Origin of the sequence: Ramlibacter ginsenosidimutans, from assembly GCF_016654015.1 — a bacterium.
Lineage (GTDB): Bacteria > Pseudomonadota > Gammaproteobacteria > Burkholderiales > Burkholderiaceae_C > Ramlibacter > Ramlibacter ginsenosidimutans.
Map to the genome: position 1 here is coordinate 552792 of NZ_JAEPWM010000002.1, position 56998 is coordinate 609789.

General features: G+C 65.8%; 46 protein-coding genes, 4 tRNA genes and 6 rRNA genes (2 of these 56 only partly in view). 38 read left to right on the top strand and 18 right to left on the bottom strand.

Going from position 1 to position 56998, the window contains the following annotated elements:
* Positions 1-266: the 5' portion of an Lrp/AsnC family transcriptional regulator gene (locus JJB11_RS08635; protein WP_201168503.1), read on the bottom strand. 217 nt of this gene lie to the left of the window's left edge; 266 of the gene's 483 nt are visible here — the first part of the coding sequence; its start codon is at positions 264-266; the stop codon falls past the left edge of the window.
* Between the two features lie 104 nt (positions 267-370).
* Here JJB11_RS08635 and mdeB point away from each other — a divergent pair, with 104 nt between their 5' ends.
* The 11 genes from mdeB to JJB11_RS08690 all read left to right on the top strand — a co-directional run bounded on the left by mdeB (position 371) and on the right by JJB11_RS08690 (position 10964).
* Positions 371-2938: an alpha-ketoglutarate dehydrogenase gene (gene mdeB, locus JJB11_RS08640; RefSeq protein ID WP_201168506.1), complete on the top strand. Its 2568-nt coding sequence runs from the start codon at positions 371-373 to the stop codon at positions 2936-2938.
* A gap of 9 nt (positions 2939-2947) precedes the next feature.
* A complete protein-coding gene (locus JJB11_RS08645) occupies positions 2948-3766 on the top strand; it encodes a creatininase family protein (protein ID WP_201168509.1) in 819 nt (272 codons plus the stop codon).
* 61 nt (positions 3767-3827) lie between these two features.
* Complete coding sequence (locus tag JJB11_RS08650; RefSeq protein WP_201168513.1) at positions 3828-4886, top strand: LacI family DNA-binding transcriptional regulator; 1059 nt, start codon at positions 3828-3830, stop codon at positions 4884-4886.
* A 58-nt stretch (positions 4887-4944) separates the two neighbouring features.
* Positions 4945-5616: an ABC transporter permease subunit gene (locus tag JJB11_RS08655; RefSeq protein WP_201168516.1), complete on the top strand. Its 672-nt coding sequence runs from the start codon at positions 4945-4947 to the stop codon at positions 5614-5616.
* Positions 5616-6269 carry an amino acid ABC transporter permease gene (locus tag JJB11_RS08660; RefSeq protein WP_201168519.1) on the top strand — a complete coding sequence of 218 codons (654 nt, stop codon included), beginning with the start codon at positions 5616-5618 and terminating at the stop codon, positions 6267-6269. Before JJB11_RS08655 ends, JJB11_RS08660 begins: the two co-directional genes overlap by 1 nt.
* 37 nt (positions 6270-6306) lie before the next feature.
* Positions 6307-7095, top strand: coding sequence for a transporter substrate-binding domain-containing protein (locus JJB11_RS08665; protein ID WP_201168522.1), 789 nt, complete (start codon positions 6307-6309; stop codon positions 7093-7095).
* A gap of 19 nt (positions 7096-7114) precedes the next feature.
* The gene (locus tag JJB11_RS08670; protein ID WP_201964708.1) at positions 7115-7888 is read left to right on the top strand and encodes an amino acid ABC transporter ATP-binding protein; all 774 of its coding nucleotides are present in this window, start codon (positions 7115-7117) and stop codon (positions 7886-7888) included.
* Positions 7888-8664, top strand: a complete 777-nt coding sequence (locus JJB11_RS08675; protein WP_201168527.1) for a sugar phosphate isomerase/epimerase family protein — start codon at positions 7888-7890, stop codon at positions 8662-8664. The genes JJB11_RS08670 and JJB11_RS08675 overlap by 1 nt, the downstream gene beginning before the upstream one ends.
* On the top strand, positions 8661-9611 hold the full coding sequence (locus JJB11_RS08680) for a PfkB family carbohydrate kinase (RefSeq protein ID WP_201168529.1): 951 nt from the start codon (positions 8661-8663) through the stop codon (positions 9609-9611). The genes JJB11_RS08675 and JJB11_RS08680 overlap by 4 nt, the downstream gene beginning before the upstream one ends.
* Entirely contained in the window at positions 9608-10579 is a 972-nt protein-coding gene (locus JJB11_RS08685; RefSeq protein ID WP_201168532.1) for a 2-hydroxyacid dehydrogenase, read from the top strand. The genes JJB11_RS08680 and JJB11_RS08685 overlap by 4 nt, the downstream gene beginning before the upstream one ends.
* A 217-nt stretch (positions 10580-10796) precedes the next feature.
* Positions 10797-10964: a hypothetical protein gene (locus JJB11_RS08690; RefSeq protein WP_201168535.1), complete on the top strand. Its 168-nt coding sequence runs from the start codon at positions 10797-10799 to the stop codon at positions 10962-10964.
* An 88-nt stretch (positions 10965-11052) separates the two neighbouring features.
* Here the strand turns inward: JJB11_RS08690 and JJB11_RS08695 are convergent, their stop codons facing one another.
* The 10 genes from JJB11_RS08695 to JJB11_RS08740 all read right to left on the bottom strand — a co-directional run bounded on the left by JJB11_RS08695 (position 11053) and on the right by JJB11_RS08740 (position 18553).
* The gene (locus JJB11_RS08695) at positions 11053-11358 is read right to left on the bottom strand and encodes a KGG domain-containing protein (protein WP_201168538.1); all 306 of its coding nucleotides are present in this window, start codon (positions 11356-11358) and stop codon (positions 11053-11055) included.
* A 137-nt stretch (positions 11359-11495) separates the two neighbouring features.
* Positions 11496-11876: a thioredoxin family protein gene (locus JJB11_RS08700; RefSeq protein ID WP_201168541.1), complete on the bottom strand. Its 381-nt coding sequence runs from the start codon at positions 11874-11876 to the stop codon at positions 11496-11498.
* A gap of 50 nt (positions 11877-11926) precedes the next feature.
* Complete coding sequence (locus JJB11_RS08705; RefSeq protein ID WP_201168544.1) at positions 11927-12598, bottom strand: histidine phosphatase family protein; 672 nt, start codon at positions 12596-12598, stop codon at positions 11927-11929.
* Positions 12599-12647: 49 nt separating this feature from the next.
* Positions 12648-13634 (bottom strand): threonine dehydratase, encoded by a 987-nt coding sequence (locus tag JJB11_RS08710; RefSeq protein ID WP_201964709.1) that lies wholly within the window; start codon positions 13632-13634, stop codon positions 12648-12650.
* Positions 13634-14314, bottom strand: a complete 681-nt coding sequence (locus JJB11_RS08715) for a VOC family protein (protein ID WP_201168546.1) — start codon at positions 14312-14314, stop codon at positions 13634-13636. The genes JJB11_RS08710 and JJB11_RS08715 overlap by 1 nt, the downstream gene beginning before the upstream one ends.
* Position 14315: 1 nt before the next feature.
* Positions 14316-15182, bottom strand: coding sequence for a PhzF family phenazine biosynthesis protein (locus tag JJB11_RS08720; protein ID WP_201169155.1), 867 nt, complete (start codon positions 15180-15182; stop codon positions 14316-14318).
* Positions 15183-15187: 5 nt separating this feature from the next.
* The gene (locus JJB11_RS08725; protein WP_201168548.1) at positions 15188-15808 is read right to left on the bottom strand and encodes a glutathione S-transferase family protein; all 621 of its coding nucleotides are present in this window, start codon (positions 15806-15808) and stop codon (positions 15188-15190) included.
* Positions 15802-17007: an aminotransferase-like domain-containing protein gene (locus tag JJB11_RS08730; RefSeq protein WP_201168550.1), complete on the bottom strand. Its 1206-nt coding sequence runs from the start codon at positions 17005-17007 to the stop codon at positions 15802-15804. Before JJB11_RS08730 ends, JJB11_RS08725 begins: the two co-directional genes overlap by 7 nt.
* A complete protein-coding gene (locus tag JJB11_RS08735; protein WP_201168552.1) occupies positions 17004-17942 on the bottom strand; it encodes a DMT family transporter in 939 nt (312 codons plus the stop codon). The genes JJB11_RS08730 and JJB11_RS08735 overlap by 4 nt, the downstream gene beginning before the upstream one ends.
* Positions 17939-18553 carry a LysE family translocator gene (locus tag JJB11_RS08740; protein ID WP_201168554.1) on the bottom strand — a complete coding sequence of 205 codons (615 nt, stop codon included), beginning with the start codon at positions 18551-18553 and terminating at the stop codon, positions 17939-17941. Before JJB11_RS08740 ends, JJB11_RS08735 begins: the two co-directional genes overlap by 4 nt.
* Before the next feature lie 124 nt (positions 18554-18677).
* Between JJB11_RS08740 and JJB11_RS08745 the strand changes: the two genes are divergently transcribed.
* Positions 18678-20117: an aminotransferase-like domain-containing protein gene (locus JJB11_RS08745; RefSeq protein ID WP_201168557.1), complete on the top strand. Its 1440-nt coding sequence runs from the start codon at positions 18678-18680 to the stop codon at positions 20115-20117.
* Positions 20118-20120: 3 nt separating this feature from the next.
* Here the strand turns inward: JJB11_RS08745 and JJB11_RS08750 are convergent, their stop codons facing one another.
* Positions 20121-21839 carry a phospholipase D family protein gene (locus JJB11_RS08750; RefSeq protein ID WP_201168560.1) on the bottom strand — a complete coding sequence of 573 codons (1719 nt, stop codon included), beginning with the start codon at positions 21837-21839 and terminating at the stop codon, positions 20121-20123.
* A gap of 84 nt (positions 21840-21923) precedes the next feature.
* Positions 21924-23807, bottom strand: a complete 1884-nt coding sequence (locus JJB11_RS08755) for an ATP-binding cassette domain-containing protein (protein ID WP_201168577.1) — start codon at positions 23805-23807, stop codon at positions 21924-21926.
* A 114-nt stretch (positions 23808-23921) separates the two neighbouring features.
* Between JJB11_RS08755 and JJB11_RS08760 the strand changes: the two genes are divergently transcribed.
* The 13 genes from JJB11_RS08760 (at position 23922) to rrf (JJB11_RS08820) (ending at position 38017) form a co-directional block, all read left to right on the top strand.
* Positions 23922-24374 (top strand): 2Fe-2S iron-sulfur cluster-binding protein, encoded by a 453-nt coding sequence (locus tag JJB11_RS08760; protein ID WP_201168580.1) that lies wholly within the window; start codon positions 23922-23924, stop codon positions 24372-24374.
* Positions 24371-26638: a xanthine dehydrogenase family protein molybdopterin-binding subunit gene (locus tag JJB11_RS08765; RefSeq protein ID WP_201168583.1), complete on the top strand. Its 2268-nt coding sequence runs from the start codon at positions 24371-24373 to the stop codon at positions 26636-26638. Before JJB11_RS08760 ends, JJB11_RS08765 begins: the two co-directional genes overlap by 4 nt.
* Positions 26639-26779: 141 nt before the next feature.
* Positions 26780-26971: a hypothetical protein gene (locus JJB11_RS08770; RefSeq protein WP_201168586.1), complete on the top strand. Its 192-nt coding sequence runs from the start codon at positions 26780-26782 to the stop codon at positions 26969-26971.
* Positions 26972-27066: 95 nt separating this feature from the next.
* Positions 27067-28597 (top strand): 16S ribosomal RNA (locus JJB11_RS08775).
* A gap of 109 nt (positions 28598-28706) precedes the next feature.
* Positions 28707-28783, top strand: a tRNA-Ile gene (locus tag JJB11_RS08780).
* Between the two features lie 21 nt (positions 28784-28804).
* Positions 28805-28880: transfer RNA gene (locus JJB11_RS08785), tRNA-Ala, on the top strand.
* A 330-nt stretch (positions 28881-29210) separates the two neighbouring features.
* Positions 29211-32087 (top strand): 23S ribosomal RNA (locus JJB11_RS08790).
* A gap of 140 nt (positions 32088-32227) precedes the next feature.
* A 5S ribosomal RNA gene (rrf, locus tag JJB11_RS08795) occupies positions 32228-32340 on the top strand.
* A gap of 403 nt (positions 32341-32743) precedes the next feature.
* Positions 32744-34274, top strand: a 16S ribosomal RNA gene (locus tag JJB11_RS08800).
* A gap of 109 nt (positions 34275-34383) precedes the next feature.
* Positions 34384-34460: transfer RNA gene (locus JJB11_RS08805), tRNA-Ile, on the top strand.
* Positions 34461-34481: 21 nt separating this feature from the next.
* A tRNA-Ala gene (locus tag JJB11_RS08810) sits at positions 34482-34557 on the top strand.
* A gap of 330 nt (positions 34558-34887) precedes the next feature.
* Positions 34888-37764, top strand: a 23S ribosomal RNA gene (locus tag JJB11_RS08815).
* Positions 37765-37904: 140 nt separating this feature from the next.
* Positions 37905-38017: ribosomal RNA gene (rrf, locus tag JJB11_RS08820) — 5S ribosomal RNA — on the top strand.
* The 16S, 23S and 5S rRNA genes sit together here with 4 tRNA genes alongside, the layout of an rRNA operon.
* A gap of 150 nt (positions 38018-38167) precedes the next feature.
* Here the strand turns inward: rrf (JJB11_RS08820) and JJB11_RS08825 are convergent.
* From JJB11_RS08825 to JJB11_RS08835, 3 genes are read right to left on the bottom strand one after another with little or no spacing between them, the layout of a single operon-like run.
* Positions 38168-39094 (bottom strand): MBL fold metallo-hydrolase, encoded by a 927-nt coding sequence (locus JJB11_RS08825; protein ID WP_201168589.1) that lies wholly within the window; start codon positions 39092-39094, stop codon positions 38168-38170.
* A gap of 12 nt (positions 39095-39106) precedes the next feature.
* Positions 39107-40795 (bottom strand): AMP-binding protein, encoded by a 1689-nt coding sequence (locus JJB11_RS08830; RefSeq protein WP_201168592.1) that lies wholly within the window; start codon positions 40793-40795, stop codon positions 39107-39109.
* A gap of 44 nt (positions 40796-40839) precedes the next feature.
* Positions 40840-41574 (bottom strand): FFLEELY motif protein, encoded by a 735-nt coding sequence (locus JJB11_RS08835; protein WP_201168595.1) that lies wholly within the window; start codon positions 41572-41574, stop codon positions 40840-40842.
* Between the two features lie 196 nt (positions 41575-41770).
* Here JJB11_RS08835 and JJB11_RS08840 point away from each other — a divergent pair, with 196 nt between their 5' ends.
* A complete protein-coding gene (locus JJB11_RS08840) occupies positions 41771-42424 on the top strand; it encodes a helix-turn-helix transcriptional regulator (RefSeq protein ID WP_201168598.1) in 654 nt (217 codons plus the stop codon).
* 60 nt (positions 42425-42484) lie between these two features.
* Positions 42485-43144 carry a Crp/Fnr family transcriptional regulator gene (locus tag JJB11_RS08845; protein WP_201168601.1) on the top strand — a complete coding sequence of 220 codons (660 nt, stop codon included), beginning with the start codon at positions 42485-42487 and terminating at the stop codon, positions 43142-43144.
* 6 nt (positions 43145-43150) lie between these two features.
* On the opposite strand, the gene JJB11_RS08850 is transcribed toward JJB11_RS08845, so the two are convergent.
* The gene (locus tag JJB11_RS08850) at positions 43151-44926 is read right to left on the bottom strand and encodes an adenylate/guanylate cyclase domain-containing protein (protein WP_201168604.1); all 1776 of its coding nucleotides are present in this window, start codon (positions 44924-44926) and stop codon (positions 43151-43153) included.
* Positions 44927-45063: 137 nt separating this feature from the next.
* Here JJB11_RS08850 and JJB11_RS08855 point away from each other — a divergent pair, with 137 nt between their 5' ends.
* The 8 genes from JJB11_RS08855 to JJB11_RS08890 all read left to right on the top strand — a co-directional run bounded on the left by JJB11_RS08855 (position 45064) and on the right by JJB11_RS08890 (position 53714).
* Entirely contained in the window at positions 45064-45723 is a 660-nt protein-coding gene (locus JJB11_RS08855) for a GNAT family N-acetyltransferase (RefSeq protein ID WP_201168607.1), read from the top strand.
* Between the two features lie 80 nt (positions 45724-45803).
* Positions 45804-46682: a transporter associated domain-containing protein gene (locus tag JJB11_RS08860; RefSeq protein WP_201168619.1), complete on the top strand. Its 879-nt coding sequence runs from the start codon at positions 45804-45806 to the stop codon at positions 46680-46682.
* Positions 46679-48223: an apolipoprotein N-acyltransferase gene (gene lnt / locus JJB11_RS08865; protein WP_201168622.1), complete on the top strand. Its 1545-nt coding sequence runs from the start codon at positions 46679-46681 to the stop codon at positions 48221-48223. The genes JJB11_RS08860 and lnt overlap by 4 nt, the downstream gene beginning before the upstream one ends.
* Before the next feature lie 63 nt (positions 48224-48286).
* Positions 48287-49192 carry a glycine--tRNA ligase subunit alpha gene (gene glyQ / locus JJB11_RS08870; RefSeq protein ID WP_201168625.1) on the top strand — a complete coding sequence of 302 codons (906 nt, stop codon included), beginning with the start codon at positions 48287-48289 and terminating at the stop codon, positions 49190-49192.
* Positions 49192-51297, top strand: a complete 2106-nt coding sequence (glyS, locus tag JJB11_RS08875; RefSeq protein ID WP_201168628.1) for a glycine--tRNA ligase subunit beta — start codon at positions 49192-49194, stop codon at positions 51295-51297. Before glyQ ends, glyS begins: the two co-directional genes overlap by 1 nt.
* Positions 51298-51387: 90 nt before the next feature.
* Positions 51388-51987, top strand: coding sequence for a D-glycero-beta-D-manno-heptose 1,7-bisphosphate 7-phosphatase (gmhB, locus tag JJB11_RS08880; protein ID WP_201168631.1), 600 nt, complete (start codon positions 51388-51390; stop codon positions 51985-51987).
* 9 nt (positions 51988-51996) lie between these two features.
* Positions 51997-52761 (top strand): lysophospholipid acyltransferase family protein, encoded by a 765-nt coding sequence (locus JJB11_RS08885; protein ID WP_201168634.1) that lies wholly within the window; start codon positions 51997-51999, stop codon positions 52759-52761.
* A 41-nt stretch (positions 52762-52802) separates the two neighbouring features.
* Positions 52803-53714 (top strand): M48 family metallopeptidase, encoded by a 912-nt coding sequence (locus JJB11_RS08890; RefSeq protein ID WP_201168637.1) that lies wholly within the window; start codon positions 52803-52805, stop codon positions 53712-53714.
* Between the two features lie 22 nt (positions 53715-53736).
* On the opposite strand, the gene JJB11_RS08895 is transcribed toward JJB11_RS08890, so the two are convergent.
* Positions 53737-54807, bottom strand: a complete 1071-nt coding sequence (locus JJB11_RS08895; protein WP_201168639.1) for an MBL fold metallo-hydrolase — start codon at positions 54805-54807, stop codon at positions 53737-53739.
* Between the two features lie 94 nt (positions 54808-54901).
* Here JJB11_RS08895 and JJB11_RS08900 point away from each other — a divergent pair, with 94 nt between their 5' ends.
* The 3 genes from JJB11_RS08900 to JJB11_RS08910 form a co-directional block, all read left to right on the top strand.
* Entirely contained in the window at positions 54902-55315 is a 414-nt protein-coding gene (locus JJB11_RS08900) for a MerR family transcriptional regulator (RefSeq protein WP_201168641.1), read from the top strand.
* Between the two features lie 47 nt (positions 55316-55362).
* Positions 55363-55824 carry a PaaI family thioesterase gene (locus JJB11_RS08905; protein WP_201168643.1) on the top strand — a complete coding sequence of 154 codons (462 nt, stop codon included), beginning with the start codon at positions 55363-55365 and terminating at the stop codon, positions 55822-55824.
* Positions 55825-55981: 157 nt separating this feature from the next.
* Positions 55982-56998 carry the 5' portion of an isovaleryl-CoA dehydrogenase gene (locus JJB11_RS08910; protein WP_201168645.1) on the top strand. The gene runs 165 nt beyond the window's last position, so only the first 1017 of its 1182 coding nucleotides appear in the window; it begins with the start codon at positions 55982-55984; the stop codon falls past the right edge of the window.

Genomic DNA, 56998 nt, shown 5'->3' on the forward strand with positions numbered 1-56998 from the left:
GCAATGCGGCGCTCGAATTCGGCCAGGGCTTCCTTGGCCTGGCTCTTCAGGCTGATGTTGATGAAGACGCTGAGCCCCAGTCCCAGCGCCTTGGCGTTCGCGAGCGCCACGTAGCGCTCGATCACCCCCGTCGACTCGAGCGCCTTCACGCGCGCCAGGCACGGCGACGGCGACAGGTGCACCCTCCGCGCGAGTTCCACGTTGGTCAGCGACCCATCCTCCTGCAGCTGGGCCAGGATGCGGAGATCGATCGGGTCGAGTTGCATGGAATGCTGTGTGAGGTGAGGGCCGCGGCATTCTATGCCGCAACACCCGCTGTCGACGCGCATTCCGGCACCCCGTGCGGGCGCTTGCGCACTAGAGTGGCGGCATGGCCGACGACAGCATCCATCGCTACCTCACCGATCCCGCCGGCGATGCCGACCCCGTGGAGACCGCCGAATGGCGCGACGCCTTCCTCTCGCTGGTGGCCACGCAGGGACCGGTGCGGGCCCGCTTCATCCTGGACCAGCTGGCCGTGCTGGCACGCGACCCCAAGGTCGCCTGGTCGCCCGAACTGGTCACGCCGTACGTGAATTCGGTGCCGGTGGACCGGCAGCCGGTGTTCCCGGGCGACCTCGCCATCGAGGAACGGCTGGCCTCGCTGATGCGCTGGAATGCGCTGGCGATGGTCGTGCGCGCGAACGCCGCGCACGGCGAACTCGGTGGCCACATCGCGAGCTACGCGAGCGCGGCGGACCTCTTCGAAGTGGGCTACAACCACTTCTTCCGCGCCCGCAACAGCGAGCAGGGCGGGGACCTCGTGTTCTTCCAGCCGCACAGCGCCCCCGGCGTGTACGCGCGCGCCTTCCTGGAAGGGCGGCTGACGCAGGAGGACCTGGCGCATTTCCGCCAGGAGATCACGGCCGCGGCGCAAGGCGGCCGCGGCTTGTCGAGCTATCCGCACCCGTGGCTGATGCCGGACTTCTGGCAGTTCCCGACCGGCTCCATGGGCATCGGTCCGATCAGCTCGATCTACCACGCGCGCTTCATGCGCTATCTCACCCACCGCGGCGTGCTGGATTGCGAGGGGCGCAAGGTGTGGGGCGTGTTCGGCGACGGCGAGATGGACGAGCCTGAGAGCATGAGCGCGCTCACGCTGGCTTCGCGCGAAAAGCTGGACAACCTGGTGTGGGTGGTGAACTGCAACCTGCAGCGGCTCGATGGTCCGGTGCGCGGCAACGGCCGCATCGTCGACGAACTGGAGAAGCTGTTCCGCGGCGCCGGCTGGAACGTGGTCAAGCTGCTGTGGGGCAGTGACTGGGATGGGCTGTTCGCACGCGACAGCAGCAACGCCCTGGTGAACGCATTCGCGCACACCGTGGACGGCCAGATGCAGACCTTCGCCGCGAAGGACGGCCGGTTCAACCGCGAGCACTTCTTCGGCCAGAACGAGGAGCTCGCCCGGCTCGCGCAGGGCATGACCGATGAACAGATCGACCGCCTGAAGCGAGGTGGCCACGACCTCGTGAAGGTCCACGCCGCCTACGACGCGGCGGCGAAGCACCGTGGCCAGCCGACGGTGATCCTGGCGCACACCAAGAAGGGCTATGGCATGGGCACGGCCGGCCAGGGCCGCATGACCACGCACAGCCAGAAGAAGCTCGACGACGCGGCGCTGCTGGAATTCCGCAATCGCTTCAACCTGCCCCTCAGCGATGCGCAGGCCACCTCGCTGGACTTCTACAAGCCGGCAGAGGACTCGCCCGAGATGCGCTACCTGCACGCCCGGCGTGCCGCCCTCGGGGGCTACCTGCCGCGCCGCGAGACGGCGTGCGCGCCGGTGCCGGTGCCGGACAGCGCGTCGTATGCGCAGTTCGCGTTGCAGGCGAGCGGCAAGGAGATGTCCACGACCATGGCCTTCGTGCGGCTGCTCGGGGCCTTGCTCAAGGACCCCCAGCTCGGGCCGCGCATCGTGCCCATCGTCGCCGACGAGGCACGCACTTTCGGCATGGCCAACCTGTTCAAGCAGGTCGGGATCTACGCCAGCACCGGCCAGAGCTACGAGCCGGAGGACATCGGGTCCGTGCTCTCCTACCGCGAAGCGAAGGACGGCCAAATCCTGGAAGAGGGCATCAGCGAGGCGGGCGCGATCGCGAGCTGGACGGCTGCCGCCACCAGCTACAGCGTGCACGGCGTGGCCATGCTGCCGTTCTACATCTACTACTCGATGTTCGGCTTCCAGCGCGTGGGTGACGCGATCTGGGCCGCGGCGGACCAGCGCGCCCGTGGCTTCCTGCTCGGCGCGACCTCGGGCCGCACCACGCTGGGCGGCGAAGGCCTGCAGCACCAGGACGGCACGAGCCACCTCGTGGCCGCGACCATCCCGAACTGCAAGGCCTACGACCCGGCGTTCGCGGGCGAGCTGGCCGTCATCCTCGACCAAGGCATGCGCGAGATGCTGGTGGAGCAGCGCGACGTCTTCTACTACGTCACGCTCATGAACGAGAACTACGCGAACCCCGACCTCGACGAGGCGGCACGCGAAGGCGTGGTGCGCGGCGGCTATCGCTTCGGGCGTTACGGCGAAGGCGCTGCGCGGGTGACGCTGCTCGGCTCCGGCGCGATCCTCACCGAAGTGGTGAAGGCCGCGCAGCAGCTCGCGGCAGAAGGCATCGCCAGCGAAGTCCTGAGCATCACCAGCTGGAGCGAACTGGCGCGCGACGGCCAGTACGCGGCACAACTGCTCGCCGGCACGCGCGGTCCCCTGGTCGCGGCCACCGACTACGTGCGCATGGTGCCGGAAGCGATCCGGCGGCACGTTCCCGCCGGACGCGCCTACACGACGCTCGGGACCGACGGCTTCGGCCGCAGCGATACCAGGGCGGCCTTGCGGGCGTTCTTCGGCGTCGATGCAGCGACCATCGCCGCGACGGCGCGCTCTGCACTGGGCGTTTAACATGCGCCCATGGCACTTCCCTCGCGCTTCTGGGCCGACCTGAGCACCACCGACTTCGCCGCGCTCGATGCGGCGACGACGGTGGCGGTCCTTCCGCTGGGAGCGACCGAGCAGCACGGACCGCACCTGCCGCTGGCTGTGGACCAGTGCCTGGTGGACGGGATCGTCGCCCGCGCCTTGCCCAGGCTGCCGGCCGAAGCGCGCGTGCTGGTGCTGCCCACGCAGCAGGTGGGCTACAGCCCCGAGCATGCGCAGTTCGCCGGCACGCTCACCTTGCCGATCGAAACGGTGATCGCCACGTGGATTGCGCTCGGCGAGTGCGTGGCGCGCGCCGGCGTGCGCAAGCTGCTTCTGTTCAACGCGCACGGCGGCCAGGTGAGCGTGATGGACATCGTGGCGCGCGAGCTGCGCATGCGCCACGACCTGATCGTCTACAGCTGCAGCTGGTGGAACCTGCCGCTCGGTGACGCGGTCAACGGCCTGTTCCCGCCGGACGAACACCGCTTCGGCGTGCACGGCGGCGACATGGAGACTTCGCTGATGCTCGCGCTCACGCCCCAGCGCGTGCGCAGCGCGCAGGCGCGCGACTTCGCGTCCACCTCGCGCGAGCGGGCGGCGCACTATCCGATTCTGGGCAACGGCCGCAGCGCCAAGCTCGGCTGGGCCATGCAGGACTACAACGCGCAAGGCGCCGCAGGCAATGCCGCCGCCGCGAGCGCGCAGAAAGGCGAGGCGGTGCTCGAAGCCGCCGGCACGCAGCTCGCGCTGCTGCTGCAGGAGATCGCGCAGCTGCCGCTGTCCACGGCGGTCGCGGCGCCCAAGCGCTGAAAAGACTTTCGCGCCAGCCCGGCGGAGCGCTAACATTCGGCTGAAACTGGTTTCAGCCGCCATGCCCTCCAAGCCCACTCCTCCGTCGCCCAACGCCGCCGCCCAGGCCCCGCGCGCGACCATCGAGGACGTGGCGCAGAAGGCCGGCGTCTCCAAGGCCACCGTCTCGCGTTTCCTGAACCGGCGCGACGAATTGCTCACGCCCGCCATTGCGCAGCGGGTGGAAGCGGCCATCGCCGCCCTCGGCTACTCGCCCAGCCCGATGGCGCAGGCTCTCAAGCGCGGACGCTCGCGCCTGATCGGGCTGGTCGTCGCCGACGTCACGAATCCGTTCTCGGTGGCCGTCCTGCGCGGCGCCGAGAAGGCCTGCCAGGAAGCCGGCTACCTGCTGATGCTGTTCAACCTGGGGGACGACGGCCGCCGCGAGCGCGACGCGATCGAACTGCTGGATGCCTACCAGGTGGACGGGATCATCCTGAACACGCTGGGGCGCGACGAGGGAGCGGCCGCGGCCGCTGCGCGCCATGGCCGCCCCGTGGTCCTGGTGGACCGGCGCCACGCCAACATGCCAGCGGATTTCGTCTCGCTGGACAACGCCGGCGCGGTCCGCGACGCGTGCGACCACTTGCTCCAGTCGGGCTGGAACCAGTTCCTGTTCGTGACCGAGCCGATGGCTGGCGTGAGCTCCCGCATGGAGCGGGAAGCAGCCTTCCGCCTGTTCCTGGCCGACCACCCGGAGGTCCGCGGCCGCAGCCTGGAGTCGCACGTGGAGCACCCCGGGCGGCTCGACGCCGAACTGCGCGGCGGCCGCGAAGGCGATCGGCGACTGGCGGTGCTGGCCAGCAATGCGGTGATCACGCTGCGCGTGGCCGACGCGGTTGCGCGGCTGGGCTGGCGCTTCGGCGAGGACCTCGGCTTCGTCGGCATCGACGAGACCGACTGGGCGCCACTAGTCGGTCCCGGGCTGAGCACCGTCGGGCAGCCGACCGAAGCCCTGGGCCGACTGGCGACCGCCTGCCTGCTGGAGCGCCTGCAGGGGCGGGACGTTCCACCACGCCAGATCCTGTTGCCGGGTACCTTGAACGTGCGCGGCTCGTCCGTGCGAAAGACATCCGGGTAATCCCGGATGAATCCTTGAAACCGGTTTCTATAATTGCGGCTAGAAACCGGTTTCAGTCGTGAATTACCAATTCCAGTTCCAGGACGTCTTCGCCGCCTGGCCGCTGCTCCTCAAGGGCACGTGGATCACCATCCACCTGTCCCTCACCGCCACCGCGCTGGGGCTGGTCGTGGCGATCGTCTGCGCCTGGGGCAAGACCTCCGGGCCCGCGGCGGCGCGCTGGGTCATCAACGCGTACATCGAGTTGATCCGCAACACGCCGTTCCTGGTGCAGCTGTTCTTCTTCTTCTTCGCGTTGCCGGCGTTCGGCCTGCGCTGGTCGGCGCACTCCGCCGCCCTGGTCGCGATGGTGGTGAACCTCGGAGCGTATGCCACGGAGATCATCCGAGCGGGCATCGAATCGATCCCGCGCGGTCAGGTGGAAGCGGCGCTGGCGCTGAACCTCAAGCGCCACCAGGTGTTCCGCCACGTGATCCTCAAGCCCGCGCTCAAGGCGATCTATCCGGCGCTGACCAGCCAGTTCATCCTGCTGATGCTCAGTTCCGCCGTGGTCTCCGCCATCTCCGCGGACGACCTCACCTCGGTGGCGGCCAACCTGCAGTCGCAGACTTTCCGCAGCTTCGAGATCTACATCGTCGTCGCTGCCATCTACCTCGCGCTCGCACTCGCGTTCTCCGGGCTGTTCCGCCTCGTGTACCGCCTCGCCCTCGACTACCCGGACCGCCGCTGATGCGTACCTTCAGCCTTTCCGACCTGCTGTACATCGTCGAAGCCGCGCGCTGGACGATCGGGCTGTCGCTGATCGCCTTCATCGGCGGCGCCATCGGCGGCCTGCTGGTGGCGCTCGGACGCACCGCCGACAGCGTGATCGCGCGTCGCGTCGCCACGGTGTTCGTCGGCGTGTTCCAGGGTACGCCGCTGCTGCTGCAGCTGTTCCTGATCTTCTTCGGCTTGCCGGTGTTGGGCATCGACGTGAATCCCTGGATCGCCGCCGGCACGGCGCTGGTGCTGAACACCAGTGCCTTCCTGGGCGAGATCTGGCGCGGCTGCATCCAGGCCGTGCCGCACGGGCAGCGGGAGGCGGCCGACGCGCTTGGCCTGCACTACGTGGCCCGCATGCGCGACGTGGTCCTGCCGCAGGCCTTCAAGATCGCCCTGGCGCCCACCGTGGGCTACATGGTGCAGGTGATCAAGGGCACGTCCCTTGCCGCCATCATCGGCTTCACAGAAGTCACGCGAGCGGGCCAGATCATCAACAACGCGACCTTCCAGCCGCTGATCGTCTTCAGCCTGGTGGCCGCCGTCTACTTCGTCCTGTGCTGGCCGCTGTCGCTGCTGGCCGCGCGCATGGAGCGCCGGCAAGCGCGGGCGCTGGCGCGCTGAACCGCCTTTCCCTTTTCATCCACTGGAGACAACAAGCATGAACTCTCTTTCCCGTCGCGCCTTCGCCGCCCTTGGCCTGGCCGCCGCCGTGTCGCTGGCCGCCGCTCCCGCCTTCTCGCAGACCGTCGCCGACCTGAAGAAGAAGGGCGAGATCAACGTCGGCCTGCTGGTGGACTTCCCGCCCTACGGCACGACCAACGCGCAGAACCAGCCCGATGGCTATGACGCCGATGTCGCCCGCCTGCTGGGCAAGGACTGGGGCATGAAGGTGAACCTCGTGCCGGTCACGGGCCCGAACCGCATTCCGTTCCTCCTGACCAACAAGGTCGACCTGCTGATCGCCTCGCTCGCGATCACGCCCGAGCGCGCCAAGCAGGTCCAGTTCTCCAAGCCGTACTCCGCCGCGACCATCGTGCTGCTGGGCGCGAAGGACAAGGCGATCAAGGGACCGGCCGACATCAAGCCGCTGAAGATCGGCGTCGCGCGCGCCAGCACGCAGGACGTGGCGCTGACCGCCATCGCGCCGCAGGGCACCGAGATCCGCCGCTTCGATGACGACGCATCCGCCATGCAGGCGCTCATCTCCGGCCAGGTCGACGCGATCGGTTGCTCCACGACGGTCGCCGCGCAGATCAACAAGCGCGAGCCGGGCAAGTACGAACCGAAGTTCGTGCTGAAGCAGCAGGAGATGGCGGTGGCGATGCGCCCCGGCCAGGCAGACCTGCTCAAGGCCGTGAACGACTTCGTGGCGAAGAACACGGCCAACGGCGAGCTGAACAAGCTGTACCGCAAGTGGCTGGAATCCGACCTGCCGAAGATGCAGTAAGGGCGTGACGGGGAACACCATGAACGACCGGTCCGCCGAGCCCATCATCCGCCTCGAAGGCGTGCAGAAGTGGTTCGGCAAGTTCCAGGTGCTCGACGCCATCGACCTGCAGGTCGCGGCGGGCGAGCGCATCGTGGTCTGCGGGCCTTCGGGCTCAGGCAAGTCGACGCTGATCCGCTGCATCAACGGGCTGGAGTCCGTCCAGAAGGGGCGGGTTGTCGTCGACAACATCGACCTCACGGCCGGCAAGCGCAACGTGGACAAGGTGCGCTCCGAAGTCGGCATGGTGTTCCAGCAGTTCAACCTGTTTCCGCACCTGACCATCCTGCAGAACTGCACGCTGGCGCCCATGCGCGTGCGCGGCGCGAGCAAGGAGGAGGCGGAAGCCACCGCGATGAAGTACCTCGCGCGCGTGCGCATCCCGGAGCAGGCGAACAAGTATCCGAGCCAGCTCTCGGGCGGCCAGCAACAGCGCGTCGCGATCGCACGGGCCCTGTGCATGACGCCGCGCATCATGCTGTTCGACGAGCCGACCTCCGCGCTCGACCCGGAGATGGTCAAGGAAGTGCTCGACACCATGATCGGTCTCGCCGAAGAAGGCATGACCATGCTGTGCGTGACGCACGAGATGGGCTTCGCACGCAGCGTGGCCGATCGCGTGATCTTCATGGCCGACGGCCGCATCGTGGAACAGGCGCCACCGGAACAGTTCTTCACGGCGCCGCAGCACGAGAAGACGAAACAGTTCCTGGGCCAGATCCTGAGCTCGCACCACCAGCCCGCGAGCGCCTGATGCAGCAGGTCCTGATCTCCCTGTCGTCCTTCGGGGCGGCGGAAGTGCGCCGTCACGGCCAGCACTGGTTCGCGCAACTCTCGCTCGACGCGGGCGCCGATGGCGTCGAAGTGCGCGGCGAACTGCTGAATGACCCGACCGGCGAGTTGCCGGCGATCGGCGAAGCCGTGCGTGCGCGCGGCGCCGCCCTGGTGTATTCCAGCCCGGAAGGCTTGTGGGACGCCGACGGCGCGCTCGATCGCAGCGCGCTGGAACGCGCGATCGCGGCAACGCGCCTGCTCGGTGCCGCGCGCCTGAAGATGTCCATCGGCGGCTACGGCCCCGGCTCGGCGGCGAGCTTTGCGCCGCTCGCCGCGGCGCTGGAAGGTCGCGGCGTCGAGCTCGTGATCGAGAACGACCAGACGGTGGGGGCCGGCAGCATCGCAGCGGTGGCCAGCTTCTTCGCCGATGCGCAAGTCGCGCGCACGCCGCTGGGCATGACCTTCGACCTGGGCAACTGGCACTGGGTCGGCGAATGCCCGCTCGAAGCTGCCCGTGCGTGCGGCGCTCGCGTGGTGTACGTGCATACCAAGGGCGTGCAGCGTTTGCCGGCCAAGTGGGTGGCCGTGCCGCTCGCGGATTCCGCCGCGCCGTTCCGCTCGGCGCTGCGCATGCTGCCGCGCGGCTTGCCGTGGGCCATCGAATATCCGCTGGCCGGCGACGACCTGCTGGCCGTCACCCGCCGCGAGATCGCGTTGCTGCGCGAAGTCGCCGGCACGCTGGGGACGCTGCCGTGAGCGCCGCGTTCCGCCACGACGTGGCCCTGTTCGGCGAGATGATGACGATGTTCGTCGCGGAGCATCCCGGGCCGCTGGAGAACGTGTTTGCCTTCCAGAAGCGCACGGCCGGCGCCGAGACCAACGTCGCGATCGGCCTGGCCCGCCTGGGCCTGCGGGTCGCGTGGGCAAGCCGGCTCGGCACCGACTCCCTGGGTCGTTACCTGCTGGGCGAAATGCAGCGCGAAGGCGTGGACTGCACGCAGGTGATCTGCGACCCGACGCAGCGCACCGGCTTCCAGTTCAAGGGCCGCGTGCTCGATGGCAGCGATCCGCCGGTGGAGTACCACCGCAAGGGCTCGGCCGCCAGCCAGATGACACCCGAAGACGTCGATGCCGAGTGGCTGCAATCCGCGCGGCACCTGCATGCGACGGGCGTCTTCCCCGCGATCTCCGCGAGCGCACGCGCCGCGGCACAGAAGACCTTCGACGTCATGCGTGCGGCCGGACGCACGATCTCGTTCGATCCGAACCTGCGCCCTTCGCTATGGGCCGGTCCCGGGCAGATGCGCGATGCGATCAACGCGCTCGCGTTCCATGCGGACTGGGTGTTGCCCGGCCTGGAGGAAGGCCGCTTCCTCACGGGAGAGGACCGCCCTGAGGCGATCGCGCGCTTCTACCGGGAGCGTGGCGCCAGTGTCGTGGCGGTGAAGCTTGGTCCAGCAGGCGCCTACTACGACAGCGCCGAGGGGGTCGGCTACGTGTCGGGCTTTCCCGTGCGGGAAGTCGTCGACACGGTGGGGGCGGGCGACGGCTTCGCGGTCGGCGTCGTGAGCGCGCTGCTCGAAGGCCGCGGCGTGCTGGCGGCGGTGCAGCGTGGCGCCTGGATCGGCGCGCGTGCCGTGCAGGTGCTGGGCGACACCGAAGGGCTGCCCACGCGCGCCGAACTCGAGGCGGCGCAGCGATGAGCGCCGCCCGCAAGTCGGTGCTCGTCTTCCGCGAATTGCCGGACGACCAGCTCGCGCGCATCGCAGCGCTGCATGACGTGGTGGTCGCGAATCCGCGCAAGCCGCAGCAGAAGGCGGCCTTCGAGGCGGCGCTGCCCGCGGCGCAGGGGCTGATCGGCTCCAGCTACAAGATCACGCCGGAGCTGCTCGCTGCAGCACCGAAACTGGAAGTGATCTCCACCATCTCGGTCGGCGTGGACAACTACCCGACCGCCGAACTGCGCAAGCGCGGCATCCTGCTCACGCACACGCCGGGCGTGCTGACCGAAACCACCGCCGACACGATCTTCGCCCTGCTCATGGCAACCTGCCGGCGCATCGTCGAACTGGCGAACCTCGTGCGGGAAGGCCGCTGGGACCGCAACATCGGCGAAGACCTCTTCGGCTGGGACGTGCACGGCAAGACGCTGGGCATCCTGGGCTTCGGCCGCATCGGCCAGGCCGTCGCGCGGCGTGCGGCGCTAGGCTTCGGCATGCCGGTCCTGTACCACAACACTCGTCCGGTCGACGTTCCCGAGCTGGCTGGACGTGCCATCCACACGCCGCTGTCCGAGGTGCTCGCGCGCGCGGACATCGTCGTCGCGACCCTGCCGCTTACCGAGGCCACGCGCGGCCTCATGGGCCCGCAGGAGTTCGGCGCCATGAAGCCGGGCGCCATCTTCATCAACGGCGGACGGGGCGCGACCGTGCAGGAACCCGCGTTGCTGGTCGCGCTGGACAGCGGCCGCCTGGGCGCCGCGGGACTGGACGTCTTCGCGGTCGAGCCCCTGCCTCTGGACTCGCCACTGCGGCTGCATCCGCGCGTCACGGCCTTGCCGCACATCGGCTCGGCGACGCACGAGACGCGGCAGGCAATGGCCCGGCTGGCCACGACCAACCTGCTGCAGGCCCTGGCGGGCGAACGGCCCGAGGCGGTCTACGGCGGCTGAACCGCGGACGAGCTGAACGTGGGCGTGATCCCGACGGCGTGGGAGCGCGGGAAGCTCGTCGGCGCGGTCACCGACGGCTGCACGGCGCAGTGACCTCGTCTGTCAGTCCGATGGCCGAGTTGGCGCAGGACCACGTCCCTGCGCACAAGCTGGCAGTCTGCCGTTCGGGTCATGCCACTGTCACGCGGCTTGCCTACACTGGATCGCAGGTAAGCCCATGCGTTTCTCGTCCCTGTTCCAACCCACCCCTTCCGCGTCCGAGCAAGCGCGGCAGGAGCGGCCGCGCGACTCGGCGGAAGCGGGGTCGGAGCTGCCGCCCGAGCTCCCCGATGACCTGGACGCACGCGTGCGCCTCGTCGGCGAGTGGCAGCTCGGGGAAGCCTGACGCCGCCGCCTGGCAACGCAGGGCATCTTCACTTCCGGGACAAAAGAAAGGGCGTCCACGCGGGACGCCCTCGGTGCGCGGCGCCGGCTTACTGGTGGTTGCCGCCGGAGTTGCCGCCGCTGTGCGAGCTGCTGCCGCCGCTGCTGCCGCTCGCATGCGAGCTGGAGCCGCCGTTGCCGGACTGGCCCATCGCATTGCGGCGATTGGCGCTGCGCGCCATGCCGCCCTTGCGGCCGGCCTCGCGGGCTTCTTCGGACGTGAACTCGTGAGCGGTGCCCTTTTCGTGGGCCGCACGGCCGCCTTCGCTGGCAATCTCGCGTTGCCGCTGAGGGTCCATGGAGGCAAAGCCGCGGTTGGATTTGCCGCCCTGGTTGCCCTGATTGTTGGAAGCCATGATGAAGATCTCCTTGCAAGCTGGAATGTTGGAACTGCATGGCGGGTCTGCGCCAGCCATGGAGTGATTGAGCTTGCAAGTGCGCACTACGCTCGTCAGGCGTCAATGCTGCCGCATGTAGGAGCGGCCCTACCTCGTCAGACCACGGTTCGTGGCAGGACGTCCTCGCGCAGGCGCGCGAGCAGTGCGTCGGCGCCTGCAGGCACCCCTGGATCGGGGGCTTGCTGAGCTTGCAGGCGTGCGAGCAGACGCGTGAACTGGTTGTCCAGGGGCGGGATGGGCGCGAGGTACATCACCTGCTCGCCGCGCGCGACGAGGAGGGTCGGAAAGGTGACGATGTCCACCTCGCCCATGGTCTCGTCCTCGTCCTCCACGTCCACCCAGGCGAAGCGCAGGCCCGGATGCGCGTGGGCCTGTGCGATGAACTGTGGCTGCCAGTCGCGGCACACGCCGCACCAGGCGGCGCACAGGCACGCGACCCACCACGTCGCCGTGTCGTTGCCAGCCGTGCTATCCATGCAGCCAGTGTAGCGGCGCGCTGCGCAGCGAATCCGCGCAGCCGGCGCGTTCAGGTGTAGGTGACCCAGTCCCGATACGCCGGCGCGTCCAGGTGCGGGATGGCGTTGAAGCTCACGAGCATGTGGCGCTTGGGCGTGAACGCGAATTCGGTGATCGCGGTGTTGCGGATGCGCATGTTCAGGTCGATCGTCGTTTGCGCCGGCGTGCCCAGCACATGGCCCACCGCGGTCGAAATCGGGCCGCCGCTGGTGACCACGAGCACGTTCTTGCCGTAGTGGTTCGCGCGCACGTGGTCCAGCGCACCGGCCACGCCCGCCACGAAGTCGCGGTAAGTGGGCATGCCCGCCGGTTGCGTGGCGCCCGCCATCCACTGCGCCAAGCCGTCGCGCAGCAGGCGGAAGTGGTGCCGCACCATCTCGGGCGAGGTCGGCTTCTGCAGCTTGTCCGGGTGGACGGTCGCAATGACCGCGTCGCTGTCGTATTCGTCCAGGCCGTCCCAGGACAGGTGCTCGCCGCCGCGGTTCATGCCCTGCAGGATGCCCGCCAGCGTCTCCTTGTGGCGGCGCAGCGTGCCGGCGATCAATCCGTCGAAGTGGATGCCGCGCTCGGCGAAGTACTCGCCGAGGCGGACGCTCTGACGGTGGCCCAGTTCGCTGAGTCGATCGTAGTCTTCGGCGCCGAAGGAGGCCTGGCCGTGGCGGACGAGGTAGAGGGTGCCCATGCGGCCATTCTGGCAAAGCGCGCGAAGCGGGGGCGTCCCTGTCGCGACTTCAGCGCCCGCCGGACAGGACGCGCGCGAACACGTCCGAGTCGACGTTGCCGCCAGTGAGCGCGAAGCCGACGGCACCGCCACCCGCGCGTGCGCGATCGCGCAGCACGGCCGCCAGCCCCGCGGCACCGGCACCCTCCGCCACGTTGTGCGTGTCCGCGAACAGGATCCGCATGGCTGCGGCCACTTCGTCGTCGGTGACGGCGACGATGTCGTCGGCCTCGCGCAGCACGATCTCGAGCGCCTCCTGGTCGGCGATGCGGCACGCCATGCCGTCGGCCAGCTGCGTGTGCACCGGCGCCTCGACGACGCGCCCGGCGCGGAAGGAATCGAGGTAAGTCGTGGCGTGGGCCGAGACCACGCCCACGAGCCGGCTGCGGCGGCCGCTGTGGGCGCGCGCAGCCGCGGCGGCGCAGAACCCGGAACCCAGGCCAATCGGCACGTAAACCACGGCGGGCTCTTCGCCCGGCGCGAAGCTCTCGAAGAACTCCAGCCAGTACGTCATCACCCCCAGCACCACGTCGCGATGGAAAGACGGGACCATGTGCAGGCCTCGCTGCGCAGCGACGGCCGTCGCGTATTCCCGCGCCGCCTGGAAGTCCTCGCCGTGTTCGAGCAGCGTCACGCCCAGGGCGCGCATCGCGGCGTTCTTCTCCACCGAGTTGCCGTGCGGCACCACGATGGCCGCCTGCAGGCCGAAGCGCCGGGCGGCCCAGCCGACCGACTGCCCATGGTTGCCGCGCGTTGCCGAAATGACGCCGCGGATGCCGGGGGACCGCCGCACGAGCGCGTCGAAGTAGGTCATGCCGCCGCGCACCTTGAACGCGCCGGCGGGGGTGTGGTTCTCGTGCTTGACCCACACCGGCACGCCGACGCGGTCGCGCAGAAGCGGCCAGGCATATTGCGGTGTGGGTGGCACGAAGGCGCGCACCGTCTCGCGCGCCCGGGTCACTTCCGCCTCGCTGAACTGCATGCCATCGTGCGCCATCAAAGTCCCTCCGAAGCGAGTTTCACGCGCCCTTTCGGCGTGTGCAGCAAGGCGCAGACGTTCGGCGCTCCTTCGTTCACCGCCACGCCTTGCAGGTCCAGCGCGGCCAACACCGGACGCAGCGCCTGCGCTTGCGGGTGCGAGAGCGTCAAGCCTTGCAGCGTCACACCGGACTCGGCCAGCCCCGAGGCGGGATGGACGTCGCCCCACTGGATCAACGTGGGCAGCACCCCCTGCATCAGGCGCTGCCCGTCCGGGCGCAGCGAGATCTGCCAGGACAGGAGCCCGCGCGCAGTCATCCGCGTGGCGGCGACCGCTTCACCCCGGTCCACTTCGAGCGCCGTGAGTTGCGCAAGCGCTGCGGCCAGGTCCGGCACGCTGGCTACGAAGTGCAGCAGCCGCGGTCCGTCGGCCGCCAGCGACGCCCTCACTGCAGGCTCGTCCAGGTCGAACCAGCGGCGCCGACTATCTTGCGGCGCGCGTCCCGCTTGCGGAGCGATGATCTCGAGGTACGCGCGCGGATAGTCCACCGTCGCGATGCGCAGCAGGCGGTTGTGCGTGCCCATGAGCGGGTGTTCGCCGCCCGGACCGGGCGTCACGCCCAGCGTGGCTTCGCACCAGGCGACCCCTTCGTCCAGGGTGGCCGCCGCCACGACGAGATGGTCGATGCGCGCCGTCACGTCAGAGTCTCACAGTGCCTTCGATGCAGGTGACCGACGCGCCGCCGATCCAGATGGTGCCGGCGGCGTCGCGCTCCACGTGCACGCGGCCCGCGCGCCCGAGGGCCGTGCCCTGGCTCGCGACATAGCGGTCCGGCGCCAGCCCCGCGCCGATCAGCCATTGGGCCAGCGCGGCGTTGAGGCTGCCGGTCACTGGGTCCTCGGTCATGCCGTTGTTGCCCGGGAAGAAGGCGCGCACCTCGAACGCACAGTCGTCTCCGCTCGCGCGCGAGCCCACGACGCCGACCTTGCCGCGCGGGCCGACCACGCCGACATCCAGGCCGGCGAGCACGCCGGGGTCCGGCTTGAGCGCGAGCACTTGCTGCGCGGACTGCAGCAGGACACCGCGCCAGTTCGGCCCGTTGTCGCACCAGGCGTGCCCGACGATGTCGCTGCGCGCCACCCCCAGCCCGCGGGCGATCAGCTGCACGTCGTCCTCCGCCAGCGGTCCGCTCTTGCGCCGGGGCGGCGCCGCGAAGGCGAGTCGCGTGCCGTCGGGCCGCAGCTGCACGAGGCCGATGCCGCACTGCTGCACGACGTGATCCCCGCGCGGCCGGCCACCGGCCTCCAGCCAGGCGTGGCAGGTGCCGAGCGTCGGATGGCCTGCGAAAGGCAGCTCGCGGCCCGGGCAAAAGATGCGCACGCGGTAGTCCGCGGCGGGGTCGGTCGGCGGCAGCAGGAAGGTGGCCTCCGACAGGTTGGTCCAGTTGGTGAAGTCCTGCATCTGGGCATCGGAGAGCCCTTCGGCGTCGACGACCACGGCGACCGGGTTGCCGCGGTAGGGATGCTCGGTGAACACATCGACTTGCTTGAACGCGCGCAGGCGCATGGTATTCATCCCAGTGGAACGTCGAGGGCGCCGCGGGCGGCGGGCAGGGAGCGCAGGCCGTCGTACCAGCGCTGCAGGTTGGCGTGCGGCGGGTGCGCGAGGGGCAGGCCCCACCAGCGGTGCATTTCGCACGCGATGGGGATGTCGGCCATGGTGAGGCGCTCGCCCGCGAGGAAGGGTTGCCGCGCGAGGTGCGCGTCCAGCATCGCCAGCAGCGGCTCGGTGGCTGCAACGGACGCGTCGATCCGTTCCGCGCTGCGCTGGTCCCCGGGTGTGCGGAACAGCTGGATGAACGCTTCGCGTCCGGCGCCGTTGAGGGTGGTCTGCTGCCAGTCCATCCAGCGCTCCGCGTCGAAACGCTCGCGCAGGCCGGCCGGATGGAGATCGCCCGGCGAGTACTTCGCGCACAGGTAGCGCACGATGACGTTCGACTCCCACAGGACGTAGTCGCCGTCCTCCAGCGTGGGCACCAGCGCGTTCGGATTGCGTGCGAGGTACTCCGGCGTCCGGACCACGCCGAAGCCGGCCCCTGCGTCCACGCGCTCGAACGGGACCCGGAGCAACTGCGCGGTGAACACCACCTTGCGCACGTTGATCGAGGAGATGCGGCCCCAGATCTTCAGCATGCGCAGCGCTCGCGCGCGGCCCGGATGCTCGCTGCGAGCGCCGCGATGCCACGGTCGATCTCGGCGACCGAGGCCGTGACGAAGGACAGCCGCAGCGTGCGTGCATCGGCGGCGTCGGGGTAGAACGGGGCGCCGGGAACGAACGCCACGCCCTGCTCGACGGCCTGCGGCAGCAAGCTGGCGGCATCCAGTCCCGCGGGCAGCTTCGCCCACAGGAACATGCCGCCCTGCGGGGTGTTCCATTCCATGTCCAGGCCTCGCATCTCGCGTTCGAGTGCCGCGAGCATGGCATCGCGCTGCGCCTTGTACAAGGCGCGGATCGTCGGCACGTGGCGCTCGAGGAAGCCGTCGCGCAGCACTTCGGCGACCATGCGCTGGTTGAAGCCGGGGCTGTGCAGGTCCGCTGCCTGCTTGGCCTGCAGCAGCTTGGGGAACACGGCATGGGGCGCGACCAGGAAGCCCAGGCGCAGCCCGGGGGCCAGCACCTTCGAGAACGAGCCGAGGTAGATGGTGCCCTCCGGATGCCGGGCGGCGAGCGTCGGCGGCGGCGCAGTGTCGAACCAGAGGTCCCCGTACGGGTTGTCCTCCACCAGCGGCAGCGCGAGTTCGCGCGCGGTCTGCGCCAGTGCGGCGCGCCGGCTCTCGCTCATGGTGCGCCCGGTCGGATTCTGGAAGCTGGGCATCACGTACAGGAACCGCGCGCCAGGGCGCAGCCGTGCGAGCTCCGCGATGTCGATGCCGTCGGCGTCGCAAGGGACTCCAGCCGCCGCCGGCTGCATGGGCGCGAAGGCCTGCAGCGCGCCCAGGTAGGTCGGCGTCTCCACGAGCACGCGGCTGCCCTCGTCGATCAGCACCTTGGCCACCAGGTCCAGGCCCTGCTGCGAGCCGGTCGTGATCAGCACCTGCTCCGGGTCCACTGACCACGGCAGCATGCGGGCGACGGCTTCGCGCAAGGGGCGGAAGCCTTCGCTGGCGGCATACTGCAGTGCGCCCGCGCCGTCGTCGCCCAGCACGCGCTCGCACGCCTTGGCGAATTCCGCGATGGGGAAGGTCCTGGGCGAGGGCAGTCCGCCGGCGAAGCTGATGATGCCGGGACGCTCGGTGACCTTCAGGATCTCGCGCAGCACGGACGGGTTCATGCGTTCGGCACGGCGTGCGAGGGTCCAGCCCGTGGCGGGCGGCAGGTCGTGGGGATTCATCGTGGCTCCAGGGCAGGGGAAACGGAAGCGGCAGGGCGAGGCGCCGCGCGCACCGGCATCCTCCTGCCGGCGAAGACGGTGGCGATGACCGCGAGCGCGAAACCGAGCGTGACCAGGTCGAGGTGCTCGCCGAGCAGCGGCACCGCGAACATCATGCTGAGGAAGGGCTGCACCAGCTGGACCTGGCTCACGCGCACCGTGCCGCCCAGGGCGAGGCCGCGATACCAGGCGAAGAAGCCGATCCACATGGAGAACAGGGCGACGTAGCCGAAGGCCCACCAGGCGCTCGCCGGCAGCGCCGCGGCGGGGCGCGTCCAGAGCGCGAGCGGAAGCGTCAGCGGCCAGGCGATCACCAGGGCCCAGCAGATCACGTGCTCGGCCCGCATGCGCTGGGACAGGCGCGCGCCGTAGCCGTAGCCCACCGCCGCGCAGCCCATGGCGGCGAGCAGCAGCATGTCGGCCACATGCAGGTGCAGGCCTTCGCCGGGACCGGAGCGCAGCAAGGCGAACGCCACGACCAGCGCGCTGCCGAACAGCGCACAGGCCCAGAAGCCGTGCGACGGACGTTGCCGATGCAGCAGTGCCCCCACCAGGGCGGTGGCCAGGGGCAGCACGCCGACGATGACGCTGGCGTGCACGGCCTCCACGTAGCGCATCGCGACCGAAGTGAACAGGGGGAAACCGAAGACGACGCCCGCCGAGGTCAGCACGAGCGGCCACCACTCGGAGGCACGCGGCCACGGCGCGCGCGTCACCAGCAGGAACAGGGCGGAGAAAACAGCGGCGACGGCCGCGCGACCCAGCGCCACGAACACGCCGGACATGAGCGGCGCCTGCGGCGTGCCCACGGCCAGGCGCGTCATCGGCAGGGTGAGCGCGAAGATCGCCACGCCGGCGAAACCCAGCCAGAGGCCGCGTCGTTCGGCGGGGGTCATACCGTCACCATCCAGGCCGCGGTGCCGGCCAGGACGGCGGCAAGCACGCGATTGAACCAGAGCAGGCGGCGTCCGTGCGCCAGCCAGTTGCGCAGCAGCGAGCCCACGAGCGCGTACGCGAAGTTGCTGGTGAATGCGAACAACAGCATGACGGCGCAGATGATCGCGAGGCGCTGGCCGGGATTGCTGGCCGGCTGCCCCGCGGCATTGACGACCCAGCCGGCGGTGAGCGTGAGGGCGAGCATCCACGCCTTGATGTTGAGGAATTGCAGTCCCACGCCTTGCCAGAACGTGACGCGCAAGCGGCGTTCGTCGACCTGCACGAGTTCGCCCGAGCGGGCGAGTCGCCACGCGAGCCAGAGCATGTACGCGACGCCGGCGACCTTGAGGCCCCAGCGCAGCGCCGGGACGCCCAGCACGAGCGCACCCAGTCCCAGGCCGCTGCCCGCCATCAGCACCGTCCAGCCGGTGGGCACTGCGAAGCAGAAGCGCAATGCACGCCGCAAGCCCCCGTTGGCCGCCAGCGCGGTTGATAGCGTCGTGTTCGGGCCGGGCGAGAAGCTCATTGCGCTGCAGAACAGCAGCAAGGCGGTGATCTCGGAGGGGCTCATGCGGGGTGGGATTGCAGGGGCATGTGGCTCAATGTAATCTGAGGTACCAATACACGACCCATACAGTTTCCCAGATCACCAGGGCCGCTGTATCGGCCGCCATGCCAGTACACGAGGAACTCCCATGCTGATGAAGGCATCGTCGCAGTCGCTGACCGAGCAGCTGGCCGGCCGCTTCTCCGAGCGCATCCGCCACCGCCTGCTGGCCCCCGGAGCGCGCCTGCCCTCCGTGCGCCAGTGCGCCGAGCAGCATGGCGTGAGCCCGTCCACCGTGGTCGCGGCCTATGACCAGTTGCTGGCGCAAGGGATGGTGGAGGCGCGCAAGAACCGCGGCTTCTTCGTGCGGGAGGTCGGCGCGCCGGCGGACGGGCAGGCGTCGGCTCCGGTAGGGCCCCAAGGCATCCATGTTGCGGCGCACTGGATCGTCGCGCGCCGCAGCTCCGCGCCGGTGAACGCCACCGCGCTGATTCGCGGCATGTTCCACAAGATCAGCGACAAGCCGCAACCGGGCATGGGCGTGCTGCCGGCAGAGTGGCTCGAGTCCACGTTCATGCCGGCCGCCGTGCGCAAGGTGACCGGCACGAAGATGCTGCACGACGTCTCGCTGCAGTACGGCGAGCCACTGGGCGACACCAGCTTGCGCCGGGCGCTGGCGACCAAGCTGGCCGGGCTCGACGTGCCGGCCTCGGCCGACCAAATCATCACCACGATCGGCGCCACGCATGCCCTGGACATCGTGAGCCGCACGCTGCTGCGGCCCGGCGACCCGGTGATGGTGGAGGAGCCGGGTTGGGCGGTGGAGTTCGCGCGGCTCACCGCCCTGGGGATGCACCTGCTGCCCGTGCCGCGCCGCGCCGACGGTCCGGACCTGGACGTGATGGCGAAGTACTGCGCAGTGCACAAGCCCAAGCTGTATGTCAGCGTGAGCGTGCTGCACAACCCGACCAGCTATTGCCTGTCGCCGGGCAGCGCCCACCGGCTGCTGCAGCTGGCGCACGAGCACGATTTCCACATCGTCGAGGACGACACCTACAGCCACATCGCGCCGCCGCATGCGTCACGCCTGTGTTCGCTCGACGGACTGCGGCGCACGATCTACGTCGGCGGCTTCGCGAAGATCCTGGCGCCCAACTGGCGCATCGGCTACCTGGCCGCGCCCCGCCCGCTGCTGGAGCAGTTGCTCGATACCAAGCTGCTCGGGACGCTGACGACGCCGGCCCTGCTGGAGCGGGCGCTGGCGCTGTGCATCGAGCAGGGACAGCTGCGGCGGCATAGCGAACGCATCCGCACCCGGCTGGACCTGGCGCGGGCGCGCAGCGTGAAGCTGGCCCTGAACGCAGGCTGCCGTTTCGCCGCGGAACCCGCGGGCCTGTTCGGCTGGGTGGACACCGGCGTGGACACGGACGCGCTTTCGCAGCGCATGCTGGACGAGGGTTACCTGCTGGCGCCTGGCGCCTTGTTCCATGCCGAGCGCAAGCCGAGCACGCTGATGCGCATCAACTTCGCGACCACGCAGGATGCGGCGTTCTGGAAGAAATACGCGGAGCTCGTGAAGCGGATGTAGCGCTTACAGCATCTGGTCCGGCGCCAGCGGGCCCAGCAGCTTCACGAGCAGCTTCAGCTTGGTGCTGGCCTCCGGCTCGCTGCTGGCATCCGCGAACCCGGCGCCGGGCGGTGCCCGCCAGTACAGGTGGCCGTCCTTGCGCTCGAGCCGGTAGGCTGCGGTGGCGAGGGTGTTCTCGGCATGGGCCGTCGCCTGCTGGGCCAGCGCCGGGCTGCGAATCACCAGGCCGACCTCGCTGTTCTTCAACTGCGAGCGCAGGTCGAGGTTCATGGAGCCGATCACGGCGTAGTAGCCGTCGATGATCACCACCTTGGAGTGCAGGCTCGCGCGGGAAGTGCCGCCCTTCGATCCGCCGACGCCGCTGCCCATCCAGCCGCCACTGCCCTGGTGCGTGCCGCCTCCGGACCCCGCCAGCTTCGCTGCAGTCTCGGGGGCAGAGCGCATCTCATAGAGCTCGACACCCATGTCCAGCAAGGGCTGGCGGTAGCGCGCGTAGCCGGCGTGCGCCGCCGGCGCGTCGTTCGAGGCCAGTGAATTGGTCAGCACGCGCATGCGCACGCCGCGCTGGCGCAGCTGCCGGTACACGGCCATCATTTGCTCGCCCGGCACGAAGTACGGGGAAATGATCAGCACGTCGTGGTGTGCCTGCTGCATCAGGCTCAGGAGGCCGTCGATGGCCGTTTCGCCCGCATTGACCTCGTCGTCGCCGGGACCGATCTTTCCGGGCTTGTCCGCGAGCAGGATGGACGGAGCCCAGGTGAGGGAGAGGGTGCGCAGGTCGAGCGGTGCACGGTCCGCGCGAGCCACGGCGGCAGGGCTGACCGAGGGGATGACGGTGGGGGAAACGGTCACCGGCAAGGACGCCGCCGCCGCCGGAGTGACTCCTGCGGCCGTGCCGCCGGGAGCGGAGGCCGGCGCCTCGGGCTTGCGCAGCTTGTCCAGGTCCTCGGGCGACAGCAGGGTCTGCACCGGGTAGGCGAGCTCGTCGTTCCAGAAGCGGTCGAAGCTCGCCGACATGTCGCGCACGATGCGTCCCGCGGCGAGCACGTCGAGGTCCACGAAATTCTGCTTGTCGCCGGCGCCGAAATAGACGTCGCCGAGGTTGCGTCCGCCGGTGACGCCCCAGGCGTTGTCGGCGATGAACAGCTTGTTGTGCATGCGCTTCTGCATGCCGGCCACGTCGTCCAGCGAAGTGAGGATGCGCCCGACCATGTTCTGCCGCGAGCCGGGAATCGGGTTGAAGAGGCGCATCTGTACGTTGGGCTCGAAGGCGAGGCGCAGGACCTGCGTGTCCTTGCCGACCGAGTTGAAGTCGTCCAGCAGGATGCGCACGCGCACGCCGCGCCGGGCGGCATTGCGCAGGCCCTGCAGCAGCACCTCGGTGCTCGCGTCCGCGTGGATCGCGTAGTACTGGAGGTCGAGCGTGCGCTGAGCGTCGTCGATCAGCGCGATCCGCGCGGCGAGCGCGGCATCGACGTCACTCAGCAGGTGGAAAGCCGAGTCGCTGCGGGCGCCCGCCTGCGCCCGTCGCGCGACCGTCAGTTGGCCCAGCGCAGTCTCTTCCGGCTGTGCGAATGCCGTGGAGGCCACCCGGTTGGTGTTGGCCGGCAGGCTGGCGCAGCCTGTGGTCCACCCGAGCAGCAAGAGCATCGTGGCCATGCGCCATGCGCGAAACCAGGGCGAAGGCGGGTCGATGGTCGAGCGCGGGCGGAAAGTCAGCATAGGTTCAGCGACTGTATCGGCCGCGCACCGCGCCCGGTGGCCGATGAAGGTCAGCAATGACCGGCTTTGCTTGCCGGCCGCAGCCTACAGCTGACCAAGGGCCTCCCAGCGCTCGAGCGCCGACATGAGTTCCTGCTCGATCTGGTCGACGCGCGCGGACAGTTGCGTCGCGCGCTGCGGATCGTCGCGGTAGACGCGGCCTTCTGCCAGTTCCGCCTGCACTTCGGTCTGTTCCTTCTCGAGCGCCTCGATCATCTGGGGCAGGCCCTCGAGCTCTCGCTGTTCCTTGAAGCTGAGCTTGCGCCGTGCCGGCGGCGCGGGTGCAGCGGGAGCGGGCGTGGGGCTCGCCGTCGCGCCGGCCGGTGCGGACGTGGAGCGCGCCTGCGCTGCCTGGGCGAGCTCGCGCGAGCGTTGCGACTGCGTGAGCCAGTCCTCGACACCGCCTTCGTATTCGCGCCAGCGGCCGTCGCCCTCGAACGCGATGGTGCTGGTCACGACGTTGTCGAGGAAAGCACGGTCATGGCTCACCAGGAACACGGTGCCCTCGTAGTCCTGCAGCAGTTCCTCCAGCAGCTCCAGCGTGTCGATGTCGAGATCGTTCGTGGGCTCGTCGAGCACGAGCACGTTGGCCGGGCGCGCGAACAGCCGGGCCAGCAGCAGCCGGTTGCGCTCGCCGCCGGAGAGCGAACGCACCGGCGAATTGGAACGCGCGGGGGAAAAGAGGAAGTCGGCGAGATAGCTCTTGACGTGCTTGCGCTGGCGGCCGATCTCGATCCATTCGCTGCCGGGGCTGATGAAATCCTCCAGCGTCGCGTTCGGGTCGAGCGCGGTGCGCATCTGGTCGAAGTACGCGACCTGCAGGTTCGTGCCCGAACGCACGGTGCCGCTGTCGGGGGCGAGCTCGCCGAGGATCAATTTGAGCAGCGTGGTCTTGCCCGCGCCGTTGGGGCCGACCAGCCCCACCTTGTCGCCGCGCAGGATGGTCGCGCTGAAATCGCGCACCACCTGCTTGTCGCCGAAGGCCTTGGAAACGTGCTGCAGCTCCGCGACGATCTTGCCGGTAGGTTGCCCGGCCGCCACCTCCATGCTGACGCGTCCGATCGTTTCGCGGCGCGCGGCGCGGCGCGCCCTCAAGTCCTGCAGCCGGGTGATCCGTCCCTGCGCGCGTGTGCGCCGCGCTTCCACCCCCTTGCGCACCCAGACCTCTTCCTGCGCGAGCAGCTTGTCGGCCTTGGCGTTGATCACCGCCTCCTGGGCAAGCTGCTCCTGCTTGAGCAACTGGTACTGGCTGAAATTTCCCGGGTAGGAGAGCAGCCGGCCGCGATCGAGCTCGACGATCCGGGTCGCGACGCGATCGAGGAAGGTGCGGTCGTGGGTGATCACGACCACGCTGCCGCGGAAATCCCGCAGCAGGTTCTCCAGCCATTCGATGGAGTCGAGGTCGAGGTGGTTGGTGGGTTCGTCGAGCAGCAGGACGTCGGGCCGGCGAACGAGCGCCTGCGCGAGCGCGACGCGCTTGCGGTTGCCGCCGGAGAGCGAATCGATGCGCGCCTCGGGATCGAGATGGAGCCGATGCAGGGTCTCGTCGACGCGCTGCTGCCAGTTCCACCCGTCCTGCGCCTCGATGCGCCCTTGCAGCCGGTCGAGGTCGCCTCGTCCGTGGCTGTAGTCGTCGATCAGGGCGAGGACATCGGCGATGCCGGATTGCACGGCACTGAAGACCGTCGCATCCTCCGCGAGCTGCGGCTCCTGCGCGACGAACGCGCAATGCAGGCCCTGCTGGCGCTGCACTTCGCCGTCGTCGGGCCGCTCCTGGCCCGCGAGGATGCGCAGGAGCGAGGACTTGCCCGCGCCATTGCGGCCGATCAGGCCGACGCGCTCGCCGGCCTCGAGCGAAAAGTCGGCGTGGTCCAGCAGCGGTACGTGTCCGAAGGCCAACTGCGCATCGGCGAGGGTGATGAGGGCCATGTGTGGGGCAAAAGCCGGTGAGGGTAGCACTGCGGCCCTGGTTCGGGCATTGCGCACTATCGCCGGTGCGAGCGGCGTCGCTATAGTGGGAGCTGCCCTGGAAGGAGGGGTTCCGTGGAGTTGAACATCAATGGTGCGCGCCTGCAGGTAGAGGCGGATGCCGCGATGCCCCTGCTGTGGGTGCTGCGCGACCTGCTGCAGATGACCGGGACGAAGTTCGGCTGCGGCATCGCCGCTTGCGGCGCCTGCACGGTCCGCATCGACGGCAAGGCGGTGCGCTCGTGCGTGACGCCGGTGGGCGGCGTGGGCGGCAAGGCCATCCAGACCATCGAAGGCCTCGGCACCGCCACCCGGCCGCATCCGCTGCAGACAGCCTGGATCGCCGAGCAGGTGCCGCAATGCGGCTACTGCCAGAGCGGCATGCTCATGGCCGCGGCGGCGCTGCTGGAAAGAAAGCCGAAGCCGTCCGACGCGGACATCGACGAGGCCATGACGAACATCTGCCGCTGCGGCACCTACCAGCGGGTGCGCCTGGCGATCAAGCGCGCTGCGCGGACGAAGGCATGAAGCGGCGCGCATGGTTGCTGGGCACCACTGCCGGCGCGGGCGCGTTGCTGGTTGGATGGGTGGCCATGCCGCAGCGCTCGCGCTTGGGGCTCGCATCGATGATGGCCGCCGGCGAGGGCGACATCGCGCTCAACGGCTGGATCAAGATCCTTCCGGACAGCCGCGTGGTGCTGGCGATGCCGCGCAGCGAGATGGGCCAGGGAGTGCACACCGCGCTGCCGCAACTGGCTGCGGAGGAACTGGATGTTCCCCTGTCCAGAGTACAGATCGAGCAGGCCGGGTGGGACGCGATCTATGGCAACGTCGCGATGCTCGAGGGCAATCTCCCGTTCCATCCGCTGGAGGCGGAGCGCGAAGACGGCTTCGGGCGCGTCAAGGCCGGGCGCTGGCTCGTGTGCAAGCTGGCGCGGGAACTCGGGCTGAACGCGACGGGCGGGTCGTCGAGTGTGGCGGACGCGTGGGACGTCGTCCGATTTGCCGCCGCGGCGGCGCGCGCGTGCCTCGTCGGGGCGGCGTCGCTGCAGTGGAAGCTTCCGGCCGAAGACTTGCGCGTGGCCGGTGGCGTCGTCTCGCATCCCTCCGGGCTGTCGCTGACCTATGGCGAGCTTGCGCGCAGTGCCTCGGCCACGCCGCCAGGCAGCGTGGTGCTCAAGGACCGGTCGCAATGGCGAGTCATAGGTCAGCCTGCCCCACGGCTTGACTTGCCGGGCAAGGTGAACGGAACCGCTCGCTTCGGTCTCGACGTGCGAGTGCCGGGGATGCGTTTTGCAGCGCTGAGACTCGCTCCCATGCTCGGAGGGGAGCCGGGGCGCATCGACGCGCAGCGCGCCCTCGCGATGCCCGGAGTGCAGCGCGTGGTCACGCTGCCGGCCTATGGCGGGTCCACGGCGGGAGTGGCGGTGGTGGCGGACAGCTTCTGGCGTGCACAACAAGCCGCCCAGGCCGTGGACGTGGACTGGATTCGGGCCCCGAGCGCCGTCGACACGCAGCAGATCGATGCATCTCTGCGCGACGCTGTCGTGCGTCGGGACGGCTATCGGTTCTACGAGCGTGGCAACGTGGAGCAGCCCGCACCTGCGGGCAGTCGGACCATCGAAGCGTGGTACAGCGCGCCTTACCTGGCGCACGCGACGCTGGAGCCCATGAATGCGACGGCGAGGGTGTCGGACGGCCGCGTCGAGGTCTGGGCGCCGACGCAGGTTCCGCAGATGTGCCGCGCCGCTGCCGCACGCGTCGTGGGTGTGCCTGAAGATCATGTGGACCTGCACGTGACCTTGCTGGGCGGCGGGTTCGGACGTCGCCTCGAAGTCGACTACGTCGCCCAGGCCGTGCGGGTGGCAATGGATGTGCCAGGCGTCCCTGTGCAGTTGATCTGGCCGCGCGAAGAGGACATGCGGCACGATTTCTACCGGCCCATGCACGTCGCGCGCCTGCGCGCCCAGGTCAGCGCGACGGGGGAGCCGGTCGCGCTGGAGATCAAGTCCGCCGGGGACGCCATTTCGCCGCGCTGGATGGAACGGGGGCTGCCATCGCTCTCCGGACCGATCGACCTGCCCGACAAGACCGCTTCAGAGGGCCTGTTCGACCAACCCTATGGCTTCCCTCGCCAGCGCATGGAGCACGTGTTCACGCACAGCGGGGTGCCGGTGGGCTTTTGGCGATCCGTAGGCCACTCGCACAACGCATTCTTCACCGAGTCGTTCATCGACGAACTGGCCGAGCAGCTGCAGCGGGATCCCGTGGAGTTCCGGCGCTTGCTGCTCAAGGACGCGCCGCGGCATCGTGCGGTGCTGGATCTGGCCGCCGAACGCGCCGGCTGGGGCACGCGTCCTCCGGCGCCTGGGCGCGCGCTCGGGGTGGCGCTGCACGAGTCTTTCGGATCCGTTGTCGCGCAGGTGGCCGAGGTCTCCATCGACCGGGGGCTGCCACGGGTGCACCGTGTTGTGTGCGCCCTCGACTGCGGCACGGTCGTCAACCCGCAGATCGTGGCGCAGCAGATGGAGGGGGCCGTCATATTCGGCCTGACAGCCGCCCTGTATGGCCGCATCGACATTCGGGACGGCGTCGTGCAGCAGCGGAACTTTCCGGACTACCCCATGCTCACACTGCCCGCTGCGCCGACCGTGGAGACGTACATCGTTGCGTCGGAGCGGGCGCCGGCAGGCGTGGGAGAGCCAGGGGTTCCCCCCATCGCGCCCGCGGTGGCGAACGCGCTGTTCGCGCTCACGAAGCAGCGGCACCGTTCGTTACCGTTCGCGCTCTAGGAACGCGGGTTTTCCCTGTGCTATAGTCGCGGGCTCCGCTGACGACGGGACGCGAAAACGTCTGACGCAGCAGCAGAGAAGAAAAGAGCCCGCAGCTTCGGCAGACGATCAAAAGTCGGTATAGAATCTAGGGCTTCGCTGATGACGACGGCGACCTGCACGAAAGCGCAGATCGCCAACGAAACAGCAAAAACAGCTGGACAGGGCTTCAAAAAATCTGTCATAATCGAAGGCTTCGCTGATCGCAGCGAGGTTGGCAAGAGAAGAAGGCGCAAGCCGGAAGATCTTGCGGGGATCGTTAACAACATACAGCCGATAAGCGTGGGCGTTTGATGGCGACTGCCAAGTTCTTCGGAACAAATCAAACGCTCATATGAGAAGAGAAGTGAAGTTCACTTCGATTCCTTTTGAGTGAGTTATACAAGATCGAACTGTAGAGTTTGATCCTGGCTCAGATTGAACGCTGGCGGAATGCTTTACACATGCAAGTCGAACGGCAGCACGGGGGCAACCCTGGTGGCGAGTGGCGAACGGGTGAGTAATACATCGGAACGTGCCCAGTCGTGGGGGATAACGTAGCGAAAGCTACGCTAATACCGCATACGAACTCTGGTTGAAAGCGGGGGATCGCAAGACCTCGCGCGATTGGAGCGGCCGATGGCAGATTAGGTAGTTGGTGGGGTAAAGGCTCACCAAGCCGACGATCTGTAGCTGGTCTGAGAGGACGACCAGCCACACTGGGACTGAGACACGGCCCAGACTCCTACGGGAGGCAGCAGTGGGGAATTTTGGACAATGGGCGCAAGCCTGATCCAGCCATTCCGCGTGCAGGATGAAGGCCCTCGGGTTGTAAACTGCTTTTGGACGGAACGAAAAGGCCTTTTCTAATACAGAAGGCTCATGACGGTACCGTCAGAATAAGCACCGGCTAACTACGTGCCAGCAGCCGCGGTAATACGTAGGGTGCGAGCGTTAATCGGAATTACTGGGCGTAAAGCGTGCGCAGGCGGTGATGTAAGACAGGTGTGAAATCCCCGGGCTTAACCTGGGAACTGCATTTGTGACTGCATCGCTGGAGTGCGGCAGAGGGGGATGGAATTCCGCGTGTAGCAGTGAAATGCGTAGATATGCGGAGGAACACCGATGGCGAAGGCAATCCCCTGGGCCTGCACTGACGCTCATGCACGAAAGCGTGGGGAGCAAACAGGATTAGATACCCTGGTAGTCCACGCCCTAAACGATGTCAACTGGTTGTTGGGTCTTCACTGACTCAGTAACGAAGCTAACGCGTGAAGTTGACCGCCTGGGGAGTACGGCCGCAAGGTTGAAACTCAAAGGAATTGACGGGGACCCGCACAAGCGGTGGATGATGTGGTTTAATTCGATGCAACGCGAAAAACCTTACCTACCCTTGACATGTCTGGAATTGTGCAGAGATGTGCAAGTGCCCGAAAGGGAGCCAGAACACAGGTGCTGCATGGCTGTCGTCAGCTCGTGTCGTGAGATGTTGGGTTAAGTCCCGCAACGAGCGCAACCCTTGTCATTAGTTGCTACGAAAGGGCACTCTAATGAGACTGCCGGTGACAAACCGGAGGAAGGTGGGGATGACGTCAAGTCCTCATGGCCCTTATGGGTAGGGCTACACACGTCATACAATGGCTGGTACAGAGGGTTGCCAACCCGCGAGGGGGAGCTAATCCCATAAAACCAGTCGTAGTCCGGATCGTAGTCTGCAACTCGACTGCGTGAAGTCGGAATCGCTAGTAATCGCGGATCAGCATGTCGCGGTGAATACGTTCCCGGGTCTTGTACACACCGCCCGTCACACCATGGGAGCGGGTTCTGCCAGAAGTAGTTAGCCTAACCGCAAGGAGGGCGATTACCACGGCAGGGTTCGTGACTGGGGTGAAGTCGTAACAAGGTAGCCGTATCGGAAGGTGCGGCTGGATCACCTCCTTTCTGGAAATACTAGCAGTCCAAGTTGAACGTCCACACTTATCGGTTGTTGGAAGATGTCGCCAGCGGCGAATTGCTCGCAAAGATGTGCTCGCAGTGAGCGACCGACCCCGGGTCTGTAGCTCAGTTGGTTAGAGCACCGTCTTGATAAGGCGGGGGTCGTTGGTTCGAGACCAACCAGACCCACCATCTCCAGTGTCCAAAGATCCTGGGGGATTAGCTCAGCTGGGAGAGCACCTGCTTTGCAAGCAGGGGGTCGTCGGTTCGATCCCGTCATCCTCCACCAATGTTGTTTGTGCTCGCGCTACAATGCGGGTCTTCCAATGAAATCAACACCAAAGCGGCTTGGCGCTACGCCAGGCTGCTTTGTTGTTGACTGCGGCATCTGCTGCAAGTCAATCGGCTGTTCTTTAACAATTCATAGAGTTGAATCAGCGTCGTTAGCGGAAACTGCTTTCATGGCAGACCGTGCCGCTAGCGACATTTTGATTGCGTCAACCAGACTTCAATTTCGAGTCAAATCGAAAGTATGAAGACGGCATAACGCGCGAGGTGAAAGACCTCGCGAAGTACTTGAATCGACTGCGAATCCTCGTGAGAGGAGTCAAAGTTATAGGGTCAAGTGACTAAGAGCATGTGGTGGATGCCTTGGCGATTACAGGCGACGAAGGACGTGATAGCCTGCGATAAGCTTCGGGGAGCTGGCAAATAAGCTTTGATCCGGAGATTTCCGAATGGGGAAACCCACCGCGCAAGCGGTATCGCATGATGAATACATAGTCATGCGAGGCGAACCGGGTGAACTGAAACATCTCAGTAGCTCGAGGAAAAGACATCAACCGAGATTCCGAAAGTAGTGGCGAGCGAAATCGGAACAGCCTGCTAGTGATAGCGCAGAACTTAGCGGAACGACTTGGAAAGGTCGGCTACAGAGGGTGATAGCCCCGTACGCGAAAAGATCTGTGTGGTACTGAGCTAGCGAAAAGTAGGGCGGGACACGTGAAATCCTGTCTGAAGATGGGGGGACCATCCTCCAAGGCTAAATACTCGTAATCGACCGATAGTGAACTAGTACCGTGAGGGAAAGGCGAAAAGAACCCCGGGAGGGGAGTGAAATAGATCCTGAAACCGCATGCTTACAAAAAGTCGGAGCCCGCAAGGGTGACGGCGTACCTTTTGTATAATGGGTCAGCGACTTACATTCAGTGGCAAGGTTAACCGAATAGGGTAGCCGCAGGGAAACCGAGTCCGAACAGGGCGTCCAGTCGCTGGGTGTAGACCCGAAACCAAGTGATCTATCCATGGCCAGGATGAAGGTGCCGTAACAGGTACTGGAGGTCCGAACCGACTAGTGTTGCAAAACTAGCGGATGAGCTGTGGATAGGGGTGAAAGGCTAAACAAACTTGGAAATAGCTGGTTCTCTCCGAAAACTATTTAGGTAGTGCCTCGCGTATTACCTTCGGGGGTAGAGCACTGTTTTGGCTAGGGGGTCATGGCGACTTACCAAACCAAGGCAAACTCCGAATACCGAAGAGTACAGCGCGGGAGACAGAGCACCGGGTGCTAACGTCCGGACTCAAGAGGGAAACAACCCAGACCGCCAGCTAAGGTCCCTAAAATTGGCTAAGTGGGAAACGAAGTGGGAAGGCTAAAACAGTCAGGATGTTGGCTTAGAAGCAGCCATCATTTAAAGAAAGCGTAATAGCTCACTGATCGAGTCGTCCTGCGCGGAAGATGTAACGGGGCTAAGCCAGTTACCGAAGCTGCGGATGCACAGCAATGTGCGTGGTAGGAGAGCGTTCTGTAAGCCTGTGAAGGTGTCTCGAGAGGGATGCTGGAGGTATCAGAAGTGCGAATGCTGACATGAGTAGCGTTAAAGCGGGTGAAAAGCCCGCTCGCCGTAAGCGCAAGGTTTTCTACGCAACGTTCATCGGCGTAGAGTGAGTCGGCCCCTAAGGCGAGGCAGAGATGCGTAGCTGATGGGAAACAGGTCAATATTCCTGTACCGATTGCAAGTGCGATGTGGGGACGGAGAAGGTTAACTCAGCCGGGTGTTGGATGTCCCGGTTCAAGCCTGTAGTCGTGCCTGGTAGGTAAATCCGCCGGGCTTAGATGAGGGGTGATAACGAGGCGGCTTGCCGCCGAAGTGAGTGATACCCTGCTTCCAGGAAAAGCCACTAAGCTTCAGCTTGCAACGACCGTACCGCAAACCGACACTGGTGCGCGAGATGAGTATTCTCAGGCGCTTGAGAGAACTCGGGAGAAGGAACTCGGCAAATTGACACCGTAACTTCGGAAGAAGGTGTGCCTTTAGTAGGTGAAGTCCCTGCGGATGGAGCCCAATGAGGTTGCAAAAAATCGGTGGCTGCGACTGTTTAATAAAAACACAGCACTCTGCAAACACGAAAGTGGACGTATAGGGTGTGACGCCTGCCCGGTGCTGGAAGATTAAGTGATGGGGTGCAAGCTCTTGATCGAAGTCCCAGTAAACGGCGGCCGTAACTATAACGGTCCTAAGGTAGCGAAATTCCTTGTCGGGTAAGTTCCGACCTGCACGAATGGCGTAACGATGGCCACACTGTCTCCTCCCGAGACTCAGCGAAGTTGAAATGTTTGTGATGATGCAATCTCCCCGCGGAAAGACGGAAAGACCCCATGAACCTTTACTGTAGCTTTGTATTGGACTTTGAACGGATCTGTGTAGGATAGGTGGGAGGCTTTGAAGCCGGGTCGCTAGATTCGGTGGAGCCAACGTTGAAATACCACCCTGGTGCGTTTGAGGTTCTAACCTAGGCCCGTTATCCGGGCCGGGGACAGTGCATGGTAGGCAGTTTGACTGGGGCGGTCTCCTCCCAAAGTGTAACGGAGGAGTTCGAAGGTACGCTAGTTACGGTCGGACATCGTGACGATAGTGCAATGGCATAAGCGTGCTTAACTGCGAGACTGACAAGTCGAGCAGATGCGAAAGCAGGACATAGTGATCCGGTGGTTCTGTATGGAAGGGCCATCGCTCAACGGATAAAAGGTACTCTGGGGATAACAGGCTGATACCGCCCAAGAGTTCATATCGACGGCGGTGTTTGGCACCTCGATGTCGGCTCATCTCATCCTGGGGCTGTAGCCGGTCCCAAGGGTATGGCTGTTCGCCATTTAAAGAGGTACGTGAGCTGGGTTTAAAACGTCGTGAGACAGTTTGGTCCCTATCTTCCGTGGGCGCTGCAGATTTGAGGAAGCCTGCTCCTAGTACGAGAGGACCGGAGTGGACGCACCTCTGGTGTACCTGTTGTCACGCCAGTGGCATTGCAGGGTAGCTAAGTGCGGAAGAGATAACCGCTGAAAGCATCTAAGCGGGAAACTCGTTTCAAGATGAGATCTGCCGGGGCCTCGAGCCCCCTGAAGAGTCGTTCTAGACCAGGACGTTGATAGGCTGGGTGTGGAAGCGCAGTAATGCGTTAAGCTAACCAGTACTAATTGCTCGTGCGGCTTGACCCTATAACTTTGATCGGTCCGATCAAGTGTTATGCCAGGGTTGAACGCAATCAAGATCCCAGCAGCTGTAAAGCGCTGCTCAAGCTGATAAGACTCTATGAATTGGCTGTCTTGCCCACAAAGCAAGATGGCAAAAAGTTATGCCTGATGACCATAGCGAGGTGGTCCCACTCCTTCCCATCCCGAACAGGACAGTGAAACGCCTCTGCGCCGATGATAGTGCGGGTTCCCGTGTGAAAGTAGGACATCGTCAGGCTGTTATAGCGAGGCGCCCCGTCCACGGACGGGGCGTTCTCATCAGTGCTCTCAGGTCCTGTACCGGCGAGCAATGATGAGAACGCCAGAAGCGTGCTACAATGTGAGTCTTCACAGACATGCGAGCTGCGGCAGATTGCCGTGGCAAGCAAAGCGAGTGAAAACCACGAAGGTTGACAGGTCTCTCCGAAATCTGTCATAATCGAAGGCTTCGCTGATCGCAGCGAGGTTAGCAAGAGAAGAAGGCGAGAGCCGGAAGATCTTGCAGTGATCGTTAACAACATACAGCCGATAAGCGTGGGCGTTTGATGGCGACTGCCAAGTTCTTCGGAACAAATCAAACGCTCATATGAGAAGAGAAGTGAAGTTCACTTCGATTCCTTTTGAGTGAGTTATACAAGATCGAACTGTAGAGTTTGATCCTGGCTCAGATTGAACGCTGGCGGAATGCTTTACACATGCAAGTCGAACGGCAGCACGGGGGCAACCCTGGTGGCGAGTGGCGAACGGGTGAGTAATACATCGGAACGTGCCCAGTCGTGGGGGATAACGTAGCGAAAGCTACGCTAATACCGCATACGAACTCTGGTTGAAAGCGGGGGATCGCAAGACCTCGCGCGATTGGAGCGGCCGATGGCAGATTAGGTAGTTGGTGGGGTAAAGGCTCACCAAGCCGACGATCTGTAGCTGGTCTGAGAGGACGACCAGCCACACTGGGACTGAGACACGGCCCAGACTCCTACGGGAGGCAGCAGTGGGGAATTTTGGACAATGGGCGCAAGCCTGATCCAGCCATTCCGCGTGCAGGATGAAGGCCCTCGGGTTGTAAACTGCTTTTGGACGGAACGAAAAGGCCTTTTCTAATACAGAAGGCTCATGACGGTACCGTCAGAATAAGCACCGGCTAACTACGTGCCAGCAGCCGCGGTAATACGTAGGGTGCGAGCGTTAATCGGAATTACTGGGCGTAAAGCGTGCGCAGGCGGTGATGTAAGACAGGTGTGAAATCCCCGGGCTTAACCTGGGAACTGCATTTGTGACTGCATCGCTGGAGTGCGGCAGAGGGGGATGGAATTCCGCGTGTAGCAGTGAAATGCGTAGATATGCGGAGGAACACCGATGGCGAAGGCAATCCCCTGGGCCTGCACTGACGCTCATGCACGAAAGCGTGGGGAGCAAACAGGATTAGATACCCTGGTAGTCCACGCCCTAAACGATGTCAACTGGTTGTTGGGTCTTCACTGACTCAGTAACGAAGCTAACGCGTGAAGTTGACCGCCTGGGGAGTACGGCCGCAAGGTTGAAACTCAAAGGAATTGACGGGGACCCGCACAAGCGGTGGATGATGTGGTTTAATTCGATGCAACGCGAAAAACCTTACCTACCCTTGACATGTCTGGAATTGTGCAGAGATGTGCAAGTGCCCGAAAGGGAGCCAGAACACAGGTGCTGCATGGCTGTCGTCAGCTCGTGTCGTGAGATGTTGGGTTAAGTCCCGCAACGAGCGCAACCCTTGTCATTAGTTGCTACGAAAGGGCACTCTAATGAGACTGCCGGTGACAAACCGGAGGAAGGTGGGGATGACGTCAAGTCCTCATGGCCCTTATGGGTAGGGCTACACACGTCATACAATGGCTGGTACAGAGGGTTGCCAACCCGCGAGGGGGAGCTAATCCCATAAAACCAGTCGTAGTCCGGATCGTAGTCTGCAACTCGACTGCGTGAAGTCGGAATCGCTAGTAATCGCGGATCAGCATGTCGCGGTGAATACGTTCCCGGGTCTTGTACACACCGCCCGTCACACCATGGGAGCGGGTTCTGCCAGAAGTAGTTAGCCTAACCGCAAGGAGGGCGATTACCACGGCAGGGTTCGTGACTGGGGTGAAGTCGTAACAAGGTAGCCGTATCGGAAGGTGCGGCTGGATCACCTCCTTTCTGGAAATACTAGCAGTCCAAGTTGAACGTCCACACTTATCGGTTGTTGGAAGATGTCGCCAGCGGCGAATTGCTCGCAAAGATGTGCTCGCAGTGAGCGACCGACCCCGGGTCTGTAGCTCAGTTGGTTAGAGCACCGTCTTGATAAGGCGGGGGTCGTTGGTTCGAGACCAACCAGACCCACCATCTCCAGTGTCCAAAGATCCTGGGGGATTAGCTCAGCTGGGAGAGCACCTGCTTTGCAAGCAGGGGGTCGTCGGTTCGATCCCGTCATCCTCCACCAATGTTGTTTGTGCTCGCGCTACAATGCGGGTCTTCCAATGAAATCAACACCAAAGCGGCTTGGCGCTACGCCAGGCTGCTTTGTTGTTGACTGCGGCATCTGCTGCAAGTCAATCGGCTGTTCTTTAACAATTCATAGAGTTGAATCAGCGTCGTTAGCGGAAACTGCTTTCATGGCAGACCGTGCCGCTAGCGACATTTTGATTGCGTCAACCAGACTTCAATTTCGAGTCAAATCGAAAGTATGAAGACGGCATAACGCGCGAGGTGAAAGACCTCGCGAAGTACTTGAATCGACTGCGAATCCTCGTGAGAGGAGTCAAAGTTATAGGGTCAAGTGACTAAGAGCATGTGGTGGATGCCTTGGCGATTACAGGCGACGAAGGACGTGATAGCCTGCGATAAGCTTCGGGGAGCTGGCAAATAAGCTTTGATCCGGAGATTTCCGAATGGGGAAACCCACCGCGCAAGCGGTATCGCATGATGAATACATAGTCATGCGAGGCGAACCGGGTGAACTGAAACATCTCAGTAGCTCGAGGAAAAGACATCAACCGAGATTCCGAAAGTAGTGGCGAGCGAAATCGGAACAGCCTGCTAGTGATAGCGCAGAACTTAGCGGAACGACTTGGAAAGGTCGGCTACAGAGGGTGATAGCCCCGTACGCGAAAAGATCTGTGTGGTACTGAGCTAGCGAAAAGTAGGGCGGGACACGTGAAATCCTGTCTGAAGATGGGGGGACCATCCTCCAAGGCTAAATACTCGTAATCGACCGATAGTGAACTAGTACCGTGAGGGAAAGGCGAAAAGAACCCCGGGAGGGGAGTGAAATAGATCCTGAAACCGCATGCTTACAAAAAGTCGGAGCCCGCAAGGGTGACGGCGTACCTTTTGTATAATGGGTCAGCGACTTACATTCAGTGGCAAGGTTAACCGAATAGGGTAGCCGCAGGGAAACCGAGTCCGAACAGGGCGTCCAGTCGCTGGGTGTAGACCCGAAACCAAGTGATCTATCCATGGCCAGGATGAAGGTGCCGTAACAGGTACTGGAGGTCCGAACCGACTAGTGTTGCAAAACTAGCGGATGAGCTGTGGATAGGGGTGAAAGGCTAAACAAACTTGGAAATAGCTGGTTCTCTCCGAAAACTATTTAGGTAGTGCCTCGCGTATTACCTTCGGGGGTAGAGCACTGTTTTGGCTAGGGGGTCATGGCGACTTACCAAACCAAGGCAAACTCCGAATACCGAAGAGTACAGCGCGGGAGACAGAGCACCGGGTGCTAACGTCCGGACTCAAGAGGGAAACAACCCAGACCGCCAGCTAAGGTCCCTAAAATTGGCTAAGTGGGAAACGAAGTGGGAAGGCTAAAACAGTCAGGATGTTGGCTTAGAAGCAGCCATCATTTAAAGAAAGCGTAATAGCTCACTGATCGAGTCGTCCTGCGCGGAAGATGTAACGGGGCTAAGCCAGTTACCGAAGCTGCGGATGCACAGCAATGTGCGTGGTAGGAGAGCGTTCTGTAAGCCTGTGAAGGTGTCTCGAGAGGGATGCTGGAGGTATCAGAAGTGCGAATGCTGACATGAGTAGCGTTAAAGCGGGTGAAAAGCCCGCTCGCCGTAAGCGCAAGGTTTTCTACGCAACGTTCATCGGCGTAGAGTGAGTCGGCCCCTAAGGCGAGGCAGAGATGCGTAGCTGATGGGAAACAGGTCAATATTCCTGTACCGATTGCAAGTGCGATGTGGGGACGGAGAAGGTTAACTCAGCCGGGTGTTGGATGTCCCGGTTCAAGCCTGTAGTCGTGCCTGGTAGGTAAATCCGCCGGGCTTAGATGAGGGGTGATAACGAGGCGGCTTGCCGCCGAAGTGAGTGATACCCTGCTTCCAGGAAAAGCCACTAAGCTTCAGCTTGCAACGACCGTACCGCAAACCGACACTGGTGCGCGAGATGAGTATTCTCAGGCGCTTGAGAGAACTCGGGAGAAGGAACTCGGCAAATTGACACCGTAACTTCGGAAGAAGGTGTGCCTTTAGTAGGTGAAGTCCCTGCGGATGGAGCCCAATGAGGTTGCAAAAAATCGGTGGCTGCGACTGTTTAATAAAAACACAGCACTCTGCAAACACGAAAGTGGACGTATAGGGTGTGACGCCTGCCCGGTGCTGGAAGATTAAGTGATGGGGTGCAAGCTCTTGATCGAAGTCCCAGTAAACGGCGGCCGTAACTATAACGGTCCTAAGGTAGCGAAATTCCTTGTCGGGTAAGTTCCGACCTGCACGAATGGCGTAACGATGGCCACACTGTCTCCTCCCGAGACTCAGCGAAGTTGAAATGTTTGTGATGATGCAATCTCCCCGCGGAAAGACGGAAAGACCCCATGAACCTTTACTGTAGCTTTGTATTGGACTTTGAACGGATCTGTGTAGGATAGGTGGGAGGCTTTGAAGCCGGGTCGCTAGATTCGGTGGAGCCAACGTTGAAATACCACCCTGGTGCGTTTGAGGTTCTAACCTAGGCCCGTTATCCGGGCCGGGGACAGTGCATGGTAGGCAGTTTGACTGGGGCGGTCTCCTCCCAAAGTGTAACGGAGGAGTTCGAAGGTACGCTAGTTACGGTCGGACATCGTGACGATAGTGCAATGGCATAAGCGTGCTTAACTGCGAGACTGACAAGTCGAGCAGATGCGAAAGCAGGACATAGTGATCCGGTGGTTCTGTATGGAAGGGCCATCGCTCAACGGATAAAAGGTACTCTGGGGATAACAGGCTGATACCGCCCAAGAGTTCATATCGACGGCGGTGTTTGGCACCTCGATGTCGGCTCATCTCATCCTGGGGCTGTAGCCGGTCCCAAGGGTATGGCTGTTCGCCATTTAAAGAGGTACGTGAGCTGGGTTTAAAACGTCGTGAGACAGTTTGGTCCCTATCTTCCGTGGGCGCTGCAGATTTGAGGAAGCCTGCTCCTAGTACGAGAGGACCGGAGTGGACGCACCTCTGGTGTACCTGTTGTCACGCCAGTGGCATTGCAGGGTAGCTAAGTGCGGAAGAGATAACCGCTGAAAGCATCTAAGCGGGAAACTCGTTTCAAGATGAGATCTGCCGGGGCCTCGAGCCCCCTGAAGAGTCGTTCTAGACCAGGACGTTGATAGGCTGGGTGTGGAAGCGCAGTAATGCGTTAAGCTAACCAGTACTAATTGCTCGTGCGGCTTGACCCTATAACTTTGATCGGTCCGATCAAGTGTTATGCCAGGGTTGAACGCAATCAAGATCCCAGCAGCTGTAAAGCGCTGCTCAAGCTGATAAGACTCTATGAATTGGCTGTCTTGCCCACAAAGCAAGATGGCAAAAAGTTATGCCTGATGACCATAGCGAGGTGGTCCCACTCCTTCCCATCCCGAACAGGACAGTGAAACGCCTCTGCGCCGATGATAGTGCGGGTTCCCGTGTGAAAGTAGGACATCGTCAGGCTGTTATAGCGGCGAAGGCCCGGCAGAAATGCCGGGCCTTTTGTTTTGGCGCGTCGCAACGGCGATTCAGCCCGCGCCACCGGCTCCAATGAATTGCAGTGTCCGTCCGGGGCGCTGGAAACGCAGCCCGCTTGCGAGGCTGGCCGGTCGGCTACGCGTTGTACAAGACCCCGTCCTCCAGTCGCGCCGCTCCGCTGCGGACAAGCTCGTCCACCAGCTCCTCGATCCACCGCCGCGCGGGAATGTCCTCGAAAAAGCGTTCTTGCACCATGCGCAGGTAAACCGTTGCGTCCGACCATTGCATGAACGCTTCCCACGAAACCGCCTGCCACTCGAGCAAGCGGAACTTGATCAAGACCTTGGCCGCGTGCCTCGCGTGCCGACTGGGGTCTGAACGGTAGGCGTCGAGGCGCCTGCGCGCGGTCGCCAGCGCGGACCTCGCGTCGGTGAACACGCGGCCGTGGCCTGGGATCACCACCGAGGGCGTGAGCTGCTCGATCAGATCCAAAGTCGCGGCGACCTCATCGAACGCGGCCGCACCTTCGAGCTCCGGAAAGACGACTCCGAATCCGTTCTCCCAAAGCGCGTCAGCCGAGATCAAGGTGCGAGACTCCGGCTCCAGCAACAAGATCGAGTGGGGATCGTGGCCAGGTGCAGCGTGCACCTCCCAACGCTTATCGCCCAGCTCGATGCTGCTGCCCGGCTGCACAAGGCCCTGGAAACCAAATCGTGGACAGCTCTGTCCGGTGGGGCGATAGGTAAGAGCGACTTCGTCCCACGCACGCACTGCTTCCGCCAGTCCGGGTGGGATCAGGGTGAGCAGATCCCGGTACCGAGCCTGCAAAGCCGCATTTCCGCCGCAGTGGTCGCTGTGCAGGTGGGTGTTGACGAGCGTCGCCAGCGTGCGGCCCGCGCAGGCGTGCTCGACCAGCGCGAGAGTCTGGTCGGAGTGGCTGCCGTACCCGCTATCCACCATGTCCGCACGCTCGGGCCCGAGCAAGAGCACGTTGTTGGACGAGAGCCAACCACGCTCCAGGACCACTACCCCAGCCGGAAGCCGGACATCAGCGCCACTCATGGGCACCCCCGTTCAACGCGACGCGCGCAGTTCGCGGCGCAGGATCTTCCCGACGTTCGACTTCGGCAACTCATCGCGGAACTCAATGTACTTCGGCAACTTGTACCCGGTGAGATTCTCGCGGCAGTGGCTGGCGATCGCGTCCTCCGTCAGCGTCGCATCGTTCTTCACCACGAACACCTTGATCGCCTCGCCTTGTCTCTCATCAGGCACGCCGATGGCGGCGCACTCGACGACGCCGGGACAAAGCGAGATGACGTTCTCCAGTTCATTGGGAAACACATTGAAGCCGCTCACCAGGATCATGTCCTTCTTGCGATCGATGATCCGCGTGTAGCCGCGGTCGTCCATGACGCCGATGTCGCCCGTGCGCAGGAAGCCATCAGGAGTGAAGGCCCTGGCGTTCTCCTCGGGCTGGTTGAAGTAGCCCGGTGTCACGTTGGGGCCGCGGATGCAGATCTCCCCGGACATTCCGTTCGCCACCGTGAGCCCCGCATCGTCCTTGATAGCGACTTCGATGCTGGGCAGCGGCACGCCTATGGTTCCGGAAAACTCGGTCGCATCCAGCGGATTGTTGGTGCCGATCGCGCACGTCTCGCTCATTCCCCAACCCTCGACCATCACGCAGCCCGTGGCTTGCCGCCATTGCCGCGCGGTGCCTTCGGATGCCGCCATGCCACCTGCCTGGGAGACTGCGAGCCGCGAAAAATCCACCGACCTGAACTGCGGATGCTGAAGCAACGCGTTGAACAGCGTATTGACCGCCGGCAGCATGTGAAAGGGACGCTTCTTCAGCACCTCCACCAGAGCACCGATATCCCTCGGATTCGGGATCAGCGTGATGTGCGCACCCGAGCGGATCGCAAGCAGGCACAGCGTGAGCGCGAAGATGTGGTACAGCGGCAGCGCGGCAATGCTGTTCGTCGCCGCCACTTCGCCGACGCGGCGCAGCGCCGGCGTGAACCAGGCCTCGGCCTGCAACATGGCAGCGATCACGTTGCGATGGGTCAGCACGGCGCCCTTCGACAAGCCGGTGGTCCCGCCCGTGTACTGCAGGAAAGCGATCGAGTCCAGGCCCTGCGGCGTAGGCCGCAATGTCTGGCGCGCGCCTTCGGAGAGGGCCCGCGGCAGCGCCTTCACCGTGCGTCCGCCCGAAAGAGGCAGGCGGTAGGCCGGGACCATGCGCGCGAGATGGCGCACGGCGAACGTGACCCATGCGCCGTACGCGCCGCCCAGCAAGTCGCCCATGCCCGTGACCACGACGTGCTGCACGGGCGAATGCTCGATCACCTGCTCCAGCGTGTGACAGAAGTTCTCGAGGATCACGATGGCCGTCGCACCTGAGTCCTGGAGCTGGTGCTCCAGTTCCCGTGCCGTGTAGAGCGGATTGACGTTCACGCACGTATAGCCAGCCCGGATCACTGCGGCCATCGCGACCGCGAACTGCAGAATGTTCGGCAGCATGATCGCCACGCGGGAGCCAGGCGGAAGCCCGCGCGCCTGCAACCACGCGCCGAGCGAGCGCGACGCGGCATCGAGTTCGCCGTAGGTCATCCAGCGCTCCATGCACACGGAAAACGGGCGCCTTGCATTGCGCTGGAAAGAATCCTCCAGCACTTGCGTGAGCGACACGTATTGATCCGGATCGATCTCGTGCGGCACCCCCTCCGGGTACGCCGCGAGCCATGGCCTGTGCTGCATATCTGCTCCTTCGCGCGCATTCTCTCCAGCGGGGGACGGCCGGGTCAAAGGGCTTGTCCCAGGATCGTCCGCAGGGCCGTCTCGCACGCGACAGCGTCGGCCTCGGAAAGCACCTGGATCAACTGCCTCTCCCGCTCGGCGACAGTGGCCAGGAAGCGCTCCGCACCCTGCGGCTGGCGGCTCACTTCCGCGAACGTATCGAAGCCTTGTTCCAGGAAACGCTGCAAGGCCGTCAGTCCCGCCGCGGCCGCAGGCTTGCGCATCACGCGCAGCATCATGCGCAGCCCGGGCAGGCGAGTCAGGCGCGCGAGCTCGCCGCCGAGATCGAGGACCGCTTGCAGTTGCCGGTCACGGTCTGCGCGGCGACCGACCGACTTCCACGCGCGCACATAGGCGCGGATCTCGTCTTCCTCGTTCACCGGAAGCGCGCGCGCGAGCGCATGGTCCAGCGATTCCGTGAGTACATGCAGCCGTGCGAGTGCAATCGCCGTGTCGGCGACGTCCTTTGGAAAGAGCTTCTCCACCGCACCCGCAATGCGGGCGAACTGTCCGTCGCGTTCCGAGTAGTCGCGCGCGCCGTAAAGCTCCTCGAGGAAGAATCGCGTGGCTGCGCCAAACGCAGCGGATGCGAGCAAGTCGGCGTGAGAGGCAGCGAAGCGCCGGCTCTGCAACCGTTTCAACCGCTCGACCGCCATCCCGATCGCCGGAACGGACCGGCTCTCCGCGCGCAGGCGATCGACTTCGGCGATGGCCTCGCGGATGGTCTGCGCTGTGCTCATCGTGATCGCAGTCTAGCGTCGCCGGCCGTCGCAAGCCGGAGCGCATCGATTCGCGTGCCCTCGGGTGAGCCCTCTCGCCTCACCGCAGCGGCGGTTTGCGCGTCAAGGTATTCGTTCACCAGAAGCGACTCCGAAACTCCCTAACGCCGCTGCCTGTCGTGTTCCTAAGCTTTTCACTCACGCAAGGGGGAAGGCGATGGACCGATCGGTCGAGGGAATGGAAGGCGCACGAGCCTTCGCGGAGATGCCGGTGAGCGCGGGCCTCAGCCTCGCGCCGTTCATGGACGAACTCTCGCACGGCGTCCTGCTCGCTTCGTTGCGCGGCCAGCTTCTCCATGCCAATCATTCGGGGCGCCACGAGCTGGCGCGCCGCCACGTCCTGGCGCTGCACGACGGCGTGCTGCGCACCATCGATGCCGCGCAATCGCGCGTCCTCGAGCAGGCGTTCGCCAAGGCGGAAACGGGGCGACGCAGCCTGATGGCCCTGCGCGGTCCGGGCCGGCAGCGCGTGAGCATCGCGGTGCTTCCCTTGCGCCCGGACCGTCCGCTCCAGGCGCCGAACGTGGCCCTCGTGTTCTCCCGCAGCTCGGTCTGTGATCCCGTGATGCTGTGCTTCTTCGCGCGCACGCACGGACTCACCCCGTCCGAAGAGCAGGTGCTGGCCGTCCTGTGCCAAGGCCATTCCGCACCGCAGACGGCGGTGCAGCTCGGGGTCGCGGTGTCCACCGTACGCAGTCACGTGCGCAGCATGTGCGTGAAGACGCACGCGAATGGCGTGCGTGCCCTCGTGAGCCAGGTCGCAGTGCTGCCGCCCATCGGTGCCGCGCACCTGCACGCCCCCATCCACTAGCAGCCCCTCTAGGTCGCTGCCCGGGCCCATGCTAGAGTTTTCTCACACGAGGGAGGCGTCATGAACGTGTCCAGGACTGCGGTGGAGCACGAGAAGCTGATCGCGCAGCTGGAGCCCAGCCTGGGCCGCCTCGCGGCTCGCGGCATCGTGCGCAGTTACCGCAAGAACACCATCATCTTGAACGAAGGCGAGCCGGGGGACTCCCTGTTCGTCCTGCTGCAAGGGCAGGTGAAGGTGTATGCCACCGACGAGAACGGCCGCGAGATAACGTACGGCATGATCCAGGCGGGCGACTACTTCGGCGAAATGTCGCTCGATGGCGCGCCCCGCTCGGCCTCCGTCATGACCCTGGAGCCCTGCCTGTGCGCACTGGTCGTGCGCTCTGCGGTGCAACAGCATCTGGCGGAGGAGCCCGCGTTCGCGCTGCAGCTCGTCACGCAGGTGATCCGGCGCGCCCGCGCGGCCACCGAAACCGCACGCCAGATGGCCTTGCTCGATGTGTACGGGCGCGTGATCCACACCCTCGAGGGCGAGCAGGGCCCCGCCAGCATGCAGATGCCCGTGCAGCTCACGCAGATCACGCACCAGCAGATCGCCAGTCGCGTCGGCGCCTCCCGCGAAATGGTGAGTCGCTTGCTCAAGGACCTCGAAAAGGGCGGCTACGTGGAGCTGGGCATCAAGCGCATCACGCTGAAGAAGAAACTCCCGGCGCGCTGGTAGCGTGCATCAGCGAGCCGGGCAACCGGCTTCCAGCAGGGCCCGCTCGAAGCGGCCCTCCAGCTCCGCATTCATGGCAGTGGATCCGCTGAAGCTGCGCACGGTGAATGCCGGCTGCCGCTTGAGCAGTTGCTGGCGGCTCGCGCGGGCCTCGCCCAGCCTTTCGGTCTCCACCTGCGCAACGACCAGGGTGCGCCACGCCGGCAGGTAGCGCGGATTGCGCCGCAGCGCGAGGAGTGCGAACTCCATGGCCGATTCCGCGTCGCCATCGGCCAGTGCGGCCAGCGCGCAGATCGCGTCGTACATGTAGCGCAAGGGTTCCAGCCAGAGCGATTGCCGTGCGGCACTGGTGATCGCGTTCGCCGCTTCGGCATCGCCTCGCAGGGCCAGCATCTCGCCCATGAACAGCAAAGCCACCGAATGCTGCGGCTTGAAGCTGAGAGCCTGGTTGAAGCGCTCTTCCGCAGCCTCCAGGTTGCGCGCACCGTGCACGAACGCATGGCCTTCCAGCGCCAGCAGCAGCGGTGACGTGGGGTCCGCCTGCACCGCCGACGCGGCATGCGCACGCGCACGAGCCGCGTCGTGCTGTGCGAAACCGGAGCCTGCGAGCTGCACGCGCAACACATGCAGGTGCGACATCCACGCATGCCCGGTCGGATGCCGTCGCCAACGTTCGAGCAGGAGGTCCAGCATGCGGCGCGCGTCTTCGATGTCCACGGGAGACAGGCGATGCATCAGACCGATGGCGGCCAGCAGCAAGGTCGATCCTTCCAGCGACGGCGCCGGGCGCGACTTGGCCAGGTGCACTTCGTGCGCGATCACCGCGGCGTGCAAGGCCGCCAGCACCCGCGTACGCAAGCGTCCATCCAGCAGGCCGTGCGCGCCCAAGGCGGATTCGAAGCTGTCCGCCCACACCACGTGTCCGCTGCCGGTCTCGGCGAGCTCGGCGTACAACGCCAGCGCCTGGGGCTGCACGCGGGCCCGGCCCGTCAGCGCATAGCGCGCACCGACTGCGTCGACGACCTTCTCCAGCGTGTTGCGTCCGGCGTCGAGTGCGGAGGTGGACATGCGCGACACGACCTGCAGCACGTCGCTGCGGGCCAGCCCCGCGACCAGTTCGTCGGCCAGCGTTTCGCCGCTGACGCCCCCGATCACCTGGCCTTCGGTGGCGAAGGGCAGCACGGCCACGCTCGCCCGCAGGCCGCCCGGATCGATGGCCTGCCTGGGAAGCACGGGGGTGTGACCTGCCTGCGCGACACGGTACGCGTGCACCGGCTGCTTCACGTGCTTGAGATGACAGTCGCCGAGGTCCTCGAGATGCAGCGACAGCGCGCCGCGCAGGCGGGCGCGGAAGGTGGAGGAGATCACGAAGTCGCCCGGGCCGGCGAGACTCGCAATGCGCGCGGCGACGTTCACGTCGTTGCCGTAGATGTCGTACTGGTCCTCGAGCACGTCGGCCACGTGCGCGCCGATGCGCAGGTGCACATGCTCCTCGGGCTGCAGCGCCTGGTTCACGTCACGGAACCAGGCCTGCATCGCCAGTGCGGCGCGAACGCAGCCGGCCTCGTCGGCGAACTCCAGCATCAAGCCATCGCCGAGGCTCTTGTGCAGCCGGCCCGCATGCAGGCTCGCCTGCTCCTGCGCGAAGTTCACGAAGCGATGCCAGCGGGCAATGAAGTCCTGCTCGCCGAGTGCCATCAGCCGCACCGACTCCACCACATCGGCCACGACGATCACCTTCGTGGCTCGCGTGAACGGGGACGGCACGGACGACTGGGCGGACATGGCGGATGAGGACGTGGAAGTCCAGCATTTGTAGCACGTTGTATCTAATATGGAGGAAATTGTTCACGCCCATGGCGTCCTTGTGCGGTCCCTTGCCGGTCACTGCGACCCTCCGGGAAAACCCTTAAAGTCGCGGCATGGATTCCCTCAAGCCGCAGGACGCGCGCAGCGGCCGCGTCCCGATCCGCGCCCTGGGCGAGCAGCATCGCGGGCGCATCGCGAGTCACCTTCTCGCCCTCGACGGTGAAGACCGCTACCTGAGGTTCGGCTACAGCGCCACCGACGAACAGATCCAGCGCTATGTCGACGGCCTGGACTTCGATCGTGACGACGTCTTCGGCATCTTCAACCGCAAGCTGGAACTGATCGCGATGGCCCACCTCGCCTTCCTGCCGCACGAGCCCGAAAGTCCCGCCGGTGCGGAGTTCGGTGTGTCCGTGCTGAAGAAGGCGCGCGGCCGCGGCTATGGATCGCGCCTGTTCGAGCGCGCCGTCGTGCACGCGCGCAACGAGGGTGTGGAGCTGATGTTCATCCACGCGCTGTCCGAGAACACCGCGATGATCAAGATCGCCCGCAACGGCGGCGCCACGCTCGAGCGCGCCGGCAGCGAGACCGAGGCCTACCTGCGGCTGCCGCCCGCGACGCTCGACAGCCGCGTCACCGAGATGCTGGAAGAGCAGGTCGCACAGGCGGACTACCGGCTGAAGCGGCAGGCAAAGAACTTCCTGGACTTCCTCGCCACGTTGCAGGAGATGCGCCGCGGCGGCGCGAGCCCGCGCGGCCGCAGCGGGCGCTGAGCCGGGGCCGCCGGTCAGTTGAGCCAGCGGGCACAGCCAATCCGGTATCCTATGGGCACCTCCACTCCTGCCTCACGGCTGTGTCAGATCCCCACCCTGCGCGCACCGCGCACGAGAAGCAGGACAAGCGCACGTTCCTGCAAAAGGTCGCCGAGTTCATCCACCCCGGCCCCGACTCCAAGGCGGAACTGATCGAAACCCTGGCCGACGCCGAGGAGGCCGACATCATCGGCCCCGAGTCGCGCGTCATGCTCGAAGGCGTGATCAACATGGCCGAGCTCACGGCCGGCGACGTGATGGTCGCGGCGCCGCGCATGGACCTGGTGAACATCGACGCGCCCTACGAGGACATCCTCAACGTCGTCATCGACACCGCGCACTCGCGCTTTCCTGTCTACGAGAAGGACCGCGAGAACATCATCGGGATCCTGATGGCCAAGGACCTGCTGAAGCTGCAGCGCGCCCCCGGCCTCAACCCCCGGGCCTTGCTGCGCCCGGCCGTGTTCGTGCCCGAGAGCAAGGGACTCAACGATCTGCTGCGCGAGTTCCGCGGCAACCGCAACCACCTGGCCATCGTCATCGATGAATTCGGCCGCGTGGCCGGCCTCATCACCATCGAGGACGTGCTGGAGCAGATCGTCGGGGAGATCGAGGACGAGTTCGACATCGAGGAGGACGAAGGCGACATCTTCGGCCTCGCGGACCGCACGTACCGCGTGAGCGGCGACACCTCGCTCGAGCGTGTGGGCGAGGCCTTCGGCGTCGAGATCGGCACCGACGAGGACCAGCGCGAGTTCGACACCATCGGCGGCTTCATCGCCCACCACATGGGGCACGTGCCCAAGCGCGGCGAGTCCGTGACGCTGGGCGGCCTGCGCTTCGTGGTCCTGCACACCAAGGGCGGCGCCGTGCGCTGGTTCAAGGTCTCGCCCGCCGACGCGGACGGCCAGCCCTCTTGAGCGCGCGCGCGCATCGCTGGCTCGCGCTCGCGGCGGCCGCCGGCGCGGGCTGGCTGCAGGCGGCCTCGCTCGCGTGGCCCGGCAACGGACAGCCTCTGTGGTGGCTGCAGATCCTCTCGCTCGCGTGCCTCGCAGGCCTGCTGCAACGCACGCCGCATTGGCGCGGCGCCGCCTGGCTGTCCTGGGTCTTCGCGACCGCGTGGCTCACGGGCACGTTCTGGTGGCTGTACATCTCCATGCACGTGTATGGCGGTCTCGCCGCCCCGCTTGCCGCCGCCGCCGTGCTCCTGCTCGCCGCCTTCCTGTCGCTGGACTACGCGCTGGCCGCTGCGCTCTGGCGCCTGGCGGGCGCGCGGCGGCCGGCGCGGGACGCCGCACTGTTCGCCAGCCTGTGGTTGGGCGCCGAGCTGCTGCGCGGCACGCTCTACACCGGCCTCCCCTGGGGCGCCGGAGGCTACGCGCATGTCGACGGTCCGCTGGCGGCGCTCGCCCCGTGGGTCGGCGTCTACGGCATCGGCGCGGTCGCGGCGGCGCTCGCCTACCTGCTGTCGCTGCTGCTCGTGCATCCGGCGCGGCGCTCCTGGCGTTACTGGGTGGCCATCGCCCTCAGTGCCGGAGTGCTCGCCGCGTGCAACGTCCAGACCCGCAACGCGCAGGCGAGCCCCCCGGGCCCGAAGCTGCGGGTCGGCCTGCTGCAGGGGAACATCCCGCAGGACGAGAAATTCGAGACCGGCAGCGGCATCCCGCTCGCGCTCGAGTGGTATGGCAAGCGACTGCAGGACACCGATGCGCAACTGGTGGTCGCGCCCGAGACGGCCATCCCGCTGCTGCCCGAGCAGCTGCCCGACGGCTACCTGGAAGCGATCCGCGACACCTTCGCGCACGGTTCGCGCGCCGCGCTCGTCGGCATTCCCCTGGGCAATTTCGCCGACGGCTACACCAATGCCGTGATGGGCTTCGCCCCCGGCGCGCCGCCGTACCGCTACTACAAGCACCACCTCGTGCCCTTCGGCGAGTTCATTCCGCCGATGTTCAAGTGGTTCACGCGGATGATGAACATCCCGCTGGGTGACTTCAATCGCGGCGCCGTGGTCCAGCCCTCGTTCGCGTGGGCCGGCCAGCGCCTCGCGCCCAACATCTGCTATGAGGACTTGTTCGGCGAGGAGCTCGGCGCCCGCTTCGCCGATGCGGCGCAGGCCCCGACCATCTTCGTCAACCTCAGCAACATCGCCTGGTTCGGCAACTCCATCGCCATCGACCAGCACCTGCAGATCAGCCGCATGCGCGCGCTGGAGTTCGAGCGGCCCATGATCCGGGCCACCAACACGGGCGCCACCGTCATCATCGACCGCTTCGGCCACGTCACCGACGCCCTGCCGCGGGTGACCCGCGGCGTGCTGGTCGGCGACGTGGAAGGCGGCACCGTGCTGACCCCGTTCGCGCGCTGGGTCTCGCGCCTGGGCCTCGCGCCGCTGTGGGCCGTGGCGCTGGCCGCCGCCTTGCTTGCATGCGGATCGCGGCTGCGTCGCCCGCAGCCCTAAAATGCACGGTTCCGCAGGCCGCCGGCCTGCACCCCGGGGCGGCACCCGCCCGTCCCGCAGCCTATGCTCACATTCCAGCAACTGATCCTCAAGCTGCAGGCCTACTGGGACGCCCAGGGCTGTGCCCTGCTGCAGCCCTATGACATGGAAGTCGGCGCCGGCACTTCGCACACGGCGACCTTCCTGCGCGCCATCGGCCCGGAGCCGTGGAAAGCCGCGTACGTGCAGCCCAGTCGCCGCCCCAAGGACGGCCGCTATGGCCAGAACCCGAACCGCCTGCAGCACTACTACCAGTACCAGGTGGTGCTCAAGCCCGCGCCCGCCAACATCCTGGAGCTGTACCTCGGATCGCTGGAAGCCCTCGGCTTCGACCTGAAAAAGAACGACATCCGCTTCGTCGAGGACGACTGGGAGAACCCGACGCTGGGCGCCTGGGGCCTGGGCTGGGAAGTCTGGCTGAATGGCATGGAGGTCACGCAGTTCACGTACTTCCAGCAGGTGGGCGGGATCGACTGCAAGCCGATCACGGGCGAGATCACCTACGGCCTGGAGCGCCTGGCCATGTACCTGCAGGGCGTCGACAACATCTACGACCTGAAGTGGACCGAAGGCCTCACGTACGGCGACGTGTACCACCAGAACGAGGTGGAGCAGTCCACCTACAACTTCGAGCACAGCGACGTCGAGTTCCTGTTCACCGCGTTCGGTGCGCACGAGAAACAGGCGAAGCACCTGATGGAGCAGCAGCTCGCCCTGCCTGCCTACGAGCAGGTGCTCAAGGCGGCGCACACCTTCAACCTGCTGGATGCGCGCGGCGCGATCAGCGTGACCGAACGCGCGGCCTACATCGGCCGCATCCGCAACCTGGCGCGCAGCGTCGCCCAGAGCTACTACGAGAGCCGCGAGCGCCTGGGCTTCCCGATGGCGCCGCGCGAGTGGGTGGCCGAACTGCAGAAGAAGGCCGCGTGATGGCGACGAACAATCTCCTGGTCGAACTGTTTGTCGAGGAGCTGCCGCCCAAGGCGCTGAAGAAGCTGGGCGACTCCTTTGCCGGCACCTTGCTGGAGCAGCTCAAGGCGCAAGGCCTCGCTTCGGACGCATCGAAGCTCACGGCATTCGCCTCGCCACGACGCCTCGCTGCGCACGTGACCGCGGTCGCCGCGCAGGCGCCGGACAAGTCGGTGTCGCAGAAGCTGATGCCGGTGAGCGTCGGCCTCGACGCCTCGGGCCAGGCGACGCCGGCCCTCCTGAAGAAGCTGCAGTCGCTCGGCGCCGACGCCTCGGTCGTGCCGCAATTGAAGCGCGCCGTCGACGGCAAGGCCGAAGCGCTCTTCTACGAGAGCAACGTCAAGGGCGCGACGCTGGCCGAAGGCCTGCAGAAGGCGCTGCACGAGGCGATCGCGAAGCTTCCGATCCCCAAGGTCATGACCTACCAGCTCGCCGATGGCTGGACTGACGTGAAGTTCGTGCGTCCCGCGCATCGCCTGGTCGCGCTGCACGGCGCGAGCGTTGTGCCGGTGCGGGCCCTGGGCCTCTCCGCCAGCAACATGACCACGGGCCACCGCTTCGAAGCGCAGACGCCCACGTTCGCCATCCACGACGCCGACAGCTACGCGCAGCAGATGCGCGAGCAGGGCGCGGTGATCGCCAGCTTCGCCGAGCGCCGTGCCGATATCGAGCGGCAGCTGAAGGAAGCAGCGCAGCGCGTCGGCGGCGGCGCACGGCCCGTCCACGACGAAGCGCTGCTGGATGAAGTGACCGCGCTGGTGGAGCGGCCGAACGTGCTGACCTGCAGCTTCGAGCCGGAATTCCTCACCGTGCCGCAGGAATGCCTCATCCTCACGATGAAGGCCAACCAGAAGTACTTCCCGCTGCTCGACGCGCACGGCAAGCTCACCAACCGCTTCCTGGTGGTGAGCAACATCCGCCCGCAGGATCCCAGTGCGGTGATCGGCGGCAACGAGCGCGTGGTGCGCCCGCGCCTGGCCGACGCGAAATTCTTCTTCGACCAGGACCGCAAGAAGACGCTGGAGTCGCGGGTGCCGGGGCTCGCGAAGGTCGTGTACCACAACAAGCTGGGCACGCAGGGCGAGCGCACGGAGCGCGTGCGCGCCATCGCCAAGGTGATCGGCGCGCAGCTGGGCGACGATCATCTCGCGCATGAAGCGGACATCGCGGCGCGACTGGCCAAGGCCGACCTGCTGACCGACATGGTCGGCGAGTTCCCCGAGCTGCAAGGCATCATGGGCGGCTACTACGCACGCCACGACAAGCTGGGCAACGAGATCGCGGCCGCCATCGAGGACCACTACCGTCCGCGCTTCGCCGGCGACGAGCTGCCGCGCAACCGGCTGGGCCTGGTCGTCGCGCTCGCCGACAAGCTGGAAACCCTGGCCGGCCTGTTCGCGATCGGCCAGCTGCCCACCGGTGACAAGGACCCGTTCGCGCTGCGCCGGCACGCGCTCGGCATCGTGCGCATGCTGATGGAAAAGGACCTGCCGCTGGAGCTGGGCGCGCTGGTCACCGAGGCGCTGGGCCTGTTCCCGCAGGCGCAGCCGGGCACCGCCGAACAGCTCACCGATTTCATCTACGAACGCCTGGCCGGCCTGTTGCGCGAGCAGGGCTACAGCGCGCAGGAAGTGGAGGCGGTGCTCGCCCTGCGTCCGCAGCGCCTGGGTGACGTCCTCAAGCGGCTGGCGGCGGTGCGTGCCTTCGCGGCGCTGCCGGAGGCGCCGGCGCTGGCCGCCGCCAACAAGCGCATCGGCAACATCCTGAAGAAGGCCGAGCGGGCCGATGCGCACGTGAACGAGCGGCTGCTGAAGGAAGATGCCGAGAAGGCGCTCCATGCCGCCACGCAGAAGATCGCGCCGCAGGCGCGCGCGCAGTTCGAGTCGGGCGACTACACGGGTTCGCTGCAGACGCTCGCGGCGCTGCGCGGGCCGGTCGACGCCTTTTTCGACGACGTGATGGTGAATGCCGAAGAGATGGACCTGCGCCTCAACCGGCTGGGGCTGCTGGCCACCTTGCACCAGGCCATGAACCGCGTGGCCGACCTGGCGCGCCTGGCGCAGTAACCGCATGCGCCCGCACCTTCCGCACTTCATATCCCCCTCGTTCGTCGAGCGCGTCGGCCTGCGCTTGGGCCAGCCGGCGGGAGGCCGCCCATGAAACTCGTGATCCTGGACCGCGACGGCACCATCAACGCCGACAGCGACGAATACATCAAGACGCCGGAGGAGTGGCAGCCGCTGCCCGGGGCCCTCGAGGCCATCGCGAGGCTGAACCACGCGGGTTGGCACGTCGCGGTGGCGAGCAACCAGTCGGGCCTCGGCCGCGGGCTGTTCGATGTCGCCTCGCTCAATGCGATCCACGCGAAGATGCACAAGGCGCTGTCCGCGTACGGCGGCCGTATCGACGCGATCTTCTATTGCCCGCACAGCCCGGACGAGGGCTGCCAGTGCCGCAAGCCGCTGCCGGGCCTGTTCGAGCAGATCGGCGAGCGCTTCGGCGTCGACCTGCACACCACGCACGTGGTGGGCGACACGCCACGCGACCTGCAGGCGGGCGCCAGCGTGGGCTGCCAGCCGCACCTGGTGCTGACCGGCAAGGCCGCCGGCCTGGGCGAGCAGCCTTTGCCGGAAGGCTATCCGGCCGGCACCCGCGTGCACCGCGACCTCGCTGCCTTCGTCGACTGGCTGATCGCGCGGGCACCGGCGCCGCGTCCGGGGCAGGTCCAGCCCCCGTCCGCCGACGCACCCGCCTGAGGACGCTGCATGGCCTTCCTGCGTTCCGTCCTGCACGCCATCTGGATGCTCATCACGGTCATCCCGTACGCGCTCGCGATCGTCTTCAGCGCGCCTTTCGCCAAGCCGGTCACGCTGTACGGCCTCGCCCAGGCCTGGCTGCGCCACGTGATGGTGAGCCTGCGCTTCCTGTGCGGCGTCGATTGGCGCGTCGAGGGCATGGAGAACCTGCCGCAAGGCGAGACCAGCCCGGGCATCCTGCTGGTGAAGCACCAGTCCACGCTGGAGACCTTCCTGCTGCCCGTGCTGATGCCGCACCCGCTCGCCTTCGTGTTCAAGAAGGAGTTGCTCTACATCCCCTTCTTCGGCTGGGCGATCGGCCGGCTGGACATGGTGCACATCGACCGCAGCCAGCGCGCGCAGGCCTTCAACAAGGTCGTGGCGCAGGGCAAGCGCCTGCTGGCGCAAGGCGTGTGGGTCATCATGTTCCCCGAAGGAACGCGCATCCCGCGCGGCCAGGCGGGAACGTACAAGTCCGGCGGCACGCGGCTCGCCGTCGCGACCGGCGCGCCCGTCATCCCGATCGCCGTGGCCACGGCGCGCGAGTGGCCGCGCAAGGCCTTCGTGAAGCATCCCGGCACCGTGCGCATTTCCATCGGCAAGCCGATTTCGAGCGAAGGACGGTCGGCCGACGAATTGATGCGCGAGGTCGAGGCCTGGATCGAGGCGGAGATGCGCCGCATCGACCCCGAGGCCTACGCGCACGAAGCAAAGCGGCAAACGGCGAAAGCCTGAGTGCTGGCGAGGCGCGCCGCGCGCCTTTAGAATCGCGGCCCATGCAGTCGCCGTTCCAGCTTCTCCTCGATCTGTTCGACGAAGCGAGGCCGGCCCCCATCGCGGTAAGGCCCGCGCCGACCGTCCTCACGCAGGACGTCGAGCCCTCGCCCGGCGAGCCGCTCGCCGGACTGCTGGCACCGCAGGCCTTCCGCCATCCCGACGCCAACCGCGAGGCGCGCCTGGGCGAGGTGCTGGTGGCGTACGAATTCCGCCGCGCCCGCCGCAAGAACATCGGCTTCGCCGTCGGCCCCGAGGGGCTGGTCGTCAGCGCGCCGCGTTGGGTGCCGCTGTACGAGGTGGAGCAGGCGCTGCGCGCCAAGTCGCGCTGGATCGTCAACAAGCTGGAGGCCGCGCGCGAGCGGCAGGAGCGGCTGGAAACCGCCCGCATCACCTGGCGCGACGGCGCGAGCTTTCCGTATCTCGGCGAGCCGGTGATTTTGGTGCTGGACCCGCGGCACGACTTCCGCGAGTCGGGCGGCGTGCTGCACACCGACAGCAGCACGTTGCCCGGCGTCGCGCGCCAGACGCTGCACATCGGCCTGCCGCACACCGCGAACGAAGCGCAGATCCGCGACTCCGTGCAGGCCTGGTTGATGCGGCAGGCCAAGGCCCTGTTCGTCGAACGCCTGAACCACTATGCGCCGCGCCTGAACGTGCAGTGGCGCAAGCTCAGCCTCAGCAGCGCCGGCACGCTGTGGGGCACCGCGCGCACCGACGGTTCGATCCGCCTGAACTGGCGGCTGGTCCACTTCCGCCTGCCCGTGATCGACTACGTGGTCGCCCACGAACTGAGCCACCTGCGCGTGATGGACCACAGCCCGCGTTTCTGGGAAACGGTGAAGACCGTGGTGCCGAACTACTCCGAGCTGCGCGGGCAGTTGAAGGACGAGGCGCTGCCGGTCTGGTCGTGAGCTGGGGTCGAACCCCAGCTCCTCACACCGGCGCGAACCGCCAGACGCCCTGCGCGTCCTGCAGGCGCCGCATCTTCCCGCCATGCCACAGCGCATGCAGGTGCGCCACCGACTCCCCCATCGCGAAGGTGGTCTGGTGCAGGTCCAGCTTGCGCTTGAACAGGATGGGCAGCACGTCCCAGGCCGACACCGGCTGCTCCCGGCTCGCCGTCATCACTTCGTCCAGCCGCTCGCGGTGGTGTTCGTGCAGCTGGCGTATGCGCGCATGCAGCCCGCGGAAGGGCTTGCCGTGCGAAGGCAGCACCAACGTGCCCTCCGGCAGCGGCCGGAACTTGTCGATGGAGCTGAGGAACAGCGCCAGCGAGTTCGCCTCCGGCTCCATCTCGTACACGCTCACGTTGGTGGAGATGCGCGGCAGCACCATGTCGCCGCTGATGAGGACGTCGACGTCCTCGCAGTACAGCGCAATGTGCTCCGGCGCGTGGCCGTAGCCGCTGATGCAGCGCCAGCTGCGGCCGCCGATGGCGAGCAGGTCGCCATCCTGCATGCGCCGGTAGCGCGCAGGCAGGGCGGGCACCAGGCTCGGAAAGTAGTTCGCGCGGCCGCGGATCTTCTCCAGCGCCTCGGCGTCCGTCATGCCGTGCGCCGCGAAGAACCGCGCGGCCCCTTCACCGCCGAAAGCGGTGGTGCTCTGCGAGGCGAGGCGCGCCGCGTGGTAGTCGGTGGCGCTGATCCACAGGCGGCACTCGTGGTCGGGCGTGCTCCAGCGCTCGCAGATCCAGTGCGCCAGGCCGATGTGGTCCGGGTGCATGTGCGTGGCGATCACGCGCAGCACGGGCAGGCCGCCGAGCTCGTTGGCGAACACCTGTTCCCACTGCGCCTTGGAGGCGTCGTGCGAAATGCAGCAGTCCACCACGGTCCAGCCTTCGCGGCCGTCCAGCCGGTCGCGCAGCAGCCAGAGGTTGATGTGGTCCAGCGCGAAGGGCAGGCCCATGCGGATCCAGCGCACGCCGGGCGCGAGTTCCAGGCTGGCGCCGGGCGCGGGCAGCGTGTCGCCCAGCGGGTACTGCAGTTCTTGTTCGAGGAGGTTCATGGGCGTGGGCCGATTGACGTTGACGTAAACGTCAGATGTAATCGGCCATTGTAGGCAGCCCGGATGCGGGCCGCTGTCCCCGTCGTTCAAAACCATGGCCGCCCCGCAATCCCAGACCACCTACACGATCAGCGACCTCGCTCGGGAATTCGACCTGACGACGCGCGCGATCCGCTTCTACGAGGACATGGGACTGCTGCAGCCCCAGCGCTCGGGGCCGGGCGGGCGCAACCGCATCTACAGCCCGCGCGACCGCGCGCGGCTGAAGCTGACGCTGCGCGCGAAACGGCTGGGCCTTTCGCTGACCGAGGCCCGGGACATCATCGACATGTACGACAGCCCGCGCGACACCGGGCCGCAGCTGCGCAAGTTCCTTGCCATCCTCGCGCAGCACCGCGCCCAGCTGGAAGAGCAGATGAAGGAGCTGCAGGCCAACCTCGACGAGGTGCGCACGCACGAACGCGAGGCGCGGACCCTGCTTTCGCGCCTGGAAAAGAAGATCGCCTGACTCGCGTGTATAGTTGACGTTTACGTAAACGTCAACTTCGGCCCGCCATGGACGCTTCCCGCTTCGAACCGCAGGACCCGGACTTCGCCGAACGCGTGCGCGCCAGCTTCGCGAAGCAGGGCGCCATGCAGACGCTGGGCGCCACGCTCGCCGAACTCGAGCCCGGCCGCGCCGCGATCGAGCTGGCCTGGCAGCAGGGGCTCACGCAGCAGCACGGTTTCCTGCACGCCGGCATGGTCGCGGCGGCCCTGGACTCGGCCTGCGGCTACGCGGCATCAACCCTGATGCCCGCCGACGCGGGCGTGCTCACCATCGAGTACAAGATCAACCTGCTCGCCCCCGCGCAGGGCCAGCGCTTCCGCATGCACGGCCTGGTGCTCAAGCCGGGACGCACCATCACGGTGGCCGAAGGCCGCGCCTTCGCGATCGACAACGGGCGCGAGAAGCTGATCGCCAGCATGACCGCCACGCTCATGACCATCACCGGCCGAGAGAACATCCGGCATTGAAATGATGGCCCACCCCCGAAGCGCCTGCGGCGCCTCCCCCTCAAGGGGGCGCCACCAGCGGCCCGGCAAAGCCGGATCCGCGGCGGCACACGGCTCGGCCCTTGGCTTGCGTGCGCCGCGGGCGCTTTTCAGATTGAGAACTGAATAGGAGAACAGCATGCAGCAACTCCCCGGCCTCAACTTCGGCCTCGGCGAAGACCTCGAGGCGCTGCGCGACACCGTGCACGCCTTCGCGCAGAGCGAGATCGCACCGCGCGCCGCGGAGATCGACCGCAGCGACCAGTTCCCGATGGACCTGTGGCGCAAGATGGGCGAGATCGGCGTGCTCGGCATCACCGTGCCGGAGGAGTACGGCGGCGCCAACATGGGCTACCTCGCGCACATGCTGGCGATGGAGGAAATCTCGCGCGCCTCCGCCTCCGTGGGGCTCTCGTACGGCGCGCACAGCAACCTGTGCGTGAACCAGATCAAGCGCAACGGCAGCGACGCGCAGAAGAAGAAGTACCTCCCGAAACTCATCTCGGGCGAGCACGTCGGTGCGCTCGCCATGAGCGAGCCGGGCGCGGGCAGCGACGTGATCTCGATGAAGCTGCGCGCCGAGGAGAAGGGCGGCTACTACGTCCTCAATGGCAGCAAGATGTGGATCACCAACGGCCCCGATGCCGACACGCTGGTGGTCTACGCCAAGACCGAGCCGGAGCTCGGTGCGCGCGGCGTGACGGCATTCCTGGTCGAGAAGGGCATGAAGGGCTTTTCCGTCGCGCAGAAGCTCGACAAGCTGGGCATGCGCGGCAGCCACACCGGCGAGCTGGTGTTCAAGGATGTCGAGGTCCCCGCGGCCAACATCCTCGGCGCCGTGAACGGCGGCGCCAAGGTGCTCATGAGCGGCCTCGACTACGAGCGCGCCGTGCTCGCCGCGGGCCCCATCGGGATCATGCAGGCCGTGATGGACAACGTGATCCCCTACATCCACGACCGCAAGCAGTTCGGCCAGAGCATCGGCGAGTTCCAGCTCATCCAGGGCAAGGTCGCCGACATGTACACGGTGCTGCAGGCCGCGCGCGCCTTCTGCTACACCGTCGGCAAGAACCTGGACCTGCTCGGCGCCGAGCACGTGCGCCAGGTGCGCAAGGACTGCGCCTCGGTGATCCTCTACTGCGCCGAGAAGGCGACC

What these genes read in the sequence shown, in the direction of transcription:
- mdeB (WP_201168506.1), top strand. Translation starts at nt 371, where the DNA reads ATGGCCGACGACAGCATCCATCGCTACCTCACCGATCCCGCCGGCGAT.
- JJB11_RS08645 (WP_201168509.1), top strand. Translation starts at nt 2,948, where the DNA reads ATGGCACTTCCCTCGCGCTTCTGGGCCGACCTGAGCACCACCGACTTC.
- JJB11_RS08650 (WP_201168513.1), top strand. Translation starts at nt 3,828, where the DNA reads ATGCCCTCCAAGCCCACTCCTCCGTCGCCCAACGCCGCCGCCCAGGCC.
- JJB11_RS08660 (WP_201168519.1), top strand. Translation starts at nt 5,616, where the DNA reads ATGCGTACCTTCAGCCTTTCCGACCTGCTGTACATCGTCGAAGCCGCG.
- JJB11_RS08665 (WP_201168522.1), top strand. Translation starts at nt 6,307, where the DNA reads ATGAACTCTCTTTCCCGTCGCGCCTTCGCCGCCCTTGGCCTGGCCGCC.
- JJB11_RS08670 (WP_201964708.1), top strand. Translation starts at nt 7,115, where the DNA reads ATGAACGACCGGTCCGCCGAGCCCATCATCCGCCTCGAAGGCGTGCAG.
- JJB11_RS08675 (WP_201168527.1), top strand. Translation starts at nt 7,888, where the DNA reads ATGCAGCAGGTCCTGATCTCCCTGTCGTCCTTCGGGGCGGCGGAAGTG.
- JJB11_RS08685 (WP_201168532.1), top strand. Translation starts at nt 9,608, where the DNA reads ATGAGCGCCGCCCGCAAGTCGGTGCTCGTCTTCCGCGAATTGCCGGAC.
- JJB11_RS08690 (WP_201168535.1), top strand. Translation starts at nt 10,797, where the DNA reads ATGCGTTTCTCGTCCCTGTTCCAACCCACCCCTTCCGCGTCCGAGCAA.
- JJB11_RS08695 (WP_201168538.1), bottom strand. Translation starts at nt 11,358, where the DNA reads ATGGCTTCCAACAATCAGGGCAACCAGGGCGGCAAATCCAACCGCGGC.
- JJB11_RS08700 (WP_201168541.1), bottom strand. Translation starts at nt 11,876, where the DNA reads ATGGATAGCACGGCTGGCAACGACACGGCGACGTGGTGGGTCGCGTGC.
- JJB11_RS08705 (WP_201168544.1), bottom strand. Translation starts at nt 12,598, where the DNA reads ATGGGCACCCTCTACCTCGTCCGCCACGGCCAGGCCTCCTTCGGCGCC.
- JJB11_RS08710 (WP_201964709.1), bottom strand. Translation starts at nt 13,634, where the DNA reads ATGGCGCACGATGGCATGCAGTTCAGCGAGGCGGAAGTGACCCGGGCG.
- JJB11_RS08720 (WP_201169155.1), bottom strand. Translation starts at nt 15,182, where the DNA reads ATGCGCCTGCGCGCGTTCAAGCAAGTCGATGTGTTCACCGAGCATCCC.
- JJB11_RS08725 (WP_201168548.1), bottom strand. Translation starts at nt 15,808, where the DNA reads ATGCTGAAGATCTGGGGCCGCATCTCCTCGATCAACGTGCGCAAGGTG.
- JJB11_RS08730 (WP_201168550.1), bottom strand. Translation starts at nt 17,007, where the DNA reads ATGAATCCCCACGACCTGCCGCCCGCCACGGGCTGGACCCTCGCACGC.
- JJB11_RS08735 (WP_201168552.1), bottom strand. Translation starts at nt 17,942, where the DNA reads ATGACCCCCGCCGAACGACGCGGCCTCTGGCTGGGTTTCGCCGGCGTG.
- JJB11_RS08740 (WP_201168554.1), bottom strand. Translation starts at nt 18,553, where the DNA reads ATGAGCCCCTCCGAGATCACCGCCTTGCTGCTGTTCTGCAGCGCAATG.
- JJB11_RS08745 (WP_201168557.1), top strand. Translation starts at nt 18,678, where the DNA reads ATGCTGATGAAGGCATCGTCGCAGTCGCTGACCGAGCAGCTGGCCGGC.
- JJB11_RS08750 (WP_201168560.1), bottom strand. Translation starts at nt 21,839, where the DNA reads ATGCTGACTTTCCGCCCGCGCTCGACCATCGACCCGCCTTCGCCCTGG.
- JJB11_RS08755 (WP_201168577.1), bottom strand. Translation starts at nt 23,807, where the DNA reads ATGGCCCTCATCACCCTCGCCGATGCGCAGTTGGCCTTCGGACACGTA.
- JJB11_RS08765 (WP_201168583.1), top strand. Translation starts at nt 24,371, where the DNA reads ATGAAGCGGCGCGCATGGTTGCTGGGCACCACTGCCGGCGCGGGCGCG.
- JJB11_RS08770 (WP_201168586.1), top strand. Translation starts at nt 26,780, where the DNA reads ATGACGACGGCGACCTGCACGAAAGCGCAGATCGCCAACGAAACAGCA.
- JJB11_RS08825 (WP_201168589.1), bottom strand. Translation starts at nt 39,094, where the DNA reads ATGAGTGGCGCTGATGTCCGGCTTCCGGCTGGGGTAGTGGTCCTGGAG.
- JJB11_RS08830 (WP_201168592.1), bottom strand. Translation starts at nt 40,795, where the DNA reads ATGCAGCACAGGCCATGGCTCGCGGCGTACCCGGAGGGGGTGCCGCAC.
- JJB11_RS08835 (WP_201168595.1), bottom strand. Translation starts at nt 41,574, where the DNA reads ATGAGCACAGCGCAGACCATCCGCGAGGCCATCGCCGAAGTCGATCGC.
- JJB11_RS08840 (WP_201168598.1), top strand. Translation starts at nt 41,771, where the DNA reads ATGGACCGATCGGTCGAGGGAATGGAAGGCGCACGAGCCTTCGCGGAG.
- JJB11_RS08845 (WP_201168601.1), top strand. Translation starts at nt 42,485, where the DNA reads ATGAACGTGTCCAGGACTGCGGTGGAGCACGAGAAGCTGATCGCGCAG.
- JJB11_RS08850 (WP_201168604.1), bottom strand. Translation starts at nt 44,926, where the DNA reads ATGTCCGCCCAGTCGTCCGTGCCGTCCCCGTTCACGCGAGCCACGAAG.
- JJB11_RS08855 (WP_201168607.1), top strand. Translation starts at nt 45,064, where the DNA reads ATGGATTCCCTCAAGCCGCAGGACGCGCGCAGCGGCCGCGTCCCGATC.
- glyQ (WP_201168625.1), top strand. Translation starts at nt 48,287, where the DNA reads ATGCTCACATTCCAGCAACTGATCCTCAAGCTGCAGGCCTACTGGGAC.
- glyS (WP_201168628.1), top strand. Translation starts at nt 49,192, where the DNA reads ATGGCGACGAACAATCTCCTGGTCGAACTGTTTGTCGAGGAGCTGCCG.
- gmhB (WP_201168631.1), top strand. Translation starts at nt 51,388, where the DNA reads ATGAAACTCGTGATCCTGGACCGCGACGGCACCATCAACGCCGACAGC.
- JJB11_RS08885 (WP_201168634.1), top strand. Translation starts at nt 51,997, where the DNA reads ATGGCCTTCCTGCGTTCCGTCCTGCACGCCATCTGGATGCTCATCACG.
- JJB11_RS08890 (WP_201168637.1), top strand. Translation starts at nt 52,803, where the DNA reads ATGCAGTCGCCGTTCCAGCTTCTCCTCGATCTGTTCGACGAAGCGAGG.
- JJB11_RS08895 (WP_201168639.1), bottom strand. Translation starts at nt 54,807, where the DNA reads ATGAACCTCCTCGAACAAGAACTGCAGTACCCGCTGGGCGACACGCTG.
- JJB11_RS08900 (WP_201168641.1), top strand. Translation starts at nt 54,902, where the DNA reads ATGGCCGCCCCGCAATCCCAGACCACCTACACGATCAGCGACCTCGCT.
- JJB11_RS08905 (WP_201168643.1), top strand. Translation starts at nt 55,363, where the DNA reads ATGGACGCTTCCCGCTTCGAACCGCAGGACCCGGACTTCGCCGAACGC.